46 protein-coding genes, 1 tRNA gene and 2 pseudogenes (2 of these 49 only partly in view) are annotated in these 57671 nt (G+C 66.2%); 22 read left to right on the forward strand and 27 right to left on the reverse strand.

What is annotated here, in order from left to right; genetic code table 11:
- The 4 genes and pseudogenes from MasN3_RS23295 to MasN3_RS23310 form a co-directional block, all read right to left on the reverse strand.
- Positions 1-1999: pseudogene (locus MasN3_RS23295) on the reverse strand (efflux RND transporter permease subunit); its annotated part reaches 299 nt to the left of the window's first position; the annotation flags it as partial.
- Positions 1977-2463: pseudogene (locus tag MasN3_RS23300) on the reverse strand (efflux RND transporter periplasmic adaptor subunit); the annotation flags it as partial. The pseudogenes MasN3_RS23295 and MasN3_RS23300, both read right to left, overlap by 23 nt.
- A 302-nt stretch (positions 2464-2765) precedes the next feature.
- Positions 2766-3608 carry an alpha/beta hydrolase gene (locus MasN3_RS23305; RefSeq protein WP_281910595.1) on the reverse strand — a complete coding sequence of 281 codons (843 nt, stop codon included), beginning with the start codon at positions 3606-3608 and terminating at the stop codon, positions 2766-2768.
- Complete coding sequence (locus MasN3_RS23310; RefSeq protein WP_281910597.1) at positions 3605-3832, reverse strand: hypothetical protein; 228 nt, start codon at positions 3830-3832, stop codon at positions 3605-3607. The genes MasN3_RS23305 and MasN3_RS23310 overlap by 4 nt, the downstream gene beginning before the upstream one ends.
- Before the next feature lie 137 nt (positions 3833-3969).
- Here MasN3_RS23310 and MasN3_RS23315 point away from each other — a divergent pair, with 137 nt between their 5' ends.
- The 4 genes from MasN3_RS23315 to MasN3_RS23330 all read left to right on the forward strand — a co-directional run bounded on the left by MasN3_RS23315 (position 3970) and on the right by MasN3_RS23330 (position 6973).
- On the forward strand, positions 3970-4920 hold the full coding sequence (locus MasN3_RS23315) for a LysR family transcriptional regulator (protein ID WP_281910599.1): 951 nt from the start codon (positions 3970-3972) through the stop codon (positions 4918-4920).
- A gap of 35 nt (positions 4921-4955) precedes the next feature.
- A complete protein-coding gene (locus tag MasN3_RS23320; RefSeq protein ID WP_281910602.1) occupies positions 4956-5402 on the forward strand; it encodes an Mpo1 family 2-hydroxy fatty acid dioxygenase in 447 nt (148 codons plus the stop codon).
- Positions 5403-5549: 147 nt separating this feature from the next.
- Positions 5550-6488: a DMT family transporter gene (locus MasN3_RS23325; protein ID WP_281910603.1), complete on the forward strand. Its 939-nt coding sequence runs from the start codon at positions 5550-5552 to the stop codon at positions 6486-6488.
- Positions 6485-6973 carry a GNAT family N-acetyltransferase gene (locus MasN3_RS23330; protein WP_281910604.1) on the forward strand — a complete coding sequence of 163 codons (489 nt, stop codon included), beginning with the start codon at positions 6485-6487 and terminating at the stop codon, positions 6971-6973. The genes MasN3_RS23325 and MasN3_RS23330 overlap by 4 nt, the downstream gene beginning before the upstream one ends.
- Positions 6974-7279: 306 nt before the next feature.
- Here MasN3_RS23330 and hutI read toward each other — a convergent pair whose 3' ends face one another.
- The 10 genes from hutI to ada form a co-directional block, all read right to left on the reverse strand.
- Positions 7280-8512 carry an imidazolonepropionase gene (hutI, locus tag MasN3_RS23335; RefSeq protein WP_281910605.1) on the reverse strand — a complete coding sequence of 411 codons (1233 nt, stop codon included), beginning with the start codon at positions 8510-8512 and terminating at the stop codon, positions 7280-7282.
- Positions 8505-9107, reverse strand: a complete 603-nt coding sequence (locus tag MasN3_RS23340) for a HutD/Ves family protein (protein WP_281910607.1) — start codon at positions 9105-9107, stop codon at positions 8505-8507. Before MasN3_RS23340 ends, hutI begins: the two co-directional genes overlap by 8 nt.
- Positions 9104-10480: a formimidoylglutamate deiminase gene (locus MasN3_RS23345; RefSeq protein ID WP_281910608.1), complete on the reverse strand. Its 1377-nt coding sequence runs from the start codon at positions 10478-10480 to the stop codon at positions 9104-9106. The genes MasN3_RS23340 and MasN3_RS23345 overlap by 4 nt, the downstream gene beginning before the upstream one ends.
- On the reverse strand, positions 10477-11265 hold the full coding sequence (gene hutG / locus MasN3_RS23350) for an N-formylglutamate deformylase (RefSeq protein WP_281910609.1): 789 nt from the start codon (positions 11263-11265) through the stop codon (positions 10477-10479). The genes MasN3_RS23345 and hutG overlap by 4 nt, the downstream gene beginning before the upstream one ends.
- A 21-nt stretch (positions 11266-11286) precedes the next feature.
- Positions 11287-12834, reverse strand: a complete 1548-nt coding sequence (gene hutH / locus MasN3_RS23355; protein ID WP_281910610.1) for a histidine ammonia-lyase — start codon at positions 12832-12834, stop codon at positions 11287-11289.
- Positions 12835-12844: 10 nt separating this feature from the next.
- Complete coding sequence (gene hutU, locus MasN3_RS23360; protein WP_281910611.1) at positions 12845-14548, reverse strand: urocanate hydratase; 1704 nt, start codon at positions 14546-14548, stop codon at positions 12845-12847.
- Between the two features lie 365 nt (positions 14549-14913).
- Complete coding sequence (locus MasN3_RS23365) at positions 14914-15957, reverse strand: IS110 family transposase (protein WP_281909796.1); 1044 nt, start codon at positions 15955-15957, stop codon at positions 14914-14916.
- A gap of 206 nt (positions 15958-16163) precedes the next feature.
- Entirely contained in the window at positions 16164-17834 is a 1671-nt protein-coding gene (locus MasN3_RS23370; protein WP_281910612.1) for an amidohydrolase, read from the reverse strand.
- Between the two features lie 94 nt (positions 17835-17928).
- Entirely contained in the window at positions 17929-18666 is a 738-nt protein-coding gene (locus tag MasN3_RS23375) for a 2OG-Fe(II) oxygenase (protein ID WP_281914582.1), read from the reverse strand.
- A complete protein-coding gene (gene ada / locus MasN3_RS23380; protein ID WP_281910614.1) occupies positions 18615-19679 on the reverse strand; it encodes a bifunctional DNA-binding transcriptional regulator/O6-methylguanine-DNA methyltransferase Ada in 1065 nt (354 codons plus the stop codon). The genes MasN3_RS23375 and ada overlap by 52 nt, the downstream gene beginning before the upstream one ends.
- Positions 19680-19818: 139 nt before the next feature.
- Here ada and hutC point away from each other — a divergent pair, with 139 nt between their 5' ends.
- From hutC to MasN3_RS23420, 8 genes are all read left to right on the forward strand, one after another.
- Positions 19819-20535, forward strand: coding sequence for a histidine utilization repressor (gene hutC / locus MasN3_RS23385; RefSeq protein ID WP_281910616.1), 717 nt, complete (start codon positions 19819-19821; stop codon positions 20533-20535).
- 82 nt (positions 20536-20617) lie between these two features.
- Entirely contained in the window at positions 20618-21034 is a 417-nt protein-coding gene (locus MasN3_RS23390; RefSeq protein WP_281910617.1) for a response regulator, read from the forward strand.
- Positions 21035-21262: 228 nt separating this feature from the next.
- Entirely contained in the window at positions 21263-21589 is a 327-nt protein-coding gene (gene trxA, locus MasN3_RS23395) for a thioredoxin TrxA (RefSeq protein ID WP_027865507.1), read from the forward strand.
- A gap of 144 nt (positions 21590-21733) precedes the next feature.
- Positions 21734-22996, forward strand: a complete 1263-nt coding sequence (gene rho, locus MasN3_RS23400) for a transcription termination factor Rho (protein WP_231056347.1) — start codon at positions 21734-21736, stop codon at positions 22994-22996.
- 180 nt (positions 22997-23176) lie between these two features.
- The gene (locus MasN3_RS23405; protein ID WP_281910619.1) at positions 23177-23446 is read left to right on the forward strand and encodes a type B 50S ribosomal protein L31; all 270 of its coding nucleotides are present in this window, start codon (positions 23177-23179) and stop codon (positions 23444-23446) included.
- A 153-nt stretch (positions 23447-23599) separates the two neighbouring features.
- Positions 23600-25321, forward strand: coding sequence for an ArnT family glycosyltransferase (locus MasN3_RS23410; protein ID WP_281910621.1), 1722 nt, complete (start codon positions 23600-23602; stop codon positions 25319-25321).
- 249 nt (positions 25322-25570) lie between these two features.
- Positions 25571-26038 (forward strand): hypothetical protein, encoded by a 468-nt coding sequence (locus MasN3_RS23415; protein WP_281910622.1) that lies wholly within the window; start codon positions 25571-25573, stop codon positions 26036-26038.
- A gap of 113 nt (positions 26039-26151) precedes the next feature.
- A tRNA-Leu gene (locus tag MasN3_RS23420) sits at positions 26152-26236 on the forward strand.
- A gap of 113 nt (positions 26237-26349) precedes the next feature.
- Here MasN3_RS23420 and MasN3_RS23425 read toward each other — a convergent pair.
- The gene (locus MasN3_RS23425) at positions 26350-27114 is read right to left on the reverse strand and encodes a substrate-binding periplasmic protein (RefSeq protein ID WP_281910624.1); all 765 of its coding nucleotides are present in this window, start codon (positions 27112-27114) and stop codon (positions 26350-26352) included.
- A gap of 263 nt (positions 27115-27377) precedes the next feature.
- On the opposite strand from MasN3_RS23425, the gene MasN3_RS23430 reads away from it, so the two are divergent.
- Positions 27378-30707 carry an MHYT domain-containing protein gene (locus MasN3_RS23430; RefSeq protein ID WP_281910625.1) on the forward strand — a complete coding sequence of 1110 codons (3330 nt, stop codon included), beginning with the start codon at positions 27378-27380 and terminating at the stop codon, positions 30705-30707.
- Between the two features lie 19 nt (positions 30708-30726).
- Complete coding sequence (locus tag MasN3_RS23435) at positions 30727-31719, forward strand: HD-GYP domain-containing protein (protein WP_281910626.1); 993 nt, start codon at positions 30727-30729, stop codon at positions 31717-31719.
- 148 nt (positions 31720-31867) lie between these two features.
- Here the strand turns inward: MasN3_RS23435 and MasN3_RS23440 are convergent, their stop codons facing one another.
- The 5 genes from MasN3_RS23440 to MasN3_RS23460 form a co-directional block, all read right to left on the reverse strand.
- Positions 31868-33037: a glycosyltransferase family 4 protein gene (locus MasN3_RS23440; protein WP_281910627.1), complete on the reverse strand. Its 1170-nt coding sequence runs from the start codon at positions 33035-33037 to the stop codon at positions 31868-31870.
- 10 nt (positions 33038-33047) lie between these two features.
- Entirely contained in the window at positions 33048-34148 is a 1101-nt protein-coding gene (locus MasN3_RS23445; RefSeq protein WP_281910629.1) for a glycosyltransferase family 4 protein, read from the reverse strand.
- Between the two features lie 35 nt (positions 34149-34183).
- Positions 34184-35116: a GDP-mannose 4,6-dehydratase gene (locus MasN3_RS23450; protein ID WP_281910630.1), complete on the reverse strand. Its 933-nt coding sequence runs from the start codon at positions 35114-35116 to the stop codon at positions 34184-34186.
- A gap of 13 nt (positions 35117-35129) precedes the next feature.
- Positions 35130-36173 (reverse strand): GDP-mannose 4,6-dehydratase, encoded by a 1044-nt coding sequence (gmd, locus tag MasN3_RS23455; RefSeq protein WP_281910631.1) that lies wholly within the window; start codon positions 36171-36173, stop codon positions 35130-35132.
- 283 nt (positions 36174-36456) lie between these two features.
- Positions 36457-38769, reverse strand: coding sequence for an NADP-dependent malic enzyme (locus MasN3_RS23460; RefSeq protein ID WP_281910633.1), 2313 nt, complete (start codon positions 38767-38769; stop codon positions 36457-36459).
- A 169-nt stretch (positions 38770-38938) separates the two neighbouring features.
- Between MasN3_RS23460 and thiL the strand changes: the two genes are divergently transcribed.
- Positions 38939-39901, forward strand: a complete 963-nt coding sequence (gene thiL, locus MasN3_RS23465; RefSeq protein WP_281910634.1) for a thiamine-phosphate kinase — start codon at positions 38939-38941, stop codon at positions 39899-39901.
- On the opposite strand, the gene MasN3_RS23470 is transcribed toward thiL, so the two are convergent.
- Together MasN3_RS23470 and MasN3_RS23475 are read right to left on the reverse strand one after the other, a co-directional pair.
- Positions 39898-42546, reverse strand: a complete 2649-nt coding sequence (locus MasN3_RS23470) for an EAL domain-containing protein (protein ID WP_281910635.1) — start codon at positions 42544-42546, stop codon at positions 39898-39900. The two genes, thiL and MasN3_RS23470, sit on opposite strands and share 4 nt — an antisense overlap.
- Positions 42543-44570 carry an ATP-binding protein gene (locus MasN3_RS23475; protein WP_281910636.1) on the reverse strand — a complete coding sequence of 676 codons (2028 nt, stop codon included), beginning with the start codon at positions 44568-44570 and terminating at the stop codon, positions 42543-42545. The genes MasN3_RS23470 and MasN3_RS23475 overlap by 4 nt, the downstream gene beginning before the upstream one ends.
- 435 nt (positions 44571-45005) lie before the next feature.
- Between MasN3_RS23475 and MasN3_RS23480 the strand changes: the two genes are divergently transcribed.
- The 3 genes from MasN3_RS23480 (at position 45006) to MasN3_RS23490 (ending at position 49299) form a co-directional block, all read left to right on the forward strand.
- Positions 45006-45488 (forward strand): CinA family protein, encoded by a 483-nt coding sequence (locus MasN3_RS23480; protein ID WP_281910637.1) that lies wholly within the window; start codon positions 45006-45008, stop codon positions 45486-45488.
- Positions 45489-45502: 14 nt separating this feature from the next.
- On the forward strand, positions 45503-46420 hold the full coding sequence (locus MasN3_RS23485) for a metallophosphoesterase family protein (RefSeq protein ID WP_281910640.1): 918 nt from the start codon (positions 45503-45505) through the stop codon (positions 46418-46420).
- A gap of 65 nt (positions 46421-46485) precedes the next feature.
- A complete protein-coding gene (locus MasN3_RS23490; RefSeq protein ID WP_281910642.1) occupies positions 46486-49299 on the forward strand; it encodes a M16 family metallopeptidase in 2814 nt (937 codons plus the stop codon).
- A gap of 10 nt (positions 49300-49309) precedes the next feature.
- On the opposite strand, the gene MasN3_RS23495 is transcribed toward MasN3_RS23490, so the two are convergent.
- Together MasN3_RS23495 and MasN3_RS23500 are read right to left on the reverse strand one after the other, a co-directional pair.
- Complete coding sequence (locus MasN3_RS23495) at positions 49310-50995, reverse strand: phospholipase effector Tle1 domain-containing protein (protein WP_281910644.1); 1686 nt, start codon at positions 50993-50995, stop codon at positions 49310-49312.
- A 350-nt stretch (positions 50996-51345) separates the two neighbouring features.
- Complete coding sequence (locus tag MasN3_RS23500) at positions 51346-52056, reverse strand: DUF3304 domain-containing protein (RefSeq protein ID WP_281910646.1); 711 nt, start codon at positions 52054-52056, stop codon at positions 51346-51348.
- 226 nt (positions 52057-52282) lie between these two features.
- Here MasN3_RS23500 and MasN3_RS23505 point away from each other — a divergent pair, with 226 nt between their 5' ends.
- Both MasN3_RS23505 and MasN3_RS23510 read left to right on the forward strand, forming a co-directional pair.
- Entirely contained in the window at positions 52283-52609 is a 327-nt protein-coding gene (locus MasN3_RS23505; protein ID WP_281910648.1) for an ArsR/SmtB family transcription factor, read from the forward strand.
- Positions 52606-53601, forward strand: a complete 996-nt coding sequence (locus MasN3_RS23510) for a cation diffusion facilitator family transporter (protein ID WP_281910650.1) — start codon at positions 52606-52608, stop codon at positions 53599-53601. Before MasN3_RS23505 ends, MasN3_RS23510 begins: the two co-directional genes overlap by 4 nt.
- A gap of 21 nt (positions 53602-53622) precedes the next feature.
- Here the strand turns inward: MasN3_RS23510 and cysK are convergent, their stop codons facing one another.
- Genes cysK through tcdA form a run of 3 tightly spaced genes read right to left on the reverse strand, consistent with a single transcriptional unit; the run spans position 53623 to position 56052 of the window.
- Positions 53623-54555, reverse strand: a complete 933-nt coding sequence (gene cysK / locus MasN3_RS23515; protein ID WP_281910653.1) for a cysteine synthase A — start codon at positions 54553-54555, stop codon at positions 53623-53625.
- Between the two features lie 31 nt (positions 54556-54586).
- Positions 54587-55126: an FKBP-type peptidyl-prolyl cis-trans isomerase gene (locus MasN3_RS23520; RefSeq protein ID WP_281910656.1), complete on the reverse strand. Its 540-nt coding sequence runs from the start codon at positions 55124-55126 to the stop codon at positions 54587-54589.
- A gap of 35 nt (positions 55127-55161) precedes the next feature.
- Complete coding sequence (gene tcdA / locus MasN3_RS23525) at positions 55162-56052, reverse strand: tRNA cyclic N6-threonylcarbamoyladenosine(37) synthase TcdA (RefSeq protein WP_281910659.1); 891 nt, start codon at positions 56050-56052, stop codon at positions 55162-55164.
- Between the two features lie 88 nt (positions 56053-56140).
- Between tcdA and pdxH the strand changes: the two genes are divergently transcribed.
- Positions 56141-57334, forward strand: a complete 1194-nt coding sequence (gene pdxH / locus MasN3_RS23530) for a pyridoxamine 5'-phosphate oxidase (RefSeq protein ID WP_281910661.1) — start codon at positions 56141-56143, stop codon at positions 57332-57334.
- A gap of 59 nt (positions 57335-57393) precedes the next feature.
- Positions 57394-57671: the start of an SAM-dependent methyltransferase gene (locus tag MasN3_RS23535; RefSeq protein WP_281910662.1), read on the forward strand. It continues 934 nt past the right edge of the window; only the first 278 of its 1212 coding nucleotides appear in the window; it begins with the start codon at positions 57394-57396; its stop codon lies beyond the right edge, outside the window.

Consider the following 57671-nt stretch of genomic DNA (forward strand, 5'->3'; position numbering starts at 1 on the left):
GGTCTTCCAGCTCGCGGGCGAATTCCACGATCAGGATCGCGTTCTTCGAGGCCAGTCCCACCAGCACGAACAGGGCGATCTGGGTAAAGATGTTGTTGTCGCCGCCGGAGAGCTTGACGCCCGCCAGCGCGCACAGGATCGACATCGGCACGATCAGGATCGTCGCCAGCGGCAGGGTCCAGCTTTCGTATTGGGCGGCCAGCACCAGGAACACCAGCAGCACGCACAGCGGGAACACGTAGATCATGGTGTTACCGGCCAGTTCTTCCTGGTAGGTCAGCTCGGTCCACTCGTAGGCGATCCCTTTCGGCAGGGTCTCCTTCGCCAGCTGCTCCATGATGACCTGGGCCTGGCCTGAGGACACGCCAGGTGCCGGACCGCCGTTGATGTCGGCCGCCACGTAGTTGTTGTAGCGCTGGACGCGGTCCGGGCCGTAGCTGTCCTTCAGCTGCATCAGCGAGGACAGCGGGATCATCTCGCCCTTGTCGTTGCGCACCTTCAACTGGGCGATCTGCTCCGGCTGCGAGCGGAACTGCGCATCGGCCTGCACCCGCACCTGGTAGGTACGGCCGAACTGGTTGAAGTCGTTCACGTACAGCGAGCCCAGGTTCACCTGCAGGGTCTGGTAGATGGTCGACAGCGGCACGCCGAGCTGCTTGGCCTTGACGCGGTCGACGTCCGCGAACAGCTGCGGCACGTTGATCTGGTAGCTCGAGAACACGCCCGCCAGTTGCGGCGTGCCCCAGGCCTTGGCCTGCAGCGCCTGCGTGGCTTGATACAGCGCGTCGTAGCCCAGGTTGCCGCGGTCTTCCAGCATCAGTTTGAAGTCGCCGGTGGTGCCCAGGCCGTTCACCGGAGGCGGCGGCAGCACCATCACGAAGGCGTCCTGTACGCTTCCCATGCGCTTGTTGATCTCCGCGGCGATGGCGTCGGCCGACTGCTCCGGCTTGCCCTTGCGCTCGCTGAAGGGCTTGAGGCCGGTGAACACGATGCCGGCGTTGGGCGCATTGGTGAAGCCGTTGATCGACAGGCCCGGGAAGGCGATCGAGGATTCCACGCCCGGGATGTCCTTGGCGATGGACGACATCTTGCGGATCACTTCATCGGTGCGGTCCAGCGAGGCGGCATCCGGCAGCTGGGCGAAGCCGATCAGGTAGCCCTTGTCCTGGGCCGGCACGAAGCCCGGCGGCACGACCTTGAACATGAAGACCGCGGCCACGCCCAGCAGAAGGTAGACGCCCAGCGTTGCGGTTTTGCGGCGCAGGACGGTCTTCACGCCACCTTCGTAGCTGTGCGAGGCACGGCCGAAGAAGCGGTTGAAGGCGGCGAAGAAGCGGCCCAGCGCCCGGCCCATGACACGGGTCAGGCGGTCCTTCGGCGCATCATGGGCTTTCAGGAGCGCGGCCGACATGGCCGGCGCCAGCGTCAAGGAAACGAAGGCCGAGATCACGGTCGAGATCGCGATGGTGAGGGCGAACTGGCGGTAGAACTGGCCGGTCAGGCCGGAGACGAAAGCGATCGGCACGAACACGGCGCACAGCACCAGGGCGATGGCGATGATCGGCCCCGACACTTCCTTCATGGCCTGGATGGTGGCGTCATGCGGCGACAGCCCGTTGCCGATGTTGCGCTCGACGTTTTCCACCAGCACGATGGCGTCGTCGACCACGATGCTGATCGCCAGCACCAGTCCGAACAGCGACAGCGTGTTGATCGAGAAGTCGAACATTAACATGACGGCGAAGGTGCCGACCACCGACACCGGCACCGCCAGCAGCGGGATGATCGAGGCGCGCCAGGTCTGCAGGAACACGATCACGACCAGGGCCACCAGCACCACGGCTTCGAGCAGGGTCTTGATCACCGAGTCGATCGACTCGCGCACGAACTGGGTCGGGTCGTACACGATGCTGTACTCGACGCCTTCGGGGAAGTCCTTGGACAGGGCTTCCATGGTGGCGCGCGCATCCTGGGACAGCCGCCTCGAACTGCGCCTGGGCGGCCCGCGCGTTGGCGTCGAGTTCCTTCTGGGCGGCGGCCTTTTCGTCGAACTCGCGCTGGGCGATGGCTTTGTCCGCCAGCAGGCGCTCGGCGCGCTGCAGTTCCAGGCGCGCCAGGTCGGCACGGGCGCGGTCGGCTTCGGCCTGGTAAGGGCGCGGGTCGATCACGAACAGCACCTCGCCCTTCTTCACTTCGGCGCCCGGCTTGAAGTTGACGGCGGTGATGTAGCCGCTGACGCGCGAACGGATCTCGACCTCTTCCACGGCTTCCAGGCGGCCCGAGAATTCCTGGGTTTCAAGCCCCGGCTTTTCGATGACGATTGCGGCCGAGACCGGCGGTGCGGGGGGCGCCGCCGTCCTCGCTGTTGGCGTCGGCGCAACCAGCGAGCACCGCCGCCATGCCCGCGGCGGCCAGCGGTGCGACCAGTGTCTTCACTTTGCCCATGTGTCGTTGCTTATTCATGATCAACCTTTCTTATTGAAGAGACAAAACTTCCCTGTCCGCAGGCGGGTACGAGCCGGCTGCGGGGAAAAAAGAGGGCCTGTCCGCGCCCGCAGGCGTGGATGCCGTATTCGTTATTGGGAGGGGGCGCCGGGGTCAACAGCGCACGGTGCGCAGGTGGTGCATGTTCATGGCTCACCTCTTTCGTCAGACGGCTCCCTCACGTCGCGCTGGCGACGAATTTTGGGAAAAACGGGACCTCTCTCGTGCGCGCGGCACGTGGTTTTGGGAAGGCAGTGATAGTGAAGTCTGGTGCTGAGCGGTCAGCGATCCAGTCCCGCAAGGAAGGTGGCGATCTCGGCGAGCGCGTGCACCTTGCATGCACATTCGTTGCGCCCGTCGCGTTCCTGCAGGGGTGCCGGCGGCATGCGCCGCACCGTGGTGCGTACGCCGGCGTTGATCAGTTTGGCGCCGTATTGTTCGGCCTCGTCGCACAATGGGTCGTCCTCGGCGGAGAGGATCAGGGCCGGGGGCAGGTTCTTCAGCCGGGTCGATCGCAGCGGCGAGGCATACGGATGCGCGCGGTCGGCGGCGTGCGGCAGGTAGCCGCGGTAGGCGGCGGCGCAGTCGCTGGTGACTTTTTCGCGGTCCGGGCACTGGTTCATCTGGCGCATCGAGCAGGTCGACAGGCCGGGATCGAGCATCGGCATGATCAGGATCTGCCCGGCCAGCTTGGGTGCGGCGCGGTCGCGCGCCATCAGGGCGCAGACGGCGGCCAGGTTGGCCCCGGCCTCGATGCCCATCACCACCAGCTTCTTGCCGGACCAGCCGAGCCTCGACTTGTTCCTGGTGGTCCACAGCAGCACCGCGTGTGCGTCCTCGACCGCGGCCGGGAAGGGGCTCACCGTCGCCAGGGTGTAATTGGAGGCGAGCACCGCGCGCTCGTCGTTGCATTGGGCCATATGGCGCAGGAACTCGTCCGCTTCCTGCAAGTCACCCGAGACGAAGCCGCCGCCATGGAAGAACACGATGAGCGTATCGCGCTTGGCGGGTGTGCCGGCGGTGTAGAGACGGGCGGCCAAGGGCCCCTGCGCGCCGCCGACTTCCAGCTCGCGCACCTCGACGCTGGCCGTTACGGCCTCGTCGCGATCGAGGACGGCGCTCATTGGCCGGCTCCCTGCGCCGCCGCGGCCCAGCGGCTGGACTCGCCTTCCGGGCAGCCCTTGCAATCCAGCGCCAACCGGGTTTCGACCTGCATCGAGAGTGCCTTCAGGCCGCGCGCTTCCGCGCCGGCGGCCTGCGAATAGGCGTCGGTCCCCAGCAGGCCTGCCAGCGCTACCCCGCTCAGGGTCACTGCTACCGTGGTGAAGATTCCGTCCCGCATGCTCATGACCAGCTCCGTTTGTGTTTACATTTTGTTGCGATGCACACACTATAGTCTTCAACTACAATCGGATAAAGATGTCAATAACGAATTGATTGTTCAGAATGCCGAACAATCGACTCAAACAGGAATGGGAGAGCCACATGAACAAGCTCCAGGCCATGGAAGTTTTTATCCAGGTGGTCGACTGCGGCAGCTTCACCAAGGCGGCGGAAATGCTGAACCTGCCCAAGGCGACGGTCTCGACCCTGGTACAGACGCTGGAAGCGAGCCTGTCGGTCAAGCTGCTGCACCGCACCACGCGCCAGGTGATGATCACCTCGGACGGCGCGGCCTACTATGAACGCTGCGTGCAGATCCTGTCGGACGTGCGCGACGCCGAAGAGTCGCTCTCGCGCCACCGCCTGAGCCCGAGCGGCCGCCTGCGGGTGGACACGCCCACCGGGCTGGCTTCGGAAATCCTGATCCCCGCCCTGCCCGCCTTTTTCGAGCGCTACCCGGACATCACGCTTGAACTCGGCAGCACCGACCGCCCGGTCGACCTGGTCGAGGAAGGCGTGGATTGCGCCGTGCGCGGCGGCGAGCTGGTCGACCCGAACCTGATCGCGCGCCGCATCGGCGTGATCAACTTCGTCACCGCCGCCGCCCCAGCCTACATCGCGCGTTTCGGGATGCCCCAGCATCCGCGCGACCTCGACCGCCACCGCTGCGTCAACTACTTCTCGGCCAAGACCGGCAAGATCTCGAAATGGGATTTCACCCGCGACGGCGAGCGCATTGAGGTGGCGCTGCCCGGGTCGATCGCCCTGAACGACTCGAACGCCTACGTGCAGGCGGGCGTGGCGGGCCTGGGCATCATCATGATGACGGACTACCTGCTGGCGCAGCACATCGGGGCCGGGCGCATGGTGCAGGTGCTGCCCGAGTGGAGCAGCGATCCGCTGCCGGTGCACGTGGTCTACCCGCAGAACCGTCACCTGTCGGCCAAGGTGCGGGTGTTCGTCGAATGGATTTCCGAGCTGTTCGCGGGCCACCCCAACCTGCGCCTGCAGGCGCCGCGCCCGAGCGTTCAACAGGCGCTGGAGACGGTGTAGAATCGACGGAAACAACAAGGCACACGGAGACAGACATGGACCACAGCGCATCTCCCCGCAACATCGACCTGCTGCTGGCGCGCTACGCCGAAAGCCACCGCAACCACACCAACGAGATCATCCACTTCGTGTGCATTCCCCTGATCGTCCTGAGCCTGCTGGGCATCCTGTGGGCGATCCACCCGGTGGTGGCGATCGCGGCGACGCTCGCCTCGCTCTACTACTACACGACGCTGTCGCGCCAGTTCGCCCTCGGCATGGGCGTGATGAGCGCCGTGATGCTCGGACTCCTGGCGCTGATGCCCGACATGACGGTGCTGCCGGTGTCGATCGCGATCTTCGTGGTGGCCTGGATCGGGCAGTTCGTCGGCCACAAGATCGAGGGCAAGAAGCCGTCCTTCTTCGAGGATCTGCGCTTTCTCCTGATTGGACCGCTGTTCGTGCTGTCCTTCCTGTACCGCCGCATGAATCTGGCCTATTAACGTAGGGTGGACGGCTTCGCCGTCCGCGCGTTCAACCAACCGGTGCATAACCGCGGTGCGTCTATTCATATGTGATTTGAACGCGCGGGCGGGAGACCCGCCCACCCTACCACTGCAATAAACCGGCGGAGCACGTATACTCGCGCGATGCCTTCTTCCGTCCTCTTCACCGTCGCCTCCCTGATCTGGGGTTCCACCTTCTACGCCATCACGCTGCAGCTGGGCGAAGCGCCGCCAGCCGTCTCGGTGGCCTACCGCTTCTTCCTGGCCGCGGCCACGCTGTTCCTCATCTGCCTGGTACGGCGCGACAGCCTGCGCCTGCCGCTGCGCACCCATGGCTGGATGGCGCTGCAGGGCGTGCTCACCTTCTGCATCTCCTACCTGTGCACTTATCAGTCCGAGCAGTACGTGGTCTCGGGCCTGGTGGCGGTAGTGTTCGCGCTGATGGTGTTCTGGACGCCGCTGCTGAGCAGCCTGTTCTTCGGCACCGGCATCAGCCGCCGCACCATCGCCTGCGGCGTGGTCGCCATCGCCGGCGTCGCCCTGCTGTTCTGGCATTCGATCGGCGCCGCCTGGCGCGACTTCCAGGCGGGCGGCAGTCCGGCCTTCATCGCCGGCGTGATCCTCGCGCTGGCTGCGACCATCGCCAGTTCCGCCGGCAGCATCGTGGTCACCAAGGTGAAGGAACAGTGCGAGAACCTGCCGCTGACCATGGCCTGGTCGATGCTGTGGGGCGCGTCGCTGGTGACCGTGTGGTCGCTGGCGCATGGCGACAGCTTCGTCATCCCGAGCAGCCCGACCTACTGGGGCGGCCTGGTCTACCTGTCGATCTTCGGTTCGGTGATCGCCTTCTTCGCCTACTTCACCCTGATCGGGCGCATCGGCGCGCAGAAGACCGTCTACATCGGCGTGATCACGCCGGTGCTGTCGGTGCTGCTGTCGATCAAGCTCGAAGGCTACCGCCCCGGTCCGGTCGAATTCGCCGGCATGGTGCTGTGCCTGGCGAGCGTGGCCTGGGCCCTGCGCGCCCCCGCTTCCAAACCCGTGCAATCCGCAAACCTGAACAACCCACTCGAAACGCCATGAGCACTTTTACCATCCGTCCCGCCACCCCGACCGACGTCACCCACATCCACGCCATGATCGTGGAGCTGGCCGTGTTCGAGAAACTCGAACACCTGGTGGTCGCCACCGAAGACCTGCTGCACGAGGGCCTGTTCGGCTCGCGTCCGTCGTGCGAAGCCATCATGGGCGAGGAGGACGGCGAAGTGGTCTGCTTCGCGCTGTTCTTCCATAATTTCTCGACCTTCCTCACCAGGAAAGGCCTGTACCTGGAAGACCTGTATGTGCGCCAGTCGCACCGCGGCAAGGGCTATGGCACCAAGATGCTGACCCGCCTCGCGCAAATCGCGGTCGAGCGCAACTGCGGCCGATTCGAGTGGTCGGTGCTGGACTGGAACGAGCCGGCGATCGGGTTCTACCAGCAGATGGGCGCCGACATCCTGCCCGACTGGCGCATCTGCCGGCTCACCGGCGACAGCTTGACGGCACTGGCGGAACGCCGCGCATAAAGAAAAACCCACGGGGCCGTGAGGCGCCGTGGGCGAACCCATTTTGTCAAATGGGGAGGGGAGATGGTGAATCACACGCTTACACTATAGGTGTGGATTCTTAATATTCAATTAGGCCTTACATCTGCTTACCCTTGTTACGATCGGGTCGTGCAGCGCGTTTCCTGTCGTCCTTGGGCTAATCATTCCCGAGTTGGAATCGCGCGGTTTGACGCGAGTCAAACAGCCAGGATTCAGAAGCAGATGCTTGTGCATGCGTAAGGAATACGGGGGCATTCCGTCTCCATTACGCCTCACGGGACAGACCTAGGCGCTGATGTGCGCGGGCCGTACGATGCCGCCGTTGACGACGCTGCGGCAAGGATTCGACCCCATGGCATAGGCCAGGTCGGCCGGGCGGGCAATGTCCCACAGGGCCAGGTCGGCCCTTTTCCCACCTTCCAGCGATCCAATATCCTCGTGCATGCCGAGCGCCCGCGCCGCGTGACGCGTGACGCCCAGCAAGGCTTCCTGCGGCGTCAGGCGCCACAGGGTGCAGGCCATGTTCATGGCCAGCAGCAGGGAGGTCATCGGCGAGGTGCCGGGATTGCAGTCGGTGGCCACCGCCATCGGCACCTTCGCTTCGCGCAGCGCACCGATCGGCGGCTGCACCGTCTCGCGCAGGAAGTAGTAGGCACCCGGCAGCAGCACGGCCACCGTGCCCGCACGCGCCATCGCTTCGATGCCGGCCTGGCTCAGGTGTTCGAGGTGATCGGCCGACAAGCCGCCGTAGCGCGCCACCAGTTCGGCGCCGCGCTGGTCGGACAGCTGTTCGGCATGCAGCTTGACCGGCAGCCCGAGCGCGCGCGCGGCAAGGAAGATACGCTCGGTCTGCGCATTGGTGAAGCCGATCCGTTCGCAGAACGCGTCCACGGCATCGACCAGGCCTTCCTGCGCCAGCTGCGGCAGCATGCGTTCGCAGATGTCGGTCACGTAGTCGTCGGCCCGCCCGGCGAACTCCGGCGGCAGCGCATGCGCGCCGAGAAAGGTCGTGGCAACCCGCACCGGCAGGCGCTCGGCCACTTCGCGCGCCGCGCGCAGCATGCGCGCCTCGGCGTCCAGCGCCAGGCCGTAGCCCGACTTGATCTCGAGCGTCGTCACCCCCTCGGACAGGAGCCTGGCCACGCGCGGCAGGCTTTGCGCCAGCAGCGTCCCGAGGTCGGCCTGGCGGGTGGCGCGCACGGTGGACATGATGCCGCCGCCCTGGCGCGCGATATCTTCGTAGCTGGCGCCGTTCAGGCGGGCTTCCCATTCCTTGCTGCGGTTGCCGGCGTGGACCACGTGGGTATGGCAGTCGACCAGGCCCGGCGTCATCCAGGCGCCGCCGCAGTCGTGCTCCGCCACGGCAGCCGGCGCATCGCGGCGCGCGCCGAGCCAGGCGATGCGGCCGTCCTTCACGGTCAGCGCCGCGTCGATGATCTCCCCGTAGCCGTCCACGGCGGTAGGCATCATCGTGGCCAGATGCACGTTGGTGAACAGCAGGTCCGCGACTTCACTCATAGTTTTCTTCGTCTTCTTCCTCGTGGTACCAGACGTCCACGATGTAGATCATGCCCTGCCCGGCTTCAAGACGCCAGGTCGAGCCAGGCTCCAGCACCACCGCGTCATAGCGCACCATGCCGATGCGCTCCTGTTCATTGCGCAGCTCGAGGGCGTCGCCTTCGGCCAGGAACAGCACGGTCACGTCGGCGCGCGCAACGAAGGTGGAGTCGCCCGTCAGCCGGCGCCGGCCGAAGGTGTGGTAGCAGCGCTCGCTGCGCGTCATGGCATTGAAGTCGGTGCTGCCGCCGCGGCTGAGTTTCGCGATGACCTGCGCGCTGCCGTCGAAGGCCACCACCGGATCGGCTTCGTTCACCAGGGTCGGCTCGCCGTCGATCTCCAGGCTCATGCCGTGGCCCTCGACCAGCGCCAGCGTGCGGTCTACGCCGGGGAAGCTCGAAAAGGCGCCATCCTTCTCGATGGTGGCCAGGCTCACGCGCCAGTCGAAGTCCTCGAAACCGGAATCCGGCGGACCGATGGCGATTTCGGTCGTGCTGCCGCCGCCGTTCTTCCACGGCACCGGCAACAGTCCTGCAAATGGGATCAGTACGGTCATTGGCTCACCTCGCGCAACTCGCGCAGTTCACTCAGGGCCTGGCGGTAGCGCTGCGCAACCGCCTCCTGCGCCACGTGGCGTCCGCCCTGCACCACCCAGCGCCCGCCGCACAGCACGTCGCGCACCAGGTTGTCGTTACCGCAGAACAGGAAGCGGCCGAGCACGTCCTCGTCCCCCACGCCGTCCAGGTTCGGATGGCTCCCGTCCAGCACCAGCAGGTCGGCGCGCAGGCCTTGCGCGAGCGCGCCCACCTTGCGGCCGGCCGCCTGGGCGCCGCCGCGCAGGGCAGTCTGCCACAAGTACTGGCCGACGTCGCGCTGTTGGCGCGTGAAGGCGATGTTGCGGCGCTGGTGGACCAGGCGCTGGCCGTATTCCAGCCAGCGCAGCTCCTCGACCGGGCTTTGCGATACGTGGCTGTCGCTCCCGATGCCGAACCGTCCCCCGAGCTCGATAAACGCCTGCAAGGGGAACAGGCCGTCGCCGAGGTTGGCTTCGGTGGTCGGGCACAGGCCGGCGACGGCGCCGCTGTGCGCGATCGCCGCCACCTCGGCATCGTTCAGATGGGTGGCGTGCACCAGGCACCAGCGCGCGTCGATCCCGACCTGCTCCACCAGGTACTCGACCGGACGCCGGCCGCTGAAGGCGATGCTCTGCTCGACTTCGGGCATCTGCTCGGCGATATGGATGTGCAGCGGCCGTTCGGCCGGCAGGCCGGCCGCCAGCTCGCGTACCTGGGCGATGCCGGCCGCGCGCAGCGAATGCGGCGCGGCGCCGACCTCGAGCTGGCCGCCGCGCAGGGGCTGCAGCGCCTCGACGATGCCAAGGATGTCGTCGACGCCGGTACGGAAGCGCCGCTGCTCGGGACGCAGCGGCTGCTCGCCGAAGCCGGCATGGCTGTACAGCACCGGCAGCAGGGTCAGGCCCATGCCGGTGGCGTGCGCGGCGCCGGCGACGCGTTCGGCGGTTTCGGCCGGGCGCGCATAGGCTTCGCCGTCCGGCGCGCGCTGCAGGTAGTGGAACTCGCACACCGAGGTATAGCCGTGGCGCAGGCATTCCACGAACAGCTGGGCGGCGATGGCCTCGATCTGTTCGGGCGTGATGCGGGCGGCGAAGCGGTACATCAGGTCGCGCCAGGTCCAGAAGCTGTCCGGGCCCTCGCCGGCGCGCTCGGTCAGGCCGCCCAGGGCGCGCTGGAAGGCGTGCGAGTGCAGGTTGACCATGCCCGGCAACACGTAGTCGGCGCGCGCGACGCCCAGCGGCGGCGCAGCCTGCGCGTCGACGCGGGTCAGGTCGCCCAGCGCATCCCACTCGAGCAGCACGTCGCGCTGCCAGCCATCCGGCAGCAGGGCATGGCGGGCGAACAGGGCTCTCATGTGCGCACCCAGTTCACCGCGGCGGCGATCATGTCCTTCAGCAGCGGCTGGACTTCGGCCGCGACCTCGGGTCGATATTCGAAGGGCGCCGCTTCGTTCATGTACAGGCACTGGCACATCTCGAGCTGGATCGCGTGCACGCCCTGCTCCGGCTGGCCGTACTTGCGGGTGATGTGGCCGCCCTTGAAGCGGCCGTTGACCGCGACGCTGAAGCGGTCCTGGGCGCGCGCCACGTCCACCACCGTGGCTTGCAGGCCGGGCGCGCAGGACGCGCCGTCGGCGGTGCCGAAGTTCAGGTCCGGCAGGCGGCCTTCGAAAAAGCGCGGCACGATCGAGGCGATCGAATGCGCGTCCCACAGCACCACGCGGCCGAACTCAGCTTGCAGACGCGCCAGTTCCGCGCGCAGCTGCTCGTGGTAGGGCAGCCAGTAGCGCTCCAGGCGGCGCCGTACCTCGGCTTCGTCCGGCGTCTTTCCGGCCAGGTAGAGGCTCTCGCGGCCGAAGGTGTCGACCGGGCACAGCCCGGTGGTGTCCATCCCGGGATACAGGTTGGTGTTCTCGGGCGGCCGGTTCAGGTCGATCAGGTAGCGCGACCAGCGCGCCGAGATGGTCGACACGCCCATCTCTTCCAGGAAGCCGTAGAGTTCCGGCAGGTGCCAGTCGGTGTCCGCGCGCGCCGTGGCGCAGGGCGCCATGCTGCTTGCTACCTCGTCCGGGATGTCGGTGCCCGCGTGCGGCATCGACACGAGCATGGGAAGCCTGCCTGCCTTGAACCGGAAATCCATTGCCTCTCCTGATCTGTGTTGTTATGGGTGCAGTACAGTGAACAGTTCCTTGATCGATGCCGACAGCTCGCCGTTCACGACCATCAGGCGCGCGGCCTCGATGTCCGGGGCAAAGAAGCGGTCGGCATCGTAGGGCGCCACCCGCGCGCGCAGTTGGGCGTGCACGTGCTCGAGGTGCCCGGAGCTGCGCAGGGGGCGGTGGAATTCGATGCCCTGCGCCGCCGCCAGCAGCTCGATGCCGACGATCACCGAGGTATTGTGCGCCATCTGGTCCAGTCGGCGCGCCGCGAAGGTGGCCATGCTGACGTGGTCTTCCTGGTTGGCCGAGGTCGGCAGGCTGTCGACGCTGGCCGGATGGGCCAGCGACTTGTTTTCCGACGCCAGCGCGGCCGCGGTGACGTGGGCGATCATGAAGCCGGAATTCAGGCCCGGTTCCTTGACCAGGAAGGCCGGCAGGCCAGACAGGTTGGCGTCGATCAGCAGCGCGATGCGGCGTTCCGACAGTGCGCCGACTTCGGCGATGGCCAGCGCCAGCGTGTCGGCGGCAAAGGCCACCGGCTCGGCGTGGAAGTTACCGCCCGAGAGGATCGCCCCATCGTCGGGGAACAGCAGCGGGTTGTCGGTGACGGCATTCGCTTCGATCAGCAGGGTGCGGCCGGCATTGCCGATCAGGTCCATGGCCGCGCCCATCACCTGCGGCTGGCAGCGCAGGCTGTACGGATCCTGCACGCGCTCGTCGCCCACCAGGTGCGAGGCGCGGATGGCGCTGCCCGCCACCAGCTCGCGGTAGATGCGTGCTGCCGCAATCTGGCCCGGCTGGCCGCGCACCGCGTGGATGCGCGCATCGAACGGCGCATCGCTGCCGCGCGCGGCGTCGACCGACAAGGCGCCCGCCACCATGCCCGCCTCCAGCACGCGCTCGGCCATGAACAGACCGTGCAGGGCCAGCGCGGTCGAGACCTGGGTGCCGTTGATCAGGGCCAGGCCTTCCTTGGCCGCCAGGGTCACCGGCGCGATGCCGGCGGCGCCCAGGGCCTGCCTGGCGTCCATCAGTTCGCCTTTATAGCGCACCGGGCCGACGCCCAGCATGGCCAGGGTCATGTGGGCCAGCGGCGCCAGGTCGCCGGAGGCGCCGACCGAGCCCTGCGAGGGAATCGCCGGCATGATGCCCGCGTTGTACAGGGCGATCAGGGTTTCGATGATCAGCGGGCGCACGCCGGAATAGCCGCGCGCCAGGCTGCCGATCTTGGTCAGCACGATCAGGCGCACGATGTTGTCGGCGATGAGTTCGCCGGTGCCGACCGCGTGCGACAGGATCAGGTTGCGCTGCAGGGCTTCCAGCTGGTCGTTCGGGATGTGGGCCTTGGCCAGGATGCCGAAGCCGGTGTTGATGCCGTAGGCCGGGTCGCCCTTGGCGGTGATTCGCTCGACCAGGGCGCAGGAAGCCTCGACGGCCTGCCAGGCTTCCGGCGCCAGCTGCAAGGGCACGTGGGCGGCCCAGACGGCGCGCAGGTCGCTGAGCGTCAGTTCGCCCGGCTGCAGGATAAGAGTGTGGTGCGAGTCGTTCATGTGTGTTGCCTTACTTGATCATTGGGAAAGTCAGGCCATTGCGCTTGGCCGTCTCGATTGCGCTTTCATAGCCGGCGTCGGCGTGACGCATCACGCCCGAACCGCTGTCGTTGACCAGCACGCGCGCCAGTCGCTTGGCTGCCGCCTCGGTACCGTCGGCCACGATGACCACGCCCGAGTGCTGCGAATAGCCCATGCCCACGCCGCCGCCATGGTGCAGCGAGACCCAGGTGGCGCCGCCGGCGGTGTTGAGCAGGGCGTTGAGCAGCGGCCAGTCGGACACGGCGTCGGTGCCGTCGCGCATGGCTTCGGTTTCGCGGTTCGGGCTGGCCACCGAGCCGGTGTCGAGGTGGTCGCGGCCGATGACGATCGGCGCTTTCAGTTCGCCGCTGCGCACCATCTCGTTGAAGGCCAGGCCGGCCAGGTGGCGTTCGCCCAGGCCGAGCCAGCAGATGCGCGCCGGCAGGCCCTGGAAGGCGATGCGCTCGCGCGCCATGTCGAGCCAGCGGTGCACCCGTGCGTGCTGCGGGAACAGCTCCTTGATCTTGGCGTCGGTTTTATAGATGTCTTCTGGGTCGCCCGACAGCGCCACCCAGCGGAACGGGCCGCGGCCCTCGCAGAACTGGGGACGGATGTAGGCCGGCACGAAGCCCGGGAAGTCGAACGCGTTCTCGACGCCCTCGTCCTTGGCCACCTGGCGGATGTTGTTGCCGTAGTCGACGGCGTAGGCACCCATGGCCTTGAAGTCGAGGATGGCGCGCACGTGCACGGCGCACGAGCTTGCTGCGGCGGCTTTCAGGCGCGCGTGCTGGGCCGGGTCCTGCTGGGCGGCCTTCCATTCTTCGACCGTCCAGCCGGAAGGCAGGTAGCCGTTGATCAGGTCGTGGGCCGAGGTCTGGTCGGTGACCAGGTCGGGCACCAGGCCGCCCGCGCGTGCACGCCGCACCAGTTCCGGCAGCACGTCGGCGGCATTGCCGAGCAGGCCGATGGAGACGGCTTCGCGCTTGGCCGTGTATTCCTTGACCATCGCCAGCGCCTCGTCGATATCGCGCGCCTGCTTGTCGAGGTAGCGGGTGCGCAGGCGGAAGTCGATGCTGCTCTGCTGGCATTCGATGTTGAGCGACACCGCACCGGCGAAGGTGGCGGCCAGCGGCTGGGCGCCGCCCATGCCGCCCAGGCCGGCGGTGAGGATCCAGCGCCCGGCCATGTCGCCGCCGAAGTGCTGGCGCCCGGCTTCGGCGAAGGTCTCGTAGGTGCCCTGCACGATGCCCTGGGTACCGATGTAGATCCAGCTGCCGGCAGTCATCTGGCCGTACATGAACAAGCCCTTGCGGTCCAGCTCATTGAAGTGTTCCCAGTTGGCCCACTTGGGCACCAGGTTCGAGTTCGCCAGCAGCACGCGCGGGGCGTCCGCGTGGGTGCGGAACACGCCGACCGGTTTGCCGGACTGGATCAGGAGGGTCTGGTCGTCTTCCAGCTCGCGCAGCGAGGCGAGGATCTGGTCGTAGCATTCCCAGTTGCGCGCGGCGCGCCCGATGCCGCCGTAGACGACCAGCGCCTGCGGGTTTTCCGCGACCTCGGCGTCGAGGTTGTTCTGGATCATGCGGTAGGCGGCTTCGGTCAGCCAGCTCTTGCAGGAAAGTTCGCTGCCGCGCGGGGCGCGGATCGAGCGGGTGGGGTCGAAGCGGGGATCGATGGGCATCGGTGAATTCATGGCGGCTCCTGGGTTGGAAACTGCAATGAGTCTAAGTTGTCTATACAACCAAGTCAACCACATTTATCGTTGCATTTGGTGCTGCTCGTATCTATGGACTCCACCCGGTTTGCAAGAGGAAGATTGAATTTCTGCCTTAGGAAGAGTTTGCTTGTATCTATTCGGCCTGTGTGTTGAGCGTTTCCAGTGCTCTGGCCCTGATGTGATACGCGCGCCAGGATCCTCATAGGGTGACGGCCTCGATGGGCCACTACGAACAGCGGATTCACCCGACGCCGGTCCGACCTGTTGGCATCATTCTTTCTTCATCGTCGCAAACTTGGCGGTGTTGCTCCTTCTTGTTGCTGAGTTAGTAGATCATCTTTTCAAGCCGGCCTGGTCGTGTATTTCGACCAGGCCGGAACATAAGGACGTCCGTGCGTCATCAATGCCCAGATCACCCTGGCCATCTTGTTGGCCAGTGCAGTTGCGGCAACGTTGAAACTGCGTCGCTCTGCCAGCCTTGTCGCCCATTGCAGGAGCTTGTCGGGCTTGCCGTTTGCTGTTCGCAATGCGCTACGGGCACCGTGTATGAGCAGAGTGCGCAGGTAGCTATCGCCCTTGCGAGTAATGCCATACAAGCGCTGCTTGCCTCCACTGCTATGCTCGCGTGGCACGAGGCCTAGATTTGCTGCAAAGTCCCGCGCACTCTTGTAGTGGCGCGGATCAGCGATGGTTGCCTGCACTGCCGTTGCCGTCAACGGCCCTACACCCGGCACTTCCATCAGTTGCTTTGCCAACTCCGATTTCGCGGCCTGATTCAGGCGGCGGTCATATGCCTGGATCCTTTCTTCCTTATCGTCCAGCTGGGCCTTGAGCTCCCAAAACGTCTCCAGGGCCATGCCAGACAAGCCGTTGTCCGAATCGTTCAACCATGCTTTTAGTCCATCACGGAACTTCTCCACGCTCTTGGGAAACACCTGGCCATACTCGCCCGCGAACGCCCGGAGCCGGTTGATCATCGCTACACGCTCGGTCATCAAGGCGCTGCGGGCACGGTGCAGCATCTGCAAATCTTGCTGCGCTGCCGTATTGATCGGCACATACTTGGTCGCACCGCGCGAACGCGCCTCGGCAATTGCGGCAGCATCGTTCATGTCGTTTTTGTTGCCGGTGACATAAGCCTTGACGTGTTGTGCCGCGACCAGCTTGACGTCATGTCCCATCTCGACGAATTTGCGTGCCCAATAGTGTGAGCCAGCGCAGGCTTCGATACCAATCATCGCCGGCGCCATTTGCGTGAACATTGGAAGTACCTGGTCTCGTGCAAGCTTACGCTTGAACACCCGTTTGCCGCTTTCGTCGAGCCCGACAGCGAAGAACACGTCCTTCGCAATATCCAAACCAATCACTTTTGCGTTAGCATTCATGGTGACTCCCCCTCTTGTTTTAGCGTGCCAGCCCAATCTGGCACGCTTGGCACAATGATGCCGATATCGGGAGGGTGGAGTCCATCACATTAGGGTGGACGGGTCCCCCGTCCGCGCGTTCAACAATCACGTGAATCGTCGCACCGCTTGTACTCGTCCACTGTTTGAACGCGCGGACGGCAAAGCCGTCCACCCTACGGTCTACCTCACTTCTTGAACACCTGCTTGCCACCCACCCAGGTCTCCAGCACGCCGGTCTTGAAGATGTCGTAGGTCGGCATGCGGAACAGGTCGCGGTCGATCACGATGAAGTCGGCGTGCTTGCCCGGCTCCAGCGAGCCCAGGCTGTTTTCCTGGTGGCCGGCATAGGCCGCATCCAGGGTGAAGCAGCGGAAGGCCTCCTTCAGCGACATGGCCTGGTTCGGGTACCAGCCCGCCACCGGCTGGCCCGCGTGGTCCATGCGGGTGACGGCGGCGTGGATGCCGAAGAAGGGGTTGGGCGACTCCACCGGGAAGTCCGAACCGCAGGCGATGCGCGAGCCCTGGTGCAGGAAGCTGCGCCAGGCGTAGGCGCCCTTGATGCGTTCCGGGCCGACGCGGGTCTCGGCCATGTTCTTGTCCGAGGTGGCGTGGGTCGGCTGCATCGAGGGGATGATGCCGAGCGACTTGAAGCGCGGGATGTCGTCCAGGGTCACGACCTGGGCGTGCTCGATGCGGTGGCGCTGCCCTGCGCTCCTGGTGGCGGCCAGTTCCTTCTTGTAGATGTCGAGGATCTGCTTGTTGCCGGCGTCGCCGATGGCGTGCACGTTGACCTGGTAGCCCTTGCGCATGGCCTTGGTCATCATGGCGTCCATCTGCGCCTGCTTGAAGAACAGCAGGCCGTGCGAATGCGGCTCGTCGCTGTAGGGCTTGAGCAGGGCGGCGCCACGGCTGCCCAGGGCGCCGTCCGAATACAGCTTGACCGAGCGCAGCGCGTACATGCCGTCGGCGTAATCCTTCAGCGGGCCATTTTTTGCCAACTGGTCAAAATCCTCGCCGGTCCCGCCGATCATGGCGTACACGCGCGTGGTGAGCTTCTTGTTGTCCGCGTAGTCGCGGTACAGGCGGTCCTCCGCCACCCCGATGCCCGCGTCGTGCACGCTGGTCAGGCCCATGCGTGCGATTTCCTGCAGCGATTTGTCCAGCATGGCGCGCCCTTCCGCCTCGGTCTGGGCCGGCAGGACCTTGGTTACCAGCTCCTGCGCCGCATCGATCAGCACGCCCGTGGCGTTGCCGTTCGCGTCGCGCTGGATCTTGCCGCCGGCCGGATCCGGCGTTGTCTTCGTAATGCCGGCCAGCGCCAGCGTGCGGCTGTTGGCCCAGCCGGCATGGCCGTCGACCCGCTCCAGCCAGACCGGACGATCGGACACGACGGCGTCGAGCTCGGCGGCGGTCGGGAAGCGGCCCAGCTTCCAGTTCTCCTGGTTCCAGCCGCGGCCGCGGATCCAGGCATGGTTCGCATTGGCCCTGGCATAGCCGGCGATCGCCTGGATGGCGCCGTCCAGCGAGGTGGTGCCGGACAGGTCGAGCTGGGTCAGCTGCTGGCCCAGGCCGAACACGTGGCCGTGGGCGTCGATCAGGCCCGGCAGCACGGTGCGGCCCTGCATGTCCACCTGGCGCGCGTTCCTTGCCTTCGCCGTCACGTCGGCATTGCTGCCCACCGCCGTGATGCGTCCCTTGTCGTCAAAGGCGAGCGCGCTGAACTGCACCAGTTCGCCCTTGGCGTTCAGGGTGTAGCCGTTGGCGTTGGTGATGACGGTGTCGGCATGGGCCGACCCGAGGACGCCGAGGCCGGCGAGGACGATCAGGGAAGACAGGGGGATCTGGCGCGCGCGCATGCTGATGATTTCTCCGTTTTTTGTTGGGCTTTCCGCTCCTTATGGGCGCGGCACGGAGAAGTGTATAGAAATTCAAGGCAGGGGCATAGCTGCCCTAGCCCGCGTCGTGAAAGATGATCCCCAGGGCGTGCCGCATGCCGCGCCGCAGCCGGCTCACGCCATGCCGCATCGCCACCCGGTACACGCCGCGCGTGCCCTGCACCGGACGCCCGCTCACCGCGAACACGACCGCGTCGCCCTGGCCAAGGGGCACCACTTCGGCACGCGATTGCATACGCGGACGCTGCTCCGTCAATACGAACTCCCCGCCTTCGAAATCGATGCCGGGCCGCGACAGCAGCACCGCCACCTGCAGCGGAAACACCAGCTCGCCGTACAGGTCCTGGTGCAGGCAGTTGTAGTCGCCCTCGCGGTAGCGCAGCAGCAGCGGCGTGGGCTTGACCTGCCCGGCCGCGTGGCAGCGCGCCAGGTAGTCGGCATGCGCTGCCGGAAAGCGGGGCTCGATGCCGAGCATCCCGTGCCAGCGGTTGGCGATGCCGGCCAGCGGCGGATACAGGGCGCCGCGCAGCGCGGCGAGCGGCGCCGGCAGCGGATACGCGAAATACTGGTACTCGCCGCGCCCGAAGCCGTGCTGCTGCATCACGACCCGGCTGCGAAACAGCGCCGGCCGCTCGTACAAGGCGCTGGCAGCCTCGCAGTCCCGCGGCGCCAGCAGGCCGGGGAGCACGGCGCAGCCGAAGGCGTCCAGTTCCGCGGCCACACGCTCCCAATCGACTTCGTTCACGGGCCTGCCTCGCGGTCGAGCAGGCTGCGCTTGCGCTCGATTCCCCAGCGGTAGCCGGACAGGGCGCCATCAAGGCGCACCACGCGGTGACAGGGAATCGCCACCGCCACCGGGTTGGCCGCACAGGCCCCCGCCACCGCGCGCGCGGCCGTGGGCATGCCCAGGCGCTCGGCCAGTTCGCTGTAGCTGACGGTGGAGCCGGCCGGAACCGCGCGCAGCGCCTCCCATACGCGGCGCTGGAAGGCCGTGCCGCGCACGTCGAGCGGCAGGTCGAGGCCCAGCCGGGGCGCTTCGACGAAACCGATCACCTGCGCCACCGTGCGTTCGAACTCGGCTTGCGCCCCCACCAGTTCGGCCCGCGGGAAGCGCGCCTCGAGGTCGCGCACCAGCGGTTCCGGCTCGTCGCCGATCAGGATCGCGCAGATGCCGCGCTCGGTACTGGCCACCAGGATGGCGCCGAGCGAGCATTCGGCCACGGCGAAGCGGATGCATTCGCCCTGCCCGCCGGCGCGGTAGCGGCCGGGCGTCATGCCCAGCAGCGCGGTGGAGGCGTCGTAGAAGCGCCCGCTCGAGCCGAAGCCGGCCTCGTACAGCGCCTCGGTCACGCTCGGCGCCGCCCCCAGGTTCTGCTGCAGGCGCGCGGCGCGGCGCGCGCTGGCATAGGCTTTCGGCGTGACGCCGGTCTGCGCCTTGAACAGGCGGTGGAAGTGGAAGCGGCTCATGCCCACCGCCTGCGCCAGGCTGTCGAGGTCGGGCGGGTCGTCTGCCGCGTCGATCAGGCGGCAGGCCTGCGCCACCGCGGCCGCCTGGCGTTCGCGCAAGGCCGGCTGGTCCGGCTTGCAGCGCAGGCAGGCGCGAAAGCCCGCGGCCTCGGCTTCGAGCGGACTGGCGTGAAAGGCGGCGTTGGCGCGCAGCGCGCCGCGCGAAGGGCAGGAGGGCCGGCAGTACACGCCGGTGCTGCGCACGGAATAGATGAACTGGCCGTCGGCGTCGCGGTCGCGGCGCTGCACGGCGGCCCAGCGCGCCTCGTCGGTGTCAAAGATGCTGGTCATGGCGGTCATGATGAAGTCCCGGTTCGGTGGTATGGGGTACAGCCTAGCCGCCGGTCCGGCCCGGCGCACTCCGGGGATTGCTTTCGAATTGCAATGCTAAAATCCGGTGCCGCGGCACGTTGCCGCCCATGCCTTCCCGGAGAGTAGTTTGGAAGAACCGATCACGCAAGACAGCACCCCCATTTTCCAGCGCATCAAGGATTACCTGGTCGGCGAGATCGCCTCCGGCCGCTGGAAGGAAGGCGACCTGGTGCCCTCCGAGCAGGCGCTGGTGCGCCAGTTCGGCGTCTCGCGCATGACCGTCAACCGCGCGGTGCGCGAGCTCACCGCAGAGCAGGTGCTGACCCGGCGCCAGGGCTCCGGCACCTATGTCGCGCCGCAGAAGTACCAGGCCACCCTGGTCGAGATCCGCAACATCGCCGACGAGATCCGCGCGCGCGGCCGCGCCCACCGCAGCCACCTGCGTTTGCTGCGCGCGGAAATCGCCACCGACGAACTGGCGGCCGAATTCGAACTGGGGCCCGGCGCCACGCTCTACCATTCGATCATCGTCCACTTCGAGAACGACGTGCCGGTCCAGGTCGAAGACCGCTGGGTCAACCCGGCATGCGCGCCGCACTACCTGGACCAGGACTTCAGCGCCATCACGCCGAACGAGCACCTGATGGCGGCCGCGCCGCTGCAGGGCGCGAGCTACACCATCGAAGCCCAGCCGGCGCCGGGCGAGGTGGCGCCGATGCTGGCGATCGGCGCCGGCCAGCCCTGCCTGGTGCTGCACCGCCGCACCACCTCGGGCGGACGGGTCGCCTCGGTGGCCACGATGTGGCATCCTGGCCACTTGGCGCGCTTTACCGGCAGCGTTTGAGGCCGAAGCTGTTCAATATCTGCACGGAACTGGAAAAATTCGCCATAATGGTTCCCTTCCGAACGCCGCCTGTCCTCCTCGCATGAAGCTGCCTTTTTCGCCCGCACCGCATGCCGCACCGCGTCGCGTGCTGCTGCTCGACGACGACCGCTTCATGCTCGACGTCCTGCGCGACATGCTCGACATGGTCGACGAAACTGGCGGCAATCGCTTCGAGGTTCATGCCGAGTGCGACGCCCGCAGCGCGCTGGCAGCCCTGCCGCGCCATGCGCCCGATTTGCTGATCTGCGACCTGGCGATGCCGGAAATGGACGGCATCGAGTTCCTGCAGGCCGCGGCCGGCCAGGGATTCAGCGGCCGGGTGATCCTGGTGTCGGCCCTGGAAGACGGCGTGCGCGACGCCGCCACCGAGCTGGCGCGCGCCCTCGGGCTGCGGGTCGCCGGAGCCTTCCGCAAGCCGCTGGCGATCGAGCAGCTGCGCCTTGCGGTCCAATGTTGAGATTTTGTACAAAGCGGTCCACACTTTTTGAAAAAATGGAGTATTATTCGGCACATCCCCGCCTGACACCCCCTGCCGTCTTTCCATGTTGAATTTTGCACACAGTGCCTCCACCATTGTGTAGCTGCATAATTTATGCGATGAGCAGGTCGTGCGGGCCGGCCGGAACACGCAGCATCGGCACAGGCCGCCAGGCGTAATTTGATCCTTACCTCTTTTGAGGAACATATGAGCGAAAACATTAAACACATCACCGATGCAAACTTCGATGCCGAAGTGCTCAAATCCGAGCAACCGGTCCTGGTCGACTTCTGGGCCGAGTGGTGCGGCCCGTGCAAGATGATTGCACCGATCCTGGAAGAAGTCGCCCAGCAGTACGCTGGCAAGCTGGTGGTGGCCAAGGTCGACGTCGACGCCAACCAGGCCGTACCGGCCCAGTTCGGCATCCGCGGCATCCCGACCCTGATCCTGTTCAAGAACGGTGAAGCAGCTGCGCAGAAAGTCGGCGCGATGGCCAAGGGCCAGCTGGTTCAGTTTATCGACAGCAACATCTGATCTTGTTAACATGAGCGACGGCAGCGCGCCCGCGTTGCCGTCATTGTCGGGAAGCTGACCGGCTCCGGTGCTTCCCAGCTTACATAAACCCACGTAGTTCCCTCCCCTACCTTTACTTTCCCGTCACGGGACACCCACACAAACATGCATTTATCTGAACTGAAGGCAATGCACGTCTCCGCGCTGCTGGAGATGGCCATCGGCCTCGACATCGACAACGCAGCCCGCCTGCGCAAACAGGAACTGATGTTCGCGATCCTGAAGAAGCGCGCCAAGCAGGGCGAACAGATCTTCGGCGACGGCGCCCTCGAAGTCCTCCCGGACGGCTTCGGCTTCCTGCGCTCGCCGGACGCCAGCTACATGGCCTCGACCGACGACATCTACATCTCGCCGTCGCAGATCCGCCGGTTCAACTTGCATACGGGTGACTCGATCGAAGGCGAAGTGCGTACGCCGAAGGACGGCGAGCGCTATTTCGCGCTGGTGAAGGTGGACAAGGTCAACGGCGAATCGCCGGAAGCCTCGAAGCACCGCATCCTGTTCGAAAACCTGACCCCGCTGCACCCGCAGGTGCCGCTGCGCCTCGAGCGCGACATGAACGGCGCCGAGAACATCACCGGCCGCATCGTCGACCTGATCTCGCCGATCGGCAAGGGCCAGCGCGGCCTGCTGGTCGCCTCGCCGAAATCGGGCAAGTCGGTCATGCTGCAGCACATCGCCCACGCGATCACCGCCAACCACCCGGACGTGACCCTGATCGTGCTCCTGATCGACGAGCGTCCGGAAGAAGTGACCGAGATGCAGCGTTCGGTGCGCGGCGAAGTGGTCGCCTCGACCTTCGACGAACCGGCCACCCGCCACGTCCAGGTCGCCGAGATGGTGCTGGAAAAGGCCAAGCGCCTGGTCGAGATGAAGAAGGACGTGGTGATCCTGCTGGATTCGATCACCCGCCTGGCGCGCGCCTACAACACCGTGATCCCGGCCTCGGGCAAGGTGCTGACCGGCGGTGTCGATGCCAACGCCCTGCAGCGCCCGAAGCGCTTCTTCGGCGCGGCGCGTAACGTGGAGGAAGGCGGCTCGCTGACCATCGTCGCCACCGCCCTGATCGAGACCGGCTCGCGCATGGACGACGTCATCTACGAAGAATTCAAGGGCACCGGCAACATGGAAGTGCACCTCGAGCGCCGCCTGGCCGAAAAGCGCGTCTACCCGGCGATCAACCTGAACAAGTCGGGCACCCGCCGCGAGGAACTCCTGATCAAGCCGGACCAGCTGCAGAAAATCTGGATCCTGCGCAAGCTGCTGTACTCGATGGACGAGATCGAGGCGATGGAGTTCATCCTCGACAAGATGCGCGCTACCAAGAACAATGTCGAGTTCTTTGACATGATGCGCCGCGGCGGCTAAGCCCCGTAGCACATCGCGCGACAAGGGCGGCCCGCGGGCCGCCCTTTTTCTTGCCCGGAGCGCCGAAGCGGCTTATAATCGCCGGTTCAGTCCAACCCTGGCAAGTGATCGGCAATCGGGTCAAGAAGCAAGACGACCGACGAAGTGCTGTTTGGCTACCAATATAGAGAAAGCAAAACCATGAAGACCGATATCCATCCGGATTACCGCGAAGTCCTGTTCCACGACGTGTCCTGCGACTTCAAGTTCGTCACCCGTTCGACCATCAACACCCGCGAAACCGCTACCCACGAAGGTAAGGAATACCCGCTGGTCAAGATCGAAGTCTCGGCTGAATCGCACCCGTTCTACACCGGCAAGCACAAGATCGTCGACACCGCTGGCCGCGTCGAGAAGTTCCGCCAGAAGTTCGGTTCGGTCGGTTCGAAGACCGCAGTCGCCAACGGCTAATCTGTCCGGGCACCAGGCAAGCATCGGGTCCGCAGGGCCCGAAGTTGCCAGAAAAGAAGCCGGTATCCCCGGCTTCAAAAAGAAGCCGCCTCCCCGGCTTCTTTTTTTTTCGCGGCTATACTACGCGACTATTCTTTCCCGCTGCACTCGACAATGAAACCCGTCCGCCTTCCCGCCGCCGCCACCTTGGCACTGCCCCGCTGGGCCCTGCTCGCGCTGGGCATGCTGTACATCCTGCCGGGCCTGATCGGCCGCCACCCGTGGAAGGAAGACGCCGGCCCCTTTGGCATCATGTGGACGATGGCGCACGGCGGCATCGACGACTGGCTGTACCCGAACATCGCCGGCCTGGCAGCCGCCCACGAAGGCCCGCTGGCCTTCTGGCTCGGCGCGCTGTGCATCAAGCTGTTCGGCTGGATCCTGGGCGACGTGCTGGCCGCGCGCGTCTCCACCATCGGCATTTTCGTGACCGGCGCCATGTCGCTCTGGTACACCGCCTTCCACCTGGGCCGCCGCGCCGAAGCGCAGCCGCTGCGCCTGGCCTTCGGCGGCCAGCCCGAGCCCGACGACTACGGCCGCACCCTGGGCGACACCGCGGTGCTGATCTATCTGGGCTGCCTGGGCCTGCTGGTGCAAAGCCACCTGACCCTGGCCGCCACCCTGCAGGGCGCCCTGCTCGCCTATTTCCTGTACCGCGCGGTGCGCTACGTCGAGACCTCCTCGACCCGCAACGCGGTGCTGGTCGGCCTGGCGCTGGGCGCCCTGGCCCTCACGCGCGGCATCGTTGTGCCGGCGGTGCTGGTGCTGGCGCTGTACGCCTGCACCAGCTACCTGAAACTGGCGACGGGCAACAGCCTGCGTCACCTGGCCATCGCCGCAGGTGTCGGATTTCTTATCACCCTGGCCTGGATCGTGCCGGCAGCAACGGTCCGGCCCTACGGCCTGTCGCCGGTCGGCGAGTGGCTGGACTGGAATGCCGGCCAGCTGGCGCTGCCCAGCCTGGCCTCGCTGAAGAGCTTCTTCCGCATCGGCGTGTGGTTCTTCTGGCCGGCCTGGCCGTTCGCCCTGTGGGCGATCTGGGCCTGGCGCCGCCAGCAGCACCTGCTGCACATCGTGATGCCGGTGATGTTCTTCGTCGCCCTCGCGCTGCTGCTGCTGTGCGACCCGGAGCCGGAAAACAGCGATTTCCTCAAGATGCTGGCGCCGCTGGCGCTGATGGCCGCCTTCGGCTTGCCGACCATGAAGCGCGGTGCGATCAATGCGATCGACTGGTTCTCGGTGATGGTGCTGACCATGCTGGGCGCGCTGGTCTGGCTGTTCTGGATCGCCAAGCTCACCGGCTGGCCGGCCCAACTGGCCAAGAATGCGCTCAAGCTGGTGCCTGGATTCAAGCCGGAGGTCGGCATCATCGCCTTCCTGGTGGCGGCCGCGGCCAGCGTCGGCTGGATCATGCTGGTCCACTGGCGCCTGTCGCGCCAGCCTTCGGTGCTGTGGCGCGCGGTGGTGCTGTCCTCGGGCGGCCTGATCCTGCTGTGGGTGCTGCTGATGACCCTGTTCCTGCCGGACCTCAACTACAGCAAGAGCTACGCCGGCGTGGCCCAGCAGATCGCGGCCACCCTGCCGCACGACGCGGACTGCATCGAAACCAATGTGAACCCGGCCCAGCGCGCCTCCCTGGCCTATTTCGGCCGCCTGCCCTTCACCACGCTGGCGGGCGGCGGTTGCCGCTACGTCCTGATCCAGGACAGCCTGCGCAACCGCGACGACGCCAAGCTGTCGCGCCGCTACGGCCTGCGCGGCAGCACCGTGCTGTGGGAAGGCCGGCGCGCCTCCGACCGCGACGAACGCTTCCGGCTGTTCCAGCGCAGCCGCTGAGTTCCCCCTCGCCTTGCCTTGACGACAGGCCGCCGACACCTTTGCCGACGGCCTTTTTTGCTTCTGGCACGATTCCTGCATCTTTTTCACCGGTGCGCGGTACACCAGCCTGATGTGAGAACCTATGTATGCAAGATGGCGCGCTTGAGCGGAGTCAACTGCCCTGTAAGTTAGACCGGCACAATAAAACAGGTCGTTTTTTGTTGCCATGCGGGCGCAACCGATCGAGCAGCGCTGCGAGGAGATATGATGAAAAGCGTTACCTTTTCGGAAATTGTTCGTATTCGCGAGCGGCCTTTCTTCCTGCGGCGTCCCGCTACCTGGCGGCAGCTGTTCCCGTGGGCCCTCACCATGGCCGTCGGCCTGCCGCTGCTGATGCTGACGCTGCACCTCATCGACCCGGAAACCCCGCTGCCCTTCATCGTGCTGCCCGCCCTGGTCGGCGGGCTGCTGCCGGTTGCCATGATGGGTCCGGGCAGCTTCGAGATGCGCACCTGCTTCGACTCCCACCACATGCTCAGCACCCTCGACGAAGCGCTGGTGTCGCTGGGCTACCGGCGCACCAGGTCCGACGCCGACCGCATCAGCTACTTCCGCCCGCTGCCCTGGCTGCGCGGCCGCGAGGGCTCGATCGAAGTGGCGGTGCAGCTGCACACGCTGCAGGTGGTCGGCCCGGTGGGCAGCCTGCGCCTGCTGCAGCAGCGCATTGCCTGCTGAGCATGCAGGCGGCACGGGCCTTCACGGCCCGTCACCGGCGTCTTCGACGCAATACTTTTGCCGGTGCTGGTCATCCGTGCAATCGATGTGCTAAGATGCGCGCCTGCTATTGGGCCTCTGTGGCGGAATTGGTAGACGCACTTGACTCAAAATCAAGCGCCGAAAGGCGTGCCGGTTCGATTCCGGCCGGAGGCACCACCCACCAGCATGGCAGTGACATCAAGCTGCCCTCCCGATTGATCTCGACATTTCCGTCGAAATAATTTACACCTCGATCATCGCTAGCGCTGGCCAGTCCGCGCGCGCGAACATCACGGCTGCCTGCGCGGCCCACCCCAGTTCTCATAACGACGCTCGATGCGCCGCGCCGTGCCGTCGCGCTCCATGGCGGCAAAGGCCGCGTTCAGCCGTGCCACGACGGCATCGGGCACTCCCGGATTGCAGGCCAAATAGACCTCGATCCGGTTGAACACCAGCAGCGGCACGATTTTCTTGTCGTAGCCGTAGCGGGTCAGGATGGTGGTGCCGGTGCGCAGGCTGGCGGCCCACAGGTCGATGCGGTCGAGCAGCAGCTTGCCGGCGTTGGCGAGATCCTCGTGGGCGGCGTCGACACGAAAGCCACGTGCGCGCAGGTAGGCGTCGCGGGCGTCGCCGTTGTAGGTGCCGATGCGCAGGCCGCGCGCATCCTCGAGGCTGCGTAGCAGCAGCTTGCGGTCGGCGCGCGCCAGCATCACCCACTCGGCCACTGCCGTCGGCCCGACCCATTTGAACAAGCCTTCCCGCTCCGGCGTACGCGAGGTCGAGTACACGCAGGCATCCGGGCGCTGCTGCGCGGACAGGTAGGCGCGCTTCCAGGGCAGCAGCTCGATGCTGTAGTCGACGCCGGCGCGCTGCATGGCTTCGCGCACCTTGTCGGTGGCCATGCCGGTCACGCGCGTGCCTTCCAGCATGCTCGACGGAGCCGAGGTTTCGGTCGTGATGAGGAGCCGCGGCCTGGCGGCGGGCGCCGTCGCCTCGGCTGCGCCGACGGCAGCGCTGGCGACGGCGAATGCGACTGCGAGAATTCGAGTAAGCAAGGTTCTTTCCTGGCTGGATCGCCTGCGTTGGCGCTAGCCAGACGCGCTTCGTGTTGATTTACTAACGCAGAGTAGCACTACAAAGATTTTCTCCGCAATGCATGTCGTTACAGCGGCCGGCGGGGGTGGCGCCTGCGCGACAAAAACACGGGTCAAGCCCGCATGATTCCTGCCTTCAACGAGACTTTCCTTTGTGAAAATGAGATACTGCTGAGACCTTTCCCGGGCGCTTTTCACTGCCCAATCACCGCAAAAGCCGCCCCATGCTGCAATTATTTTCGGTTCCGGACGATCCGTCGCTGCTCACCTTTGGCGTCCATGAGCCGCGCCTTGTCCTGCTGTCGGTCCTGATCGCCATTTTCTCATCCTGGATGGGCTTGCAGATCGCGGGCCAGGCGGCCGCCAGCCGCAGCCATCGCGCGCTGGTGCTCGGCAGCGGCAGCCTCGCCCTCGGCGCCGGCGTCTGGGCCATGCACTTCATCGGCATGCTGGCGTTTAAGCTGTGCACGCCGATCACCTATGACCCCTTGACCACCATCCTGTCGGCGCTGCCCAGCATCGGCGCCTCGGCGGTGGCGCTGTCGCTGATCTCGCGCCAGCGCCTCGGCGCAGTCGGCCTGCTGGTCGGCGGCGTGCTGGTCGGGGCCGGCATCGGCGCCATGCATTATTCCGGCATGGCCGGCATGCAGATGGGCCTGCAACTGCGCTACGACCCGGCCATGTTCGCCCTGTCGATCGTGGTGGCCGTGGTGTTGGCCACGCTGGCGCTGGGCGTGCGCTTCGGCTTGAAGCGCTTCCGCTCGCTGAGCGAATCGCGCCGCCTGCTGCTGGCCGCCATCGTGATGGGCTGCGCCATCGCCGGCATGCACTACACCGGCATGGCCGCCGCGCGCTTCGTCGGCCAGGTCGAGCCGGGCGGCGCCAGCTCCTCGAACAGCGAATTCCTGGCCCTGGCCATCTCGCTTATCACCATGGTCTTCACCGGCCTGGTGGTCGCGGCCAACGGCCTGCTACGCTACCGCCTGATGTTCCTCGAACTGCGCCGCAGCGAAGCCTGGATGCGCGCCCTGCTCACCACCACGGTGGACGGCGTGATCACCATCGCGCGCGACGGCACCATCACCGAATTCAACGCCTCGGCCGAGCGCATCTTCGGCTGGCAACGCGAGGAGATCGTCGGCCGCAGCGCCAGCCTGCTGGTCGCGGACGACGACGCGGCCACGCATGACGGCCTGCTGGGCCTGATCACCGACGGCTACACCCCGGCGATGTCGGGCAGCAGCGAAATCATGGGCAAGCGCAAGGACGGCAGCCTGGTGCCGATCCGCCGCGCCATCGGCCATGCGCGACTGGACAAGCAGGACCTGTTCGTCTGCTTCATCACCGACATCAGCGAGCGCCGCGCCATCATGCAGGCGCTGCATGCCAGCGAAGCGCAGTTCCGCTCGTTGATCGCCAACATCCCCGGCATTTCCTTCCGCTGCACGCTGGACGGCCAGTGGCCGATGGTCTTCATCAGCGACGCGGTCGAACGCGTCACCGGCTATCCGGCCGCCGACTTCCTGGGCGACCAGCCGCGCCGCCTGTTCGGCACCCTGATCCATGCGACCGACCGCGTGCGCGTGAACGAAGAACTGGAAGCCGCGCTGCGCGAAGAGCGGCCCTACCTGGTCGAATACCGCCTGCTGCACAAGGACGGCAGCGTGCGCTGGCTGTGGGAAAACGGCAGCGGCGTGCGCGACGACGAGGGCACGGTCACCTGGCTCGACGGGGTCATCCTCGACATCACCGAGCGCCGCCAGATGGAAGACGCGCTGCGCGATGCCAAGGACAAGGCCGAGCAGGCCGCCGCCGCGCGCGCCACCTTCGTCGCCAACATGAGCCACGAGATCCGCACGCCGATGAATTCGATCCTCGGCTTCACCGACGTGCTGCTCGACGGTGAGCTGAATAAGGAACAGCGGCGCCACCTGGACACCATCCGCAGCGCCGGCCGCGCGCTGCTGCGCCTGCTCAACGAGATCCTCGACACCGCCAAGCTGGAAAAGGGCGCGGTGGAGCTGGAGCAGAACGACTACAACCTGCTGTCCCTGATCGACGAGCTGTCGTCCACGCTGGCTGCGAATGCGCGCGCCAAGGGCCTGCACCTCGACATCCACTACGATCCGGCGCTGCCGACCGGCCTGCGCGGCGACGAGCTGCGGGTGCGCCAGGTGCTCACCAACCTGCTCGACAACGCGATCAAGTTCACCGAGAAAGGCACCGTGACCCTGCGCGTGCGTGCCGAGGGCGACCAGCTGTGCATCATCGTCAGCGACACCGGCATCGGCATCGCCCCGGAACGCCTGCAGGCGATCTTCGATCCCTTCACCCAGGCCGACGCCTCGATGACGCGCCGCTTCGGCGGCACCGGCCTGGGCACCACCATCAGCAAGCAGCTGGTCGAGCTGATGGGCGGGAAGATCTGGGCCGAGAGCGAACTCGGCAAGGGCACCAGCTTCCACGTGCATCTGCCGCTGGTGCTGGCGCGCTTCGCGCAGCAGGCGCCGCGCGTGCGCAGCGCCGCGGTGCTGCCGCCGCTGCGCGTGCTGGCTGCCGACGACGTACCGCAGAACCTGGAGCTGCTGCAGCTCCTGATGGCGCGCCGCGGCCACACGCTCACCGCCGTGGCCGATGGCGCCGCCGTGCTGGAGCAGGCCAAGGAGGGCGACTTCGACCTGGTGCTGATGGACTTCCAGATGCCGACCCTCGACGGCCTGTCCGCCACGCGCGCGATCCGCGCCCATGAGGCGGCCACCGGCAAACGCCGTACGCCGGTGATCGCGATGACCGCCAGCGTGCTGGCAGAACACCGCCGCGCCAGCGTCGAAGTGGGCATGGACGGCTTCGCCACCAAGCCGGTCGACTGGTTCACGCTGTCGCACGAGATCGCGCGCGTGCTCGGCCTCGACCAGCAGCAGGCCCAGGCAGACCGGGACGCGCTTGCGCTGCCCGCCGCGGCGCGCGAGGTGCTGAACCGCCGCGCCGGCCTGCACCGCTGGGCCGACAAGGCCGACGTGTATGCCGAGGCGCTCGATCACTTCGGCCGCCAGTACGCCGACCTGGCCACCACGCTGAAGATGCACGCGGCCGGCGGCTCGCACCAGCAGCTGCGCATGCTGGCGCACAAGGTGCGCGGCGTTGCCGCCAATGTCGGCCTGGAACAGCTGTCCGACGCACTGACCAGGCTCGAGCAGGCCACCAACACCGTCCCGACCGACGAGCGCGAGGCCGCCCAGGCGCTGGACACCGCCACCGCCGCCCTGGGCGACGCGCTGGCCGCGATCCGCGCCGGCAGCCCCCAGCCGACCGTCGCGCCCGAGGCGGCGCCCTATGACCTGGCGCGCGCGCGCCGCGCCGGCGGCGTGCTGCTGCAGGCGCTGCGCCGCGGCGCCCTCGACGATGCCGCCCTGTCGGGGCTGGCGGCGGCGCTGGCCGGCCACCCGGTGGCGCCGCGCGTGGCCCAGATCCAGAGCGCGATCGGCGATTTCGAATTCGACTCCGCCCTGGAACAGCTGGAGGCCGTGATGGCCACGCTGGGCGAACAGGAATAGTTTTTCAGGATTGACCAGCATGACCCAACCCAACAACCGGCCGCTGATCCTCGCGGTCGACGACGAAGCCAGCAACCTGCAGCTGCTGCGCCAGATCCTGCAGGACCACTACCGCCTGCTGTTCGCCAAGGACGGCGCGCGCGCGCTCGAACTGGCGCGCCAGGAACTTCCCGACCTGGTGCTGCTGGACGTGATGATGCCGGGGATGTCCGGCTACGAGGTGTGCGCCGCGCTCAAGGCACACCCGGAGACCGCGGCGCTTCCCGTGATCTTCGTCACCGCGCTCACCGACACCGCCGACGAGCTGGAAGGCTTCGAGGCCGGCGCGGTCGACTACATCACCAAGCCGGTGAGCCCGCCGATCGTGCGTGCGCGCGTGCGCACCCACCTGTCGCTGGTACGCATGGAAGAGCTGCGGGCGACGCGCCTGGAGATCGTCCAGCGCCTCGGCCTGGCCGCCGAATACAAGGACAACGAGACCGGGCTGCACGTGATCCGCATGAGCCACTTCTCGCGCATCCTCGGCATCGCGGCGGGCTTGAGCGAGGTGGAAGCGGACGACCTGCTGCACGCCGCGCCGATGCACGACGTCGGCAAGATCGGCATCCCCGACCGCATCCTGCAGAAACCCGGGCCGCTCGATCCGGACGAATGGAAGATCATGCAGAGCCACGTGACGATCGGCGCCGAGATCATCGGCGAGCACGACGGTGGCATGCTGGCGCTGGCCGCGCAGATCGCGCTGACCCACCACGAGAAGTACGACGGTAGCGGCTACCCGCACGGGCTGCGCGGCGAGGACATCCCGCTGGTCGGACGCATCGTGGCGATCGCCGACGTGTTCGACGCGCTGACCTCGAAACGGCCCTACAAGCGGGCCTGGACCGAGCAGGAAGCGCTGGACTTCCTGCGCGAGCAGAAGGGGCGCCATTTCGACCCGGCGCTGGTGGACCTGTTCATCGAGCAGATGCCGGCGGTGCGGGCGGTGCAGGAGCGCTGGGCGGAAGCCTAAGCGTTATCGCTAATGCTGGTACTGATCGGACGTCGTAGGGTGGACGGCTTCGCCGTCCGCGCGTTCAGCCACCGGTTGAAATGACGTCACGTTTGCTCACCCACTGTTTGAACGCGCGGTCGGCACAGCCGACCACCCTACGAAAACCTCAACGCGTCGGCGGCACGCCGGCCAGCCCGACGCTGCCGCGCGCGTTCGCGGTGGCCTTGCGCGCCACCAGTTCCTTGTACAGGTCGGTGTAGTTGGCCGCCATCTGCTCCGACGTGAACAGCTCGTGGTAGCGCTGTTCGGCGCGCACGCCCATGCGGCGCGCCATCTCCGCGTCGTTCCACAGCGCCTGCAGCGCGCGGCGCAGCGCCGCGGCATCGGAAGGCGGCACCACCAGCCCGGTCTCGCCATGCTGGTTGATGTAGGTGGTGCCGCTGCCGATCTCGCAGGAGATCATCGGCTTGCCGTACATCGCCGCTTCGAGCAGCGAGATGCCGAAGGACTCGGCCCGCAGGTGCGAGGGGAAAGCCATCGCATAGCACAGGCCCAGGAGCGCCGCCTTGTCGGCGTCGTCGACTCCCCCGGTGAACATCACGTGCCTCAGGCCGAGACGCGCCGCCTGCTCGCGCAATGCCTGTTCTTCCGGCCCCGAGCCGACGATCACGATCGGATAATCCAGCCCCTGCGCCGCCTCCAGCAGGACGTGCAGGCCCTTGTAATAACGCAGCACGCCGACGAACAGGAAGAATTTCGGGCCGACCTTGGCGCGCCAGTGCGCCAGGCGGCACGGGTCGACCTGCGGATAGGTGGACTTGTCCAGGCCGTAGGTGATGACGCGGGTCTTGTCGCGGTAGCGCTGCAGCACGTTCGACGAGGCCAGGTAGTTGGGCGAGGCCGCAACGACGGTGTCGACGCTGTCGAAGAAGCGGTGCTTGAGCGGCTGGTACAGGCGCAGCCAGTGCTTCTGGCGCACGATGTCGGCGTGGTAGCTGACCACGGTCGGCTTGTTCACGCGCGCCATGAAGTGCGCCAGGTCCATGAAGGGCCACGGGAAGTGGTAGTGGACCACGTCGGCCTCGCGCGCCATGCGCGACAGCGCGCCGATCGCCTGCAGCGAACAGGCGTTCGAGGCGATCTCGAAATTCTGCGGCACGCGGTGCACGACGTGGCCGTCGAACTGGATCGGGGCCAGGTTCTTCTGGCGCGACAGCGACAGCACGGTGTTGGTCACGCCCAGGCGCGACGTGCCGACGCACAGCTGGCGGATCACCTGTTCGATGCCGCCGACCGAGTCCGGGAAGTACGTCTTGTAGAAATGAAGGACACGCATGTTTGGAAGCTTACTGCGAAAGTAGCGCACGGTACACCTCGGCGGTCTGCCGTGCGGTAGCGTGCCAGGTAAGTTGTTCGGCCCGCTGGCGGCCGGCGGCGATGCAGCGCGCGCGCTCGCGGGCGTCGCTGGCGAGGGTCTGCAGCGCGCTGGCCAGCAGGCCGGTGTCGAGCGGATCGACCTCGAGCGCGGCGCCTTGCGTCACTTCGGGCAGCGAGCTGGCGTTCGAGGCCACCACCGGCACGCGCGAGGCGAAGGCCTCGACCACCGGGATGCCGAAGCCCTCGTACAGCGAAGGAAAGGCAAACACACCCGCGCCCGCATACAGGTGGCGCAGCTGCTGCGCGTCGGTGAGCTTGTCGAGCCAGACCACGTTCTCGCCATCGGCCCGCGCCGTCTCGAGCTGGGCGACCAGCGCTTCGCAGCGCCAGCCGCGCGCGCCGACCACCACCAGGGCGCGCTCGTCGCGCAGTGCCTTCGGCAAGCTCAGCCAGGCATCGAGCAGGCGGCCGACGTTCTTGCGCGGTTGCAGTGTGCCGACAGTAAGGAAATAGCCAGCGCGCAGTTTGTATTGCGCGAGCGTGGCGGCCATCGCCGCTTCGTCGGGCGCCTCGAGCCATTCCTCGTCCACGCCGCAGTAGACGACCGAGACCCGGTTCGGGTCCACGCCGAAGCAGTCGACCAGTTCGTCGATGGCGAAGTGCGACAGCGCGATAACGTGGTCGGCCTTGGCGGCGGCCTTGCGCTGCAGCCAGTTCTTGACACTGCGCAGGCGCGGGTTGCACCACTCGGGGTATTTGATCGGCAGGGCGTCGTGCAGGGTCGCCACCACCGGGCAGTCCATGCGCACGATGCGGTAATCGGTCACGTGGAACAGGTCGGCCGGCATGTGGACACGGTGCGCGGCAGGGGTGGCGAGGTCGACCAGCGAGGCCGCTTCGAAGGATTGCGGCATGGGCTGGCCGATGCTGATGTCCTGCCCCTTGGAGCGGACACGCGGCCAGGAGTACGGCACGACGGTACAGCCGGTACGCGGCAGGTGCCGCATCAGTGCGCGGGTGTAGACGCCGATGCCGTCGAGGCGGCCGCCGGTCAGGCCCGGTTCGATCATGGTCGTTCCGAGCCCGACGGTGAGACCGCCGACCCTCACGCCAGGTACATCCAGCGCAGCGTCTCGGACAGCGGCGTCGGGTCGAGTTGGCCGATGACGGCGGTGAGCTTGCTGTTGCTGCCCGACAGCGTGAGCACGTCGTTGGCGCGCACGAATGCCGGGTTGACGTGCACGTCGATGTGGTAGCCGGCGATCTCGCTCATCATGTCGATCAGGTTGGCCAGCGAGTGCGAGCTGCCGGAGCAGACATTGAAGGCTTCGCCGGCGGGCGCCACGGCCAGCAGGCGGCGGTAGGCGCGCGCCACCATGCGCACGTCGGAGAAGTCGCGCGCGATCGCCAGGTTGCCCAGCTCGATGCGCTTCTCGTTGCGGCGGAAGTGGGACACGATCTTCGGCAGCAGGAAGTTGTCGGTCTGGCCCACGCCGGTATAGTTGAACGGGCGCGCGATGGTGATCGGCAGCTTGTCCATCCACAGGCGCGCCATGTACTCCATGGCCAGCTTGCTGACGGCGTAGTCGTTGGCCGGGCTTGGGGTCACGTTCTCGTCGATGACGGGCACGCTGGCATTGCCGTAGATGTTGGCCGAGGAGGCCAGCAGCACGCTGGTGGGGCGGTGCTTGCCGGCCGCCAGCGCTTCGAGCAGGTTGCGCGTGCCGACCACGTTGACCCGGTAGATCAGTTCAGCGTCGGAATGGGCCACGAAGGCGATGCCGGCCAGGTGGGCCACGACGTCGGGCTGGACCTCGTCGACCATGCGCGCCACGGCGTCGCGGTCGCACAGGTCGACCGCGACGATATCCGGACCGAGCTCTTCGCCGGGCATGACGGTGCCGTAGACACGGTAGCCGGCAGCCGTGAGCTCCTGCGCCATGTAGTAGCCGGTGAAACCGCGCAGGCCCGTGATGAGCGCGCGGCGTCCCTCGCCTTCCCTCCCGCCGATGAAGGCCGGGATGTCGTCCGTGGCCATGCGTTCCATGATCTTAGAACGAGAACCCGATTTCGTTGCGACGCAGGTCGGCGTCGACCATCATCTGGCACAGTTCTTCGAGCGTGGTCTTCGGCTCCCAGCCGAGCACGCGCTTGGCCTTGGCCGGATTGCCGATCAGGAGGTCGACTTCGGCCGGGCGGTAGAACTTCGGCGATACGCGCACCAGCGTCTTGCCGGTACGGGCGCAGCGGCCGGTTTCGTCCTCGCCTTCGCCGGAAAACTCGATGTCGACGTTGGCGCCCTTGAAGGCCATGGTGACGAAGTCGCGCACGGTCTCGGTGCGGTTGGTGGCCAGCACGAAGGTGTCGGGCTCGTCGGCCTGCAGGATGCGCCACATGCCTTCGGCGTATTCCTTGGCGTAGCCCCAGTCGCGCTTGGCGTCGAGGTTGCCCAGTTCGAGCACGTCGAGTTTGTTCAGGACGATCTTGGCGACCGAGTCGGTGATCTTGCGGGTGACGAATTCACGGCCGCGCAGCGGCGACTCGTGGTTGAACAGGATGCCCGAGGAACCGTAGATGCCATAGGACTCGCGGTAGTTGACGGTCATCCAGTGGGCGTACAGCTTGGCCACGCCGTAGGGGCTGCGCGGATAGAACGGCGTCTCTTCGACCTGCGGAATGGACTGCACCTTGCCGAACATCTCGGACGTGGAAGCCTGGTAGAAGCGGATCTTCGGATTGACGATGCGGATCGCTTCCAGCAGGTGGACCGCGCCCAGGCCCGTGATCGAGGCGGTGGTGACCGGCTGCTCGAAGGACACGCCGACGAAACTCTGCGCCGCCAGGTTGTAGACCTCGTCGGGCCGGCTGCTTTCGACCAGGCGGATGCTCGAGGACAGGTCGGTCAGGTCGTATTCGACCAGCGCCAGGTTCGGATGCTTGTCGATGCCGAGCTCTTCGATGCGCCAGAAGTTGACCGAACTGGAGCGCCGGAAGGTGCCGGTCACGTGATAACCCTTCTCCAGGAGAATCTGCGCTAAGTAGGCGCCATCCTGGCCGGTAATACCAGTGATCAGGGCTCTTTTCGTTGTTTGCATGTTCTTGGGTTCTTGAAGATGGTCTTGCAGGCGGCCAGACTCAGGAAAGCCGGGATTGTATCAGAGAGGTGGTGTTGTCTAGCTTTGCACAATAGAAACTGGTGCAATAAATACAACACTTATCTCGACATTATGCCCCGAAAAGGGTGTCATGCGGCGCCCGCTTACGGATTGTTACCGTTGTATTTGTGCGAAGACAAATAGTGAAATTCCGAGACAAAAACGCCTGACGCAGCTCAAGGTGCTGCGCCAGGCGTACGTTCTATTGCGTGTCAGTACTTACTTACCGTTGCGACACTGCATCCACCACGCACAGGGCTGTCATGTTGACGATGCGGCGCACCGTCGACGATGGCGTCAGGATGTGCACCGGACGCGCGCAGCCCAGCAGGACCGGGCCGATCGCGATGCCGTTGCCGGCGGCGCTCTTGACCAGGTTGTAGGAGATGTTGGCGGCGTCGATGTTCGGCATCACCAGCAGGTTGGCGTCGCCGGTCAGGGCCGAATTCGGCATGATCTTGGCGCGCACCTTGGCTTCGATCGCGGTGTCGCCGTGCATCTCGCCGTCGATTTCCAGGTTCGGCTTGGCCGCCTGGACCAGCGGCAGGACGGCGCGCATCTTCTGCGCCGAGGCGCTGTTGGCGGTGCCGAAGTTCGAGTGCGACAGCAGGGCCGCGCGCGGCTGCATGCCGAAGCGTTCCATCTCCTCGGCCGCCATGACGGTGATCTCGGCCAGTTCCTCGGCATCCGGGTTCTCGTTGACGTGGGTGTCGACGATGGCCAGTTGGCGGTCCGGGGTGATCAGGAAGTTCATCGCCGCGTACACCTTGCTGCCGGCGCGCTTGCCCAGCACCTGGTCGATGTAGTGCAGGTGCATCCAGGTGGTGCCGTAGGTGCCGCAGATCAGGCCGTCCGCGTCGCCCTTGTGGACCATCATGGCGCCGATCAGGGTGTGGCGGCGGCGCATCTCGATCTTGGCCAGGTCGACGGTCACGCCCTTGCGCTTGGCCATCTCGTAGTAGGTCTGCCAGTAGTCGCGGTAGCGCTCGTCGTAGTCCGGATTGATCACGTCGACGTTCTGGCCGAGCTTCAGGCGCAGGCCGAACTTCTCGATGCGCTTTTCCAGCACCGCCGGGCGGCCGACCAGGATCGGGCGCGCCAGCTTCTCGTCGACCACCACCTGCACCGCGCGCAGCACGCGCTCGTCCTCGCCCTCGGCGTAGACGATGCGCTTGGCTTCGAGCGGCGCGGCCTTGGCCACCGAGAACAGCGGCTTCATGAAGGTGCCGCTGCGGTACACGAACTGCTGCAGGCTCTCGGCGTAGGCGGCCAGGTCCTCGATCGGACGGGTGGCGACGCCGCCGTCCTGGGCCGCCTTGGCCACCGCCGGGGCGATGTGGGTCAGCAGGCGCGGATCGAAAGGCATCGGAATCAAGTATTCCGGACCGAAGGACAGGTTGGCGATGCCGTAGGCCGAGGCCACGATGTCCGACTGCTCGGCGTGGGCCAGGTCGGCGATCGCATGCACCACCGCGATTTCCATGTCGCGGGTGATGGTGGTCGCGCCGCAGTCCAGCGCGCCGCGGAACATGTAGGGGAAGCACAGGACGTTGTTGACCTGGTTCGGGTAGTCCGAACGGCCGGTGGCGATGATGGCGTCGCTGCGCACCGCCTTGACGTCTTCCGGCAGGATTTCCGGGTTCGGGTTGGCCAGCGCCAGGATCATCGGATTGGGCGCCATCTGCGCGACCATGTCCTGCTTCAGCACGCCGCCTGCCGACAGGCCCAGGAAGATGTCGGCGCCCGGGATCACATCAGCCAGCGAGCGGTGCGGGGTATCCTGGGCGAAGCGCGCCTTGTCCTCGTCCATCAGCTCGGTGCGGCCCTTGTAGACCACGCCGGCCAGGTCGGTGACGAAGATGTTCTCGAGCGGGAAGCCGAGGTCGACGATCAGGTCGAGGCAGGCCAGCGCGGCCGCGCCGGCGCCGGAGACCACCAGCTTGCAGTTCTTGATGTCCTTGCCGACCACCTTCAGGCCGTTCAGGATGGCGGCGCCGACGATGATGGCGGTGCCGTGCTGGTCATCGTGGAAGACCGGGATCTTCATGCGCTCGCGGAGTTTGCGCTCGATGTAGAAGCACTCCGGCGCCTTGATGTCTTCCAGGTTGATGCCCCCAAAAGTAGGTTCGAGCGACGCGATGATGTCGACCAGCTTGTCCGGGTCGTTCTCGTTGATCTCGATGTCGAACACATCGATCGCGGCGAACTTCTTGAACAGCACGCCCTTGCCTTCCATGACCGGCTTGGAGGCCAGCGGGCCGATATTGCCCAGGCCAAGCACGGCGGTGCCGTTCGAGATCACGGCCACCAGGTTGCCGCGCGCCGTGTACTTGTACGAGTTGGCCGGATCCTTGACGATCTCTTCGCAAGGCGCGGCGACGCCCGGCGAGTAGGCCAGCGCCAGGTCGCGCTGGTTCAGCAGGCCCTTGGTTGGGGTGACGCTGATCTTGCCGGGGCGGGGAATCTGGTGATATTCGAGCGCTGCGGCGCGCAGCTGTTGACGCAATTCTTCTTTCTTGTCCGATGACGAGTCCATGCCGGGCAGCCTTCCTGAAACTAGAGGGGAACCTCCAATTTTATCAGACCAACAGTTGACAAAGGCTACGTATTTTCAACAAGCCCTTTTGTATTTATAAGACTTACCAATAAATTAAGCTCCGCCATTAGCTCAGCTTCTGATTAAACAGGGCGTTTACAATGCCGGCATGCTTTCCGAATTCAACCTCATCAAACAATTCTTCAAGCGCGACCGCCCTGGCCGGGCCGACCTGGGCATCGGCGACGACTGTGCCCTGCTCACGCCGTCCCCCGGCATGCAGCTGGCGATCTCGAGTGACATGCTGGTCGAGGACCGGCATTTCTTCGCCGGCGCCGATCCCGTCATGCTGGGCCACAAGAGCCTGGCGGTGAACCTGTCGGACCTGGCGGCGATGGGCGCGCGCCCGCTCGGCTTCACGCTGGCGCTCGCGCTGCCCGCCGCCGACCCGCACTGGCTGGCGGGTTTCTCGCGCGGGCTGTTTGCGCTGGCCGACGAACACGGCTGCGAGCTGGTCGGCGGCGATACCACCAAGGGGCCGCTGAACATCTGCATCACGGTGTTCGGCGAGCTGGCCCCCGGACATGCGCTGCGGCGCGACGCGGCGCGCGTCGGCGACGATATCTGGATCTCGGGCACGCTGGGCGACGCGCGCCTGGCCCTGGCCGGCTACCTGGCGGAAACGGCGCTGCCCGACGAAGACCATGCGCAGGCGGCCTGGCGCATGCACATGCCGGCGCCGCGCGTGGCCCTGGGGCTGGCGCTGGCGGCGCAGCCGGTGGCGCATGCGGCCCTCGATATCTCGGACGGCCTGGTGGGAGACCTCGGGCACATCCTGGCGGCCTCGCAGGTCGGCGCGACGCTGGAGGTGGACGCGCTGCCGGCCGGGCCGGTGCTGGCGCGGCAATCGCTGGAACTGCAGCGCCGCTTCACGCTCGCGGGCGGCGACGATTACGAGCTGTGCTTCACGGCGCCGGCAGCGAACCGGGAAGCGGTGCTGGCAGCCGGACGGCAAAGCGGGACGGCGGTGACGCGGGTGGGACGGATCGAGGCCGAGCCGGGCCTGCGCTTCGTCAGCGCGGATGGCGCGCCGCTCGACCTGGCACTGAGCGGCTGGGACCACTTCAGCTAGCCGGTGCCCGTTTTTTCCCCGTCTTCGCGCGGCACCTTGCGGTCGTCGTACGGCCCGTAGGTCAGCCAGTAGTGCCGGAACGCCAGCCGGATGTTCTCGCGCAGCTGCAGGTCGTGCCAGGGCTTGGTGTAGAAGCGGTAGATGGCCCCGCGGTTGATCGAATCGAGCACCGTCTCCACGCCGGTATAGCCCGACAGGATGATGCGGATGGTCTCCGGATACATCTCCTTGACCTTGCTGAGGAATTCGGTGCCGCTCATGACCGGCATGCGCTGGTCGCACAGGATCACCTGCACCCGGTACAGCGCCAGCAATTCGAAGCCCTCGGCCGGTGACGAGGCCGTCAGCACCCGGTAGTTGTCGCGCCTGAACAGGCGGTGCAGCGCGGTCAGCACGTTGACGTCGTCGTCCACGATGAGCAGGGTCTGCACCTTGTCGTCCTGGGCCGGCGGCTGGTCGGGCCGGGCCCGGTTGTCTTCCACCAGGCGCGCCAGCTCGTCGGCCGGCAGCCCGCGCGAAAAATGGAAGCCCTGGATCTCGTCGCAGCGGTTGCGCCGCAAATACGCCATCTGCGCGCGCGTCTCCACGCCTTCGGCGATCACCTGCATGTGCAGGCTGTGCGCCATGCTGATGATGGCCAGCGCGATCGCCGCGTCGTCCGGGTTGGTCACGATGTCGCGCACGAAGGCGATGTCGATCTTCAGCTTGTCGATCGGGAAGCGCTTGAGGTAGGCGAGCGAGGAATAGCCGGTGCCGAAGTCGTCGATCGCAATGCGGATGCCGAGCTCCTTCAGCCGTCCCAGCACCGCGATGGTGTGCTCGGCATTCGACATCAGCGCGCTTTCCGTCAGTTCCAGCTCCAGCAGGCCGGGCTCGACCCCGTGGCGCTCCAGCGCCGCGCGGATCACGCCTTCCAGGTCGCCTTCGACGAACTGGCGGCTCGACACGTTCACGGCCACCCGCACGTCGCGCACCCCGCCGGCGTTCCAGGCCGCGATCTGGCGGCAGGCCTCGTCGACGATCCATTCGCCGATCCGCACCACCAGCCCGGTTTCCTCCATCAGCGGCACGAACTCGGCCGGGTAGACCAGGCCGAAGCCGGGGCGATTCCAGCGCAGCAGCGCTTCCACGCCCGAGATGCGACCAGTGTTCAGTTCCAGCTTGGGCTGGTAGTACAGCACGAACTGGTTGCCCTCGAGCGCGCTGCGCAGCGCCAGTTCCAGGTCCAGGCGCGCCAGCACCTGCACGTTCATCCCGGCGGTGAAGAAGCGGTAGCCGTCGCGTCCGGCTTCCTTGGCGCGCACCATGGCGGTGTCGGCATACTTGACCAGGGTGCCCGGCTCGGTCGAGTCTTCCGGGTACATGGCGATGCCGATGCTGGCCGTCAGGGCGGCCTGCTGGCCGTGCAGGTCGAAGGGGGCGCGCAGCGATTCGCGGATCTCGTTGGCGACGTTCACCGCTTCCTGCTGGTCGCGCGTCATGGTCAGGATCAGGGCGAACTCGTCGCCGCCCAGGCGCCCGGCGGTGTCGCGCAGGCGCACCACCCGCACCAGGCGCGTGCTGAACTGGCGCAGCAATTCGTCGCCGAGCGAGGTGCCGAGCGAGTCGTTGATGATCTTGAAGCGGTCGAGCGTGATGCACAGCACCGCCACGCGCCAGTTCTTGTCGCGCGCCAGCTCGATCGCGTCGCGCAGGTTCTGGAAGAACAGGGTGCGGTTCGGCAGGCCGGTGAGCGCATCGTAGCTGGCCATGTGGCGCAGGCGTTCCTGGGCATGCAGGCGCTCGCTGATGTCGCGCGCTACCGCGATCAGCATGCGGCTCTTGCCCAGGTCCTGCAGCTTCCAGCTGATCTCCACCGGCACCGCGCCCTGCCCGCCCGCGCGCAGCAGTTCGGCCTCGACGATGTCGCCCGGCAGCGCGCCGAAATCCGGCGTGCCTTCCTCGCCGCCGGCGCCGGGCGCGGCGGTGGGCGCGCCGCCATGGGCCCGCGCATCGGCCGCCAGATGGCGCTCGAGCAGCTGGCGCGTGCCCAGGCCCAGGGCCACCGGGTCGATGCGCAGCAGCGCCTCGCGCGAGAAGCCGAGCATGCGGCAGGCGCCGTCCGAGACGTCGACCATCGCCATCGAGGCGGTGTCGATCAGGAAGATCGCATCGGGGGTCGCGTCCATCGCGCCGCGGAAGCGCGCCAGCTCGGCGGTGCGCTCGCGCACCTCGCGTTCCAGCTGCACGCCGTAGTCCTGCGACTCGCGGTGCAGCAGGCGCACCTCCAGCAGGTTGCGGATGCGCGTCATCACCTCCACGGTGTCGAAGGGCTTGCCGATGAAGTCGCGCGCGCCGGCTTCCAGCGCTGCCAGCTTCTTGTCCGGCTCGGCCGTCACCACCAGCACCGGCAGCCAGGAATCGCTCTCGAGCGGCTTGAGCGCCTCCATCACGTCGAAGCCGTCCATGCCCGGCATGTGCAGGTCGAGGATGATCAGGTCGAAGCGATGCTTCAGGTGCAGCGACACCACCTGGCGCGGGTCGTACGTGGACGAGACGTTCTCGTACCCGGTCGTCTTGAGCAGGTATTCGAGCAGCTGGATGTTGACGGGTTCGTCGTCCACGACGAGGATGCGCGCGCGGCGGATGTCGGACAGTGAAATCATTCGGCCTTCCTTTCGGCTGGCTCCGCTTTCGCCAGCGTACTGTTGATCGCATCGGTGAACTTGTCGATGTCGATCGGTTTGGTCAGGTAGCGGTCAAAGCCCGCGGCCAGGCCGCGCTCGATGTCGCGCTGCATGGCGTTGGCGGTCAGGGCGATGACCGGGATGACGGCGGTGAGCGGGTCGGCGCGCAGCTGCCTGAGCACCTCGATGCCGCTCATGCCCGGCAGGTTCAGGTCCATCAGGATGAGCGCGGGCTGGTGCGCGCGCGCCAGCGACAGGCCGACATGGCCGTCGTGCGCCGACAGCAGGCGCAGATCGGCACGGAAGCGCACGATCTCTTCGACCAGGCGCAGGTTGGCGGGATTGTCCTCGACGTACAGGATCAGCTGCGGTTCTCCTTCGTCCGGCACGGTATGGACTTCCTGCGCCGCGCCGGGCGCGCCTTCCGCCTGCGCCGCCAGCGGCGCGGTGGTGGCCAGCTCGATCCAGAACACGCTGCCCATGCCGGGGCTGCTGGACACGCCGATCTCGCCGCCCATCAGCTCGACCAGGCGCTTGGTGACCACCAGGCCGATGCCGGTGCCTTCCTGGCTGCCGCCTTCCTGGCCGAGCCGGTTGAAGGGCTGGAACAGGCTCGCCACCTGCTCGGCATCGAGGCCGGCGCCGGTGTCCTGCACCGACAGGCGCAGCCGGGCCGGCGCCACCTGTTCGCAGGCGACCACCACCGCGCCGGCCTCGCGGTTGTACTTCACGGCGTTCGAGAGCAGGTTGAGCAGGACCTGTTTCAGGCGGGTGCGGTCGGCCAGCACCACCGCACCCGGGGTGTCGGGAAACAGCACGCGCACGCCGCGGCTTGCCGCGATCGGCTCGACCATGGCGCGGGTTTCCAGCAGCGTGTCGGAGAGCGCCACCGGTTCCATCGACAGCGTCACCGTGCCCGACTCGACCTTGGCCAGGTCGAGGATCTCGTTGATCAGGGTGAGCAGGTGGCGGCCGCTCTTCAGGATGTGGTTGGCGAACTCCTTCTTCTGCTCGAGGGTCGAGGGCAGCGTGCTTGATGTCAGGATCTGGGCGAAGCCGAGGATCGCGTTGAGCGGCGTGCGCAGCTCGTGGCTCATCGACGAGAGAAACGCCGACTTGGCCTGGTTGGCGCTGCGCGCCTCTTCGATCGCATTGGCCAGCTCGGCGTTGGCCAGCGCCAGCTGCAGGGTGCGCTCGTCCACGCGCTGTTCCAGCTGCTCGTTGAGACGCATGACTTCCTGCTGCGCGCGCGAGCGTTCCGCGGCCTCGCGCGCGATTTCGCTGCTCGAGGTCTCCAGCTCGCGCGTGCGCCCTTCGATCTCGGTCAGCATGGCGTTGAAGGAATCGACCAGCTCCCCGGCCTCGTCGTTGCTGATGCGCGGCGCGCGGCGCGAATAGTCGCGGGTGGCGACGACGTCGCGCGCGATCTCGGTGATGGCCACGATCGGGGCCGTCACCACCCGGCCCATGCGGCGCATCAGAAGGTAGGCCACGCACATCGCCAGCAAGGTCACGCCCGCGGCGATGCTGAGGTAGTCGACCGTGCGCGCCAGCAGCTGGTTCTCGGCTCGCAGGTACACGGTGCCGAGCGCCTCGCCATCCTCGACGATGCGGTGGTGGACGACCAGGTTGTCGCGGTCGCTGGCGGAGGCGGTGGGCAGGGGCGCGGACAGCTGCGCAGGCAGAGCGCGCGTCTCGCCGGCGGCCTGGTAGGAAGCGAACAGCTTGCCGTCGCCGTCGTAGATGGCAGCGGCGCGCACGTCGGGGCGGGTGCGCAGCAGCGCCAGGTTTTCCTTGGCCAGGCGCGGATCGTCGAAGCTCAGCGCGGCCGAGCTCATGTGGCCGACCAGTTCCGCCTGGGTGGCGAGGTCGTTCAGCAGGCTGCGGTGGTAGCTGCGCAGGTCGTAGAAGATGATGATCGCCACCGACACCAGCAAGGCGACCAGCGTGGTGGTCATCACCGCCCGCACCAGCTTGCTGCGGATGGAACGGCGGTGGGTCATGCGGCCTCCGGCGCAAGTCCGACAGGCATGCGCACGCCGCCGGCGCGGCAATGCCGGTCCATCGGCCGGGAGGCAGGCAGCGCCGCGGCAGGCATGCCGCAGGCTTGCGCCGGTCCCATCCGGTCACGCGCAAGTGATTCGAGCGGCATCCAAGGGTCCTACGTCAAACAAGATTGTGAATACAGGCGCCATTAGCCGGACGCGGCGGCGCAAACAGCATAGCCGACGGCTTCGTGTCATGTCGCACAGAACTTTTCACTATTTATACATATGCATGGCGGGTAAAACGGGCGCGAAGCCTGAAGTGCACGCTTTCTGTGTCAGTGCGGCACGGACCGCGCTAGAATGAAACCGTGCGCCACCCGCGTGCGCCACTTCGGCCTCGGCCTGCTCATCGATTGACCGGAAGGTCGACCGCATTCAAAGGAGCTTCACGTGACGAACGATATCCTAGATCTTGCTACAAAAGTTGGCCAGGCGCTCGAGGCCAAGCGCCTGGTGCTGGCCACCGCCGAATCCTGCACCGGGGGCGGCGTATCCCAGGCAATCACCGAAATTCCGGGCTCCACCGGCTGGTTCGACTGCGGCTTCGTCACCTATTCCAACAATTCCAAGACCGAGCTGTTGGACGTGCCGGCCGCGCTGATCGCGCAATTCGGCTCGGTCAGCGAAGAAGTGGCCGGCAAGATGGCCGAGGGCGCGCTGTCCAACAGCACCGCCGACGTCGCGGTGTCGACCACCGGCATCGCCGGGCCGACCGGCGCGGTGCCGGGCAAGCCGGTGGGCACGGTCTGTTTCGGCTGGTCGCGCGGCGACACCACCTACACCGAGCGCCTGGTATTCCAGGGCGACCGCAAGGCGGTGCGCGAGCAGACCGTGGCGCATGCGCTGCACGGCCTGCTGCGCTTCATCGAGTAGGCAGGCCAGCCTCGATGACCGCAATGGCGCGCCTGCTGGGCGGCCTGGCGCTGCTCGCAGCCGCCGGGCCGGGCTGCGCCAAAGACCTTCCCGATCCTGCCGCGTACACCGTGTATGCGGCGGGCGACATCGCGCGCTGCAAGCACCCCGACCCGCGCTGGTCCGGCGCCGCCGCCACCGCCAGGCTGGTGGAACCGCTGCTGCGCGCCAATCCCCGTGCCGCCGTGCTGACGCTGGGCGACCACACCTATCCCTACGGCAGGGCCGCCGAGTTCGAACACTGCTACCACCCGACCTGGGGAAGCTTCCGCGAGCGCACCTGGCCCACGCCCGGCAACCACGAATACGCGACGCCCGGCGCCGCGCCCTACTTCGCCTATTTCGGGGCGCGGGCCAGACCGCAAGGAAAAAGCTGGTACAGCCTGCGGCTGGGCAGCTGGCTGGTGCTGTCGCTGGACAGCAACCTGGACGGCGCGGCGCACACCGAACAGATCGGCTGGCTGCGCGACACGCTGGCACGCGAGCAGGCCGCCTGCACCCTCGCCTTCTGGCATCACCCGCTGTACACCTCGGGCGGCCACATCGGCGAACGCGGACGCATGCGCGACGCCTTCGCGCTGCTGCATGCGGCCGGCGCCGAGCTGGTCCTGTCGGGCCACGACCACGACTACGAACGCTTCGCGCCGCAGGATGCCGACGGCCGGCTCGACCGGGCCAGGGGCGTGCGCCAGTTCGTGGTCGGCACCGGCGGCGCCTATGCCACGCCCTTCCTGCAGTTCACGCCCAACAGCGAGGTGCGCGAAGCCAGCTACGACGGCGTACTGGAGCTGCGCCTGCTGGACGGCGCCTACACCTGGCGCTTCCTGCCGGCCGATCCGGCACGCGTGCCGGCCGGCGCCACGCCCGACCGCGGACGCGGCCGATGTCATTGAGCCATCACTGAGTTATCACTGAGTCATCACTGCGTTGCCGCCGAGGGCGACAGAAGGAGCTCCCCATGAGATACTGCCGGTTGCTCGCCTTGATACTGATGATGACCACGTTCGCTCCACCCACTGGCGCCCAGTCTGCGCCGCCGCTCCTGCCCACCGTCGCCTTCGAAAAAACCACCCTGTCGAACGGCCTGCAAGTGATCCTGGTCGAAGACCGGCGCCTGCCGATCGTGGCGGTCAACATCTGGTACCACGTCGGCCCGGCCAACGAAGCGCCCGGCCTGACCGGCTTCGCCCACCTGTTCGAGCACATGATGTTCGCGCAGACGCGCCACATCCCGCGCGGCATGGCCGACCGCCTGCTGGAAGGCGCCGGCGCCACCGACAGCAACGGCGGCACCGGCTACGACCAGACCAGCTACTACGACACCGTGCCCTCCAACCAGCTGGAGCTGGCCTTGTGGGTGCACGCCGACCGCATGGGCTACCTGCTCGACGTGCTCGACCAGAAGGCGCTCAGCAACCAGCAGGACGTGGTGCGCAACGAGCGCCGCGAGACCGTCGAGGACGAGCCCTACGGCCTGGTGCAGGAAGCGCTGGCGCATGCGCTGTTCCCGAAGGGCCATCCGTATTACGCCTCGATCATCGGCTCGCACGCCGACATCCAGAACGCCAAGCTGGACGACGTGCGCCAGTTCTTCCAGCGCTACTACGGGCCGAACAACGCCAGCATCGTGATCGCCGGCGACATCGACAAGGCGAAGACGCGCGCCCTGGTGGAGCGCTACTTCGGCAGTTTCAAGCGCAGCCCGCCGGTGGCGCGCCCCAGCGTGACCACCCCGCCGATCACCAGCGAGCGCCGCGTGCTCGTGCGCGACCGCGTGGAGCTGCCGCGCATCTTCATGGGCTGGCTCACGCCGCCCGCCTACCAGGCGGGCGACGCCGAGCTGGCGGTGGCGGCCGAGATCCTGGGCGGCGGCAAGTCGAGCCGGCTGTACAAGAAACTGGTGTACGAACGCCAGATCGCCCAGGACGTGGACGCCAGCCAGAACTCCCAGGGTCTGGTCTCGACCTTCGTCATCGACGTCACCGCGCGCCCCGGGGTCGAGGCGCGCGCGCTGGAAGCGGCGATCGACGCCGAGCTGGCCCAGCTGCGCGATCACGGCCCCTCGCAACGCGAAGTCGAGCGCGCCCGCAACAGCCTCGAGACCGCGCTCCTGAGCACCATCGAAAAGCTGGGCGGCGACGGGCTGGCGGACCAGCTCAACCACTACAACCAGTACACCGGCGACCCGGGCTACCTGGCCAAGGACGTGGCGCAGCTGCGCAGCATCACGCCCGCCGACGTGCAGCGCGCCGTGCGCGCCTACCTGCGCCAGCAGGCGCGCGCGGTGGTCACCGGCGTACCAGGCAAGCCGGTCATCGACGACCCGCGCGTGCCGAAGCAGGGCAAGGCCGCCAAGCCCGCCGCGGCCGCCGCGCACGAAGCGGTCAACACGCCCGAACCGTGGCGCGCGCAGCAGCCGAAGGCCGGGCCGGCGCCGCGCTTCACGCTGCCGCAGGGCGAGTCCTTCAAACTGGCGAACGGCCTCACCGTGATCCATCACTACAAGCCGGGCATTCCCCTGGTCGCGGCCCAACTGGTGGTGCGCAGCGGCAGCGCCGACAATCCCGCCGGCGTGCCGGGCCTGGCCGGCTTCACGGCGCAGATGCTGGAAGAAGGCACGACCACCTGCAGCGCGCCGCAGATCGCCGACGAGATCGCGCAGCTCGGCGCCTTCCTCGACACCGGCACCGGCATCGATGCCTCCATGGTCTCGCTGCTGTCGCTGCGCGCGAACTTCGCGCCCGCGCTCGACATCATGGCCGACATCGTGCTGCATCCGGCTTTCCCCAACGCGGAAGTCGAGCGCCAGCGCGCCGACCGGCTCGGGGAACTGATCCAGCAGCGCGACGATCCCGAATCCGTGGCAGCGGTGGCCGCGGCCGGCGCCTTGTACGGCAGCGAGCATCCGAAGGGCTATGGCCAGCTCGGCACCGAACCGGCGATCCGCGCGGTCACGCGCGACGACCTGGTGGACTTCTGGCGCCGCCACTACGTGCCCGGGAACGCGGCGCTGGTGGTATCGGGCGACATCGCGCGCGGCGAACTGAAGGCGCTGGTAGAAGCGCGCTTCGCGGCCTGGGCGCGTGCCGAGGTTCCCGACGGCGAACCGGGCGAGCCCGCCGGCACGCGCGCGCGCCTGGTGCTGGTCGACCAGCCCGGCGCGGTCCAGACCGCGCTGCGCGTCACCGGCATCGGGGTGGCGCGCTCCACCTCGGACTTCCCGGCGCTGCAGGTGCTCAACGCTGCCTTGGGGGGCATGTTCTCCAGCCGCCTCAACGACAAGCTGCGCGAGACCAAGGGCTACACCTACGGCATCTCGTCCTGGTTCCGCTTCGACCGCACGCCGGGGCCCTTCGTCATCGCCAGCAGCGTGCGGGCCGACGCCACCGGTGCCTCAGTACGCGAGATCTTCAACGAGGTGAACGCGATGCGCGACGCCCCGCTGCCGGCCGCCGAACTCGACACCGCCCGCGACGCCCAGGTGCTGTCGCTGCCGGGCGCCTTCGAGACCAATGCCGACATTGGCGCCAGCATGGCCGACCTGTTCATCCACGACCTGCCGCTCGACTACTACGCGCGCCTGCCCGGCCAGATCGCCGGCGTCACGGCGGCCCAGGTGCAGGCCGCGGCGCGCAAGTACCTGGCGCCGGACAAGATGACGGTGGTGGCGGTGGGCGACCGCAAGCGCATCCTGCCGCAGTTGCAGCCGCTCGGGCTGGGGGCGGTGGAGGTGCGCGACAGCGATGGGCAGCTGCCGCGCCGCGCGGACTGAGCGGGTGTGATCAGGAGATCAGGTCGGCATCCGAGCCTGCATAGACTTTCCGGTATCTCAGGTAGCCGGCGCAGGCGATCATATCCGTGGCGGAACCCCAGGGTTCCCGCCCTTCTGTGGTCATGCGTGGAATCGTTCCGCTCTTCTGGTACTCCTCGGCTGCGCGGCGCTGGTCTTCGTTCAGCCCGTCTTGCGCCCGCATCCGATAGAGAGAACTGCCCCGTCCGTGCATCCTCGATCGAACCTGGTTGTGGCTGGCAACCGCCTTGCGGGTCCTGATCCAGGCGTCGAGTGTATCGCGCATGTCTTTCTCGTTATCCGGGTTGCCCGGTATCAGTTTGAACCAGGCGCGGGAGTCATGGACATAGTTGTCGAAAAAATCCAGCACGGCCGGATGCGCGACTTTCTCCTTGCTCCACCATGTTGCAATTTCCTCCCACTCGGATGCATGGCTGTTACCGAACCCCGCTGTCTGAGTAGATGCCTGGAATCGATTGCCCTTTTCCCTCAGCCAGGACAAGAATGCGTTGATCTCATCCTCGAATTCGCGCGCTGCGCTGTGCAGGTCATTTTGGTCGAACATGGACGCCCGCAGAAAGCTCGGGCTTCGGTTCAGTGGAGTTGGTCCTGAAACGCGCCGGGCAAAGCGCCATTCCATTTGCTTGCGCGCCTGCTCGCGCATGATGCGGTGGAGCGGTCCCTGCTTTTCCGTGCAAGTGGCGATGTAGGCGTTGAACGCCAGGATTGCCTCGGGCTTCAGCGCGAACCTTTCTTTGGCAACCGGACTTGCCAGCTCCAGTTTCAAGGGGACACCGTTGAGGCGCGCGGCCTTGTACATCATCAGGAGCGGAATCCTCGTCAGCATGTCGGCGCCTTTCGAATCGATGCCGCGCCCCTGTTCGCCGGGACAATAACCACAGCCGACGTCCGCATGCACACCGGGGACGACGATCTCGGTGCATCCCGGGGCAAGGACACCCTTGACCGAGATGGAGTCGACAGGGAAGCTACGCCGCAATTCATGTGCAGCAATGAGGTGCAAGCAATTAATACCCGGTGGTACGCGCATGCTGTCTTCGGCGTCGGCCCAGAAACCATGCCCGTCGAAGAAGCCGAATGAGTTTGCCGCTCCGACGGAGGCGACGGTATCGTACAAACCCAGGAAATCGACCTGCACCGGAAACCCGCCCAAGGACATTTCGCCCGTCTTTCCTCTCAGCCTGGCATCGAGCCTGCAGAGGGACTGCAGCCAGTTCAGGAACACGCGCGCTTCCGTAGCGCCGCGCGAAAACCCAAACACTGAAATATAGATGGTCTTGACGATGCCGGGGTCGATCTTGGCCGGCCTGCCAGTTTTCTTGTCTGGCCAATGCTGCGAGACGGCGCCGTGCAATCTCAGCAGCAGTTCTTCGAATCTGCTTACGACGCGCTTTTCGGATTCGGAGATACGCGCCAGTTCGGCGCCCCTTCCGTCCAGCAAGGCGCGCGCCTTCTTATTGATGGTTAAGGTTCTGACCAATGTCTTGGTTTCTGCCGGCGACAGAAGCGGGCTGTGTAAAAAGAATCTGTGGACATTGTTTATTGCTTGTATCAATGCCCACACTATTCGGAAATCACCGAATCCTCCCGCCGCCGCGCCCGATACGCCTTGCCAGCCGCTTCCTGTATCGCCTACCTGGGGAAATGGCGTTGCCACGCCGGGAACATACACCCTGAAAAAATTCTTGTAAGCCGGCAGGTTGCTGGCCCAGTCAGTCGACCGCGGCAGTACGCCTGGTACGCTCAGGCCGGGATAGCAGTCGTAGAGGCGGGCGACGTTCGAGTGGTTATTCGTTGTTTCGGCCTATTCGTAGTTGTTTTTTGTTCCGTCGAAGAAAAAACCAAAGAAGAGATTGGTATTGCACGACTCACGTGGACTCCCGATAGGCGGCCGCTCTCGACTGCCGTATATGCTCTGGATACTATTTATCTGATCACGTGAAAAAAATTTTGCGGGATCGGCAGCCGATGAGAAATTTTCACTGATAGGTGGGGCGAGAAACGTGCTCATGGTTTCGCCTCCACAGTTTGCATGACTCGACCTCGGCTATATTCGAAAGATTTTTCGTAATTTTTTTTCAACTGGACAATGTAGTTAGGATCTTCCGGCCCGGAGAAGCCTTTAATACTTTCGCGATCATATTGCTCAGCATGCTCCCAAGCCTTTTTAGCTCTGCTTTGAGGATCACTTGCTAGCTCATCCAACAGAACAAGAGCGTTATCCAGGCCATCCAGCTCCCATTGAAGAATGATTTTCCATCGCTCTTCACGGTATTGTTGAGATGGTACCGGCCACCCTTTGATTTCCCCCGGCCACCCAGGGTGATCGGGCTGCAGGTCGCTCGACACCACACTGACTTTCCCATCCGGAGTACGCAACACCCACAATTCTCCAGCTTGGCCGTCGGGATACTCGGTGACCTCGACAAAATGGGTTTCCTTCACCTCGAGAAGCTCCTTCTCCGGTCCCCGGTCTACCCAGTGCGTCGTATTGACCTGGAGTTGGATTCCCGGACGCCAGGTTTTCGGCAGCGTCACACAGCAGGTCGTTCCTCCAGCCCCGAAAGGGTCGATCAGTTCGCCCCCACCGGCGCCGTGCCCCTTGAGCTTGGGATTCTTGACCGAATAGCTGAACGTATCCACGGTGTAATTAACGCCATGAAGGTTGACATCGACTGTCTTTGACCAGTCACAGGCGAAAAGCACTGGCGGAATCACTAGGAACGCGAGCAGGACTGCGCACAGTCGGCAGGATCGGGGCGTTGGCTGCATATCTGGTCGTTAAACTTGGTCGTGTTGGAGAGGAGCAAATTCGATCAGGAAACACATCCGCCAACATACCGGTCTCATCCATCCAATCATTGCGGAATCGCATCAGATCCACGAGCGCTTGCCCGGTGCCGCGATTTCGCCTAACATGTGAACAAATCTTCACATGTTAACTATGAACACATCCACTGAATTCGGTTACGCGGCCGGGGCCGTCGAGGAACTGGCCGACCTGTTCCACCTGCTGGGCGACGCCACCCGCCTGCGCATCGTGCTGGCCTGCCTGGCGCAGCCCACCGCGGTGGGCGACATCGCCGCCTCGCTCGACTTGTCCAGTTCGCTGGTCAGCCACCACCTGCGCCTGCTGCGCGCAGCCCGCATCGTCAAGGCCGAGCGCCAGGGCAAGCAGGTCTTCTACTCGGCGGCCGACGCCCACATCAGCAGCCTGCTCGCCAACATGTTCGAACACATCGCCGAACCAGTCACCGGAATGGACGCATGAGCACCACCCACGACCACCACGACCACGATCATGGCCACCACCACGGTTTCGGCCACCACCATCACCACATGCCCGATCCGGCCGGGCACGAGCGTGCCTTTGCGCTGGCCATCGGCCTCAACGCGCTGTTCGTGGCCATCGAATTCACTTACGGCTTCATCGCCCACTCCACCGCGTTGATGGCGGACGCCGGCCATAACCTGTCCGACGTGCTCGGCCTGGTGCTGGCCTGGGGCGCGGCGGCGCTGGCCAAGCGCGCGCCGACGGGTCGCTACACCTATGGTTTGCGTGGTTCCTCGATCCTGGCGGCGCTGGGCAACGGCCTGCTGCTGATGGTAGCCTGCGGCGCCATCGCCCTGGAGGCGGTGCAGCGCTTCAGCGAGCCGGCGCCCGTACAAGGCATGACGGTGTCGATCGTCGCGGGGATCGGCGTGGCGATCAACGGCTTCTCGGCCTGGCTGTTCATGGCCGGCAGCAAGAGCGACCTGAACTTGCGCGGCGCCTACCTGCACATGGCGGCCGATGCCGCGCTGTCGCTGGGCGTGGTGATCTCGGGCCTGCTCATCATGGGCACCGGCTGGACCTGGGTCGACCCGGCGGTGAGCCTGGCGATCGTGGTGGTGATCGTGATCGGCACCTGGTCGCTGCTGCGCGAATCGGTGCTGCTGTCGATGGCGGCGGTGCCGCCCAGCATCGATGCGGGCGCGGTGCGCGGCTTCCTGTGCAGCCAGCCGGGCGTGAAGGAAGTGCACGACCTGCACATCTGGGCGATCAGCACGACCGAGAACGCGCTGACGGCGCACGTGGTAATGCCGGGCGGCTACCCGGGCGACCGGGTGATCGACGAGATGGTGGCAAAGCTGGGCAGCGACTTCGGGATCCACCATTGCACGCTGCAGGTGGAAGAAGGGACGACCCATCATGGCTGTGCGCTGGGAGCGCAGCATGGCCACGATCACGATCACGATCACGACCATGCCCATGCGCACTGAGTGCAGCCGGGCCGGCGCGTCCTAGCCGGCCAGGTTGGCGTAGAGCGCGGTACTCAGGTAGCGCTCGCCGAACGAGGGAATGATGGTCACGATCAGCTTCCCGGCGTTCTCCGGCCGCTGCGCCACCTGCACCGCCGCCCACAGGGCGGCGCCCGATGAAATCCCCACCAGCAGTCCCTCTTCGCGCGCGGCGGCGCGCGCGGTCTCGAAGGCATCCTCGTTCTTCACGGTGATCACCTCGTCGTAGACGCCAGTATTGAGCACCGCCGGCACGAAGCCGGCGCCGATGCCCTGGATCGGGTGCGGCCCCTTGGTCCCTTTCGACAGCATGGGTGAGGCTTCCGGCTCCACGGCGATGGCCTGGAAGCCGGGCTTGCGCGCCTTGATGACTTCGCTCACGCCGGTGATGGTGCCGCCGGTGCCGACGCCGGCCACCAGGATGTCGACCCGGCCGTCGGTATCGCGCCAGATTTCCTCGGCGGTGGTGTTGCGGTGGACTTCCGGGTTGGCCGGATTGTTGAACTGCTGCGGCATGAAGCAGTTCGGATCGGCCGCGACCAGTTCCTCGGCGCGGCGGATCGCGCCCAGCATGCCTTCGCTGCCGGGCGTGAGCACCAGCTCGGCGCCATAGGCGCGCAGCAGCATGCGCCGCTCGTTGCTCATGGTTTCGGGCATCACCAGCTTGCAGCGGTAGCCGCGCGCGGCGCACACCATCGCAAGCGCGATGCCGGTGTTGCCGCTGGTGGGTTCGACGATGACGGTGTCGGGCTTGATCATGCCGGCCCGCTCGGCGGCCTCGATCATGGCCAGGCCGATGCGGTCCTTCACGCTGTGCGCCGGGTTGTGATACTCCAGCTTGCCGAGGATCTCGGCGCCGCCGTTCGGGGCCAGCCTGCGGATTCGTACGAGGGGGGTGTTGCCGATCAGTTCAGTAACGTCGTTCGCAATGCGCATGCCAGTCTCCCGAGAATCGTTAGCGTTGTATTTACTTCACGTTCACCAGTTCCACGTCGAAGATCAGGTCGGCGTCGGGGGGGATCATGCCGCCGGCGCCGCGCTTGCCGTAGGCCAGCGCGCTCGGGATGATCAGGGTGCGCTTGCCGCCCACCTTCATGCCCTGCACGCCCTGGTCCCAGCCCTTGATGACCATGCCGGCGCCGAGCTGGAACTCGAGCGGGTCGCCGCGGTCGAGCGAGGAGTCGAACTTCTTGCCGCGCTGCTTGGGCGCGAGCGGCTTGTGCAGCCAGCCGGTGTAGTGGACCTGCACCTTGCTGCCGACGCTGGCTTCCTTGCCCTTGCCGACCACGCGGTCGATGATCTCGACTTGCGGGGTGGGCGCGGCCGGCACGACAGCTTCGGCCTGCGGCTGCACCGTCTGCGGCTGGGTCGCCTGCGGGACGTTCTGCTGTTCCGGCGCAGGCTGGGTGGTGGGCTTGGACGCGTCCTGCTGCTGGGTGGCGCTGTCCTGGGCGGTGGCGCCTGCTGCGGCCAGCACCAGCGCGGCAAATACGGTACGACGGATCATAGGGTTTCTTCCATCAAAGTGAGCAATAACTGATCCTATGATAGCAAGGCCGCTTCCGCTTGCACAGTTTGCACTTGAGCAACAGGCTCGGGCGCATCCACCGGCTCGGCGTTCGCCGCATCGGCCAGCTTGCGCAGCAGGTGGCCGGCCGCCACCATGCCGAAGGTGGCCGTGACCACCATGCTCGAGCCGAAGCCGGCGCAGTTCAGGCCGGTAACGCTGTTTGCATCGATGGCACAGGCCTCGCCCACATCCGGATAGCGCAGCGGTTCCATCGAGAACACGGCATCGATGTGGTACTTGTTCTTTTCTCCCTTGGCGAAACCGTACTGGGCGCGCAGGATCTTGCGCACTTTCTTCAGCAGCGGTTCCTGCTCGGTGCGGGCCAGGTCGCGCACTTCGATTTTGGTCGGATCCAGCTGGCCGCCGGCGCCGCCGATCACGACCAGGGGCAGTTTGTTGGCGCTGCACCAGGCGATCAGGGCCGCCTTCGACTTGACGCCGTCGATGGCGTCGACCACGTAGTCGAAGCCTTTACCCGCAATCATCGTCTCGATGTTCTCCGGGTCGATGAAGTCCTCGACCAGGGTCACCTTGCAAAACGGATTGATCTGCGCGATGCGCTCCTTGAGCGCCTCGATCTTCGGCATGCCGATGGTCGAGCTGAGCGCCTGGAGCTGGCGGTTGATGTTCGATTCGGCCACGTTGTCGAGGTCGATCAGGGTCAGGTGGCCGACGGCGCTGCGGGCCAGCGCCTCGACGATCCAGGAACCGACGCCACCGACGCCGATCACGCAAACGTGCGCCGCGCGGAAGCGTTCGAGGGCACGCTCGCCATAGAGGCGCGCAATGCCGCCGAAGCGGCGCGCAAAGTCGACTTCTTCGTCCAGGGTAGCTGCGAGAGCAGAGGTATCGGTCAGGTTCATCGCGCCATTTTAACGGACCTCGATTGCGCATCTGCACTAAAATAGCTTCTAGTCAATCAAATTTTTTTCGTGTGTCAACAAAACGCCCATGACCCTGCACCTCCACGACACCGCCCCCGACTTCGACCAGCCGATCGCCGTCCTCAAGCATTGCCATGACCGCATCCGCAAGCAGCTGGCGACCCTCGACAAGCTGCTCGCCCACCTGCCGGAATTCGGCGCCGACGAACAGGCGCGCCAGGCCGCCGCGGCGGTGCTCAAGTACTTCGAGAAGGCGGCCCACCTGCACCACGACGACGAGGAACAGGACCTGATCCCGATGCTGCGCGCCGTGGCGCAAGGCGAGGATGCCGCCACCCTGCAGGCGCTGGCGCCGGTGATCCTGCAGGACCACAAGGACATGGACGCGCTCTGGCAGGACCTGCACGAGCAGCTGAGCGCCATCGCCGAAGGCCAGTCACCGGTGCTGTCGGCCAGCGCGGTGCAGCGTTTCAGCCAGCGCTATCTTGCCCACATGGAGCGCGAGGAAGGCACGATGGCGCCGATGGCCCTGCGCCTGTTCAGCCCGGAGCAGATGGCCCAGCTGGGCAAGGCGATGCAGGCGCGCCGCGGCATCGGCCCGGCGGCGCCAGGCCCGGCGATCGGCCAGGCCGTCGCCGACCTGCGCAAGGATTACGGCCAGGCCAGCCTGAACGAGGACGAGGTGATGGACGACCCGATGCTCCAGTTCACGCAATGGTTCGAGCAGGCGCTGAAGGCCGAGGTGAACGAGCCGAACGCCATGTCGGTGGCCACGGTGGCCGCGAACGGCCGCCCGAGCTCGCGCATCGTGCTGGTGAAGCAGTTCGACGAACGCGGTTTCACCTGGTACACCAACTACGACAGCCGCAAAGGCCAGGAGTTAGAGGATAATCAATATGCGGCTTTGTTGTTCTTCTGGAGCGAACTCGAACGTCAGGTTCGCATCGAAGGACGTGTAGAACGCACGTCGAACGAAGAAAGCGACCGGTATTTCCGCAGCCGGCCGCTGAAAAGCCGTTTGTCGGCCATCGCCTCCCATCAAAGCGCTCCGATCAGCAGCCGCGCTGAGCTGGAACAGAACTACGAAGCCGTGGCACGGCAAGCTGGAGATGATCCTGCGCGTCCAGGCAACTGGGGCGGTTTCCGCCTCGTGCCCGAGCGCCTGGAATTCTGGCAGGGGCGCCGCTCCCGCTTCCATGACCGCATCGTCTACGAGCGGCAGGAAGACGGCAGCTGGATCCGCCTGCGTTTGCAACCCTAGGCCGCCACAGCGCAAGGTCCCATGCGTGGCACGCCGGCCCTTGATGCCGGAGGCGAAACGTGTTCGAGCAAATGGTATTGTCGGCCTGGAATGCAGGCCTGCGTGACAAGCTGTCCCTGCCCTTGCGGGTGGAATTGTGGGATGGCCGCCAACTCGAGTTTTCCTCCGAGCCAGCACGGGTAACCATCCGCGTCCCCGACCGCTCCGCCCTGCGCTACCTGCGCTCGCCCTCGCTGTACAACCTGGGGCGCGCCTACGTCGAGGGAGCGATCGACATCAAGGGACGGGCGGCCGACATCATCAACGTGGGCAACGCCCTGGCGGCCAGCCTGGACAA

Origin of the sequence: Massilia varians, from assembly GCF_027923905.1 — a bacterium.
GTDB lineage: Bacteria > Pseudomonadota > Gammaproteobacteria > Burkholderiales > Burkholderiaceae_D > Telluria > Telluria varians_B.

Coding starts and splice junctions, on each gene's coding strand:
- MasN3_RS23305 (WP_281910595.1), bottom strand. CDS start 3,608: ATGAGCGCCGTCCTCGATCGCGACGAGGCCGTAACGGCCAGCGTCGAG.
- MasN3_RS23310 (WP_281910597.1), bottom strand. CDS start 3,832: ATGAGCATGCGGGACGGAATCTTCACCACGGTAGCAGTGACCCTGAGC.
- MasN3_RS23315 (WP_281910599.1), top strand. CDS start 3,970: ATGAACAAGCTCCAGGCCATGGAAGTTTTTATCCAGGTGGTCGACTGC.
- MasN3_RS23320 (WP_281910602.1), top strand. CDS start 4,956: ATGGACCACAGCGCATCTCCCCGCAACATCGACCTGCTGCTGGCGCGC.
- MasN3_RS23325 (WP_281910603.1), top strand. CDS start 5,550: ATGCCTTCTTCCGTCCTCTTCACCGTCGCCTCCCTGATCTGGGGTTCC.
- MasN3_RS23330 (WP_281910604.1), top strand. CDS start 6,485: ATGAGCACTTTTACCATCCGTCCCGCCACCCCGACCGACGTCACCCAC.
- hutI (WP_281910605.1), bottom strand. CDS start 8,512: ATGAGTGAAGTCGCGGACCTGCTGTTCACCAACGTGCATCTGGCCACG.
- MasN3_RS23340 (WP_281910607.1), bottom strand. CDS start 9,107: ATGACCGTACTGATCCCATTTGCAGGACTGTTGCCGGTGCCGTGGAAG.
- MasN3_RS23345 (WP_281910608.1), bottom strand. CDS start 10,480: ATGAGAGCCCTGTTCGCCCGCCATGCCCTGCTGCCGGATGGCTGGCAG.
- hutG (WP_281910609.1), bottom strand. CDS start 11,265: ATGGATTTCCGGTTCAAGGCAGGCAGGCTTCCCATGCTCGTGTCGATG.
- hutH (WP_281910610.1), bottom strand. CDS start 12,834: ATGAACGACTCGCACCACACTCTTATCCTGCAGCCGGGCGAACTGACG.
- hutU (WP_281910611.1), bottom strand. CDS start 14,548: ATGAATTCACCGATGCCCATCGATCCCCGCTTCGACCCCACCCGCTCG.
- MasN3_RS23365 (WP_281909796.1), bottom strand. CDS start 15,957: ATGAATGCTAACGCAAAAGTGATTGGTTTGGATATTGCGAAGGACGTG.
- MasN3_RS23370 (WP_281910612.1), bottom strand. CDS start 17,834: ATGCGCGCGCGCCAGATCCCCCTGTCTTCCCTGATCGTCCTCGCCGGC.
- ada (WP_281910614.1), bottom strand. CDS start 19,679: ATGACCGCCATGACCAGCATCTTTGACACCGACGAGGCGCGCTGGGCC.
- MasN3_RS23390 (WP_281910617.1), top strand. CDS start 20,618: ATGAAGCTGCCTTTTTCGCCCGCACCGCATGCCGCACCGCGTCGCGTG.
- trxA (WP_027865507.1), top strand. CDS start 21,263: ATGAGCGAAAACATTAAACACATCACCGATGCAAACTTCGATGCCGAA.
- rho (WP_231056347.1), top strand. CDS start 21,734: ATGCATTTATCTGAACTGAAGGCAATGCACGTCTCCGCGCTGCTGGAG.
- MasN3_RS23405 (WP_281910619.1), top strand. CDS start 23,177: ATGAAGACCGATATCCATCCGGATTACCGCGAAGTCCTGTTCCACGAC.
- MasN3_RS23410 (WP_281910621.1), top strand. CDS start 23,600: ATGAAACCCGTCCGCCTTCCCGCCGCCGCCACCTTGGCACTGCCCCGC.
- MasN3_RS23415 (WP_281910622.1), top strand. CDS start 25,571: ATGAAAAGCGTTACCTTTTCGGAAATTGTTCGTATTCGCGAGCGGCCT.
- MasN3_RS23430 (WP_281910625.1), top strand. CDS start 27,378: ATGCTGCAATTATTTTCGGTTCCGGACGATCCGTCGCTGCTCACCTTT.
- MasN3_RS23435 (WP_281910626.1), top strand. CDS start 30,727: ATGACCCAACCCAACAACCGGCCGCTGATCCTCGCGGTCGACGACGAA.
- MasN3_RS23440 (WP_281910627.1), bottom strand. CDS start 33,037: ATGCGTGTCCTTCATTTCTACAAGACGTACTTCCCGGACTCGGTCGGC.
- MasN3_RS23445 (WP_281910629.1), bottom strand. CDS start 34,148: ATGATCGAACCGGGCCTGACCGGCGGCCGCCTCGACGGCATCGGCGTC.
- MasN3_RS23450 (WP_281910630.1), bottom strand. CDS start 35,116: ATGGCCACGGACGACATCCCGGCCTTCATCGGCGGGAGGGAAGGCGAG.
- gmd (WP_281910631.1), bottom strand. CDS start 36,173: ATGCAAACAACGAAAAGAGCCCTGATCACTGGTATTACCGGCCAGGAT.
- MasN3_RS23460 (WP_281910633.1), bottom strand. CDS start 38,769: ATGGACTCGTCATCGGACAAGAAAGAAGAATTGCGTCAACAGCTGCGC.
- thiL (WP_281910634.1), top strand. CDS start 38,939: ATGCTTTCCGAATTCAACCTCATCAAACAATTCTTCAAGCGCGACCGC.
- MasN3_RS23470 (WP_281910635.1), bottom strand. CDS start 42,546: ATGATTTCACTGTCCGACATCCGCCGCGCGCGCATCCTCGTCGTGGAC.
- MasN3_RS23475 (WP_281910636.1), bottom strand. CDS start 44,570: ATGACCCACCGCCGTTCCATCCGCAGCAAGCTGGTGCGGGCGGTGATG.
- MasN3_RS23485 (WP_281910640.1), top strand. CDS start 45,503: ATGACCGCAATGGCGCGCCTGCTGGGCGGCCTGGCGCTGCTCGCAGCC.
- MasN3_RS23490 (WP_281910642.1), top strand. CDS start 46,486: ATGAGATACTGCCGGTTGCTCGCCTTGATACTGATGATGACCACGTTC.
- MasN3_RS23505 (WP_281910648.1), top strand. CDS start 52,283: ATGAACACATCCACTGAATTCGGTTACGCGGCCGGGGCCGTCGAGGAA.
- MasN3_RS23510 (WP_281910650.1), top strand. CDS start 52,606: ATGAGCACCACCCACGACCACCACGACCACGATCATGGCCACCACCAC.
- cysK (WP_281910653.1), bottom strand. CDS start 54,555: ATGCGCATTGCGAACGACGTTACTGAACTGATCGGCAACACCCCCCTC.
- MasN3_RS23520 (WP_281910656.1), bottom strand. CDS start 55,126: ATGATCCGTCGTACCGTATTTGCCGCGCTGGTGCTGGCCGCAGCAGGC.
- tcdA (WP_281910659.1), bottom strand. CDS start 56,052: ATGAACCTGACCGATACCTCTGCTCTCGCAGCTACCCTGGACGAAGAA.
- pdxH (WP_281910661.1), top strand. CDS start 56,141: ATGACCCTGCACCTCCACGACACCGCCCCCGACTTCGACCAGCCGATC.